We start from the raw sequence: 57,671 nt of genomic DNA on the forward strand, positions 1-57,671 counted from the left end.
GAGAAGCTGATGAACAGGCACTTTCAACATAGCTGGCATCAAAAATGGCCAACACACCAATCACATAAAAAAAGCACCCCATAGCATTCAATAAATGTAGGGACGTGGCCATCATTACATTTTAATGGGATATGTTTACAATTGTATCCAATCCTGCCCTTACCCACTCAAAGGGGTAGTATCAGAGGAATTCGTATTCTTCGTTATCCCCCTCACGACGGCAGTTAACAGTTTCATTGACACTAAGGGAACCAGGGCTATATAAATGGCATAAATAAAGCCGTACTTAATGTAATCGCCCAATCCAGTTGAGTCTTTCAAAAGGAAGGAAACATAATCAGTGTTTTCAAGTGCTCCAACTATAGTGGCGAACAGTCTTGTGGCCAAGGCAGCACATCCGAGATAAAACAAGAAATTTGCAAACTTGGATCTTCCCTTCGACAGTCCCATGAGAACGAATGTAAGGGCAAAACCGGTATAAATATAAGAAGCATAATTCAAAGAATATCCTACAATGAAATGGGTGCCTATCAAACAGGCCACCAAGATTGCAATCCCCACAATGAAGAGAAAAATGCTCCCTAGTCCTGACTCTTCATCATCCCCAGATTCAGGACTATACCCAGCTTCGAATTCCCAATAGCCATCGTCATCCTGTTCATAGCCTCTTCGATATAATTCACTTTCGGCTTCACTTCTCTCCCGGTTATCTCCGTGTTCATATAACCTTTCTATTTCGATATCATTTTTCTTCCCATAGTCGGACATTAGAGCATGCCTCCCCGGCCACAAATTTTTATATCTTACCATATTACAAATAATCCAGGGGTATGACATGGTGTAATAAGGTTCTTTCGGAATAGTAAAAAATTCATATCTGAAGGAGGCGGGACAAAATTCGAGTCATAATTCTTTTGCAGGAGGTATGCAACTGTTGAATTATGTCTGATGCCTGAATGAACATGGGAACCAACTGTAACAAATCTTAAACACATTATAGTGGAGTTACCGACATACCCTCATAACCTCCCATTTGAATCGCCTGCCTATAGGCACACAAAATACCCAAAATAAAAACACCATTCCCTCGATCCGTTATCGAGTAGAAAGGTGTTTTAAATTATATATATTACAAGTTGTTATGAATAGACGCGTCTGGTCCCTTTAGATGCAAAGAGCCTTTCCGCACTAATAAGAAGTAAGACAAAAACGCCAAAAAGCTTGCAGACAAGATGATAATCCCCATCGGAAGAGCGGAGTACTCACCCGCTACTCCAACAAGTGGAGCTGTCAAGGAACCAAGCAGGAATGGCAACACCCCTAGTAATGCAGATGCACTTCCCGCCACATGCCCTTTCGTTTCCATAGCCAGGGAAAATGACGCTGTCCCGATAATACTGATGGACATGACTAAAAAGAAAATAGGAAGCGCTACAAATAGAATCGGTGCCTTTAGTAAAATGGCCGTCAGCAAAAGAATGGCAGCTGTATTGGAAAGCCCTAATCCAATTTTCAAAAATGTTCTTTCCGGTATATAGTCTGATAATCGGCCAACCAATTGAGTCCCTATGATTAAGCCCACTCCATTTACCCCGAATAAGAAGCTGAATACTTGAGGGGAAACGCCATAAATGTTTTGGTAGACAAATGAAATACCCGATACATACGCAAAGATCCCGGCTGTTGTAAATCCTTGAGTAAAGGCATATCCGGCAAATTCACGGTCCTTTAATAACATTCCAAAGTTCTTAACAACTTGCTTGAAATTCCCCGGTACCCGTTTTTCAGTTGGTAACGTTTCTTCAAGTTTTAAGGTAACAATGAATGTGAAGATCATGCCGATAAGAGCCAGGACAATAAAAACGCCTTTCCAACTCGTAAACGTCAAAATCGCACCGCCGATAATTGGTGCAATAATGGGACCAAGATTTCCAACCAACATTAAAGAAGCAAAAAACTTCGTTAGTTCCCGCCCACTAAACAAATCCCGTACAATGGCTCTTGAGATAACCAGTCCACCAGCCGCTGCAAATCCTTGAATAAAACGGGAAACGATCAAGGTATAAATATTGGGTGCGATGGCACACGTTACAGAGGATAAAAAATACAAAGTGAGGAAGATGAGCAATGGTTTACGGCGGCCATGTACATCACTCATAGGCCCTATAACTAATTGACCTACTCCGAGCCCTAATAAACAAGTGGTTAAGCTGATTTGAACCAACGAAGCATTAGTGTGAAAATCATCAACAATCGTAGGAAATGAAGGCAAATACGTGTCAATCGTAAATGGACCTAAAATGGCAAGTGACCCCAACAGAAAAGCTAGCTGTACTCTTTTAGTCTTTGATAAGTTCAATTTTCTATCGCCTTTCTCATGAAGTAGATTAATGGTTTGATAGTACCTTTGTCATTGTATACCTTTCTGCAAGGATTATCACTTAATTTGCAACATTATAATTTTGTGGGACGAAGGTGGGACGAAGGGACAGGTCCCTTGTCCCTCAAAGGAGAATTAAGAAATGGGCATAATAGTAGAGAAAAAAACAATAACCTATACTTCAACAAAACAACCAAAAAACCTGGAATAAAAAAAAACACCCTAAAAGCCTCGACAAATCTCGCGGCGTCACTGTCCCCATACATCACTCATACAAACTCGTCCAAAACTTCACAATTTCACTGGCTTGAGCGGTAAAACGCTCATTCCCGTCTAAAAAGAAATCTTCCCCACACTCGCTATTTGTAACTTGAAAGACCTTGTACAGCATTTCCTTCCCGCTCATTCCCAGTGATCCGCCACTCAGATCATCATGGGTACAATAGTCATCAATCGGGGTCCGCTTCCCCTCTTCATCCACATAAAAATATTGATCATTGACGACGCCATAGCTCATTTCTGTTGTCGACGTGCGATAGGTGCCATACCTCTCAATATCCGTATTCAGTAAAGTGGGCAGACTTTCAACATTGATCGGAACCACCTGGAATTCCCCCTCTTGTCCCAGCACCGGTTCCCCCGTCATATGGTAAAAAATAACGACGGAGCCCTCATAACCTTCAGGAATCAAATAGATCATATTCGTCTTTGCCTCCTCCCCACTTGTCGAATACTCAATAGTCATACTCCCCCAAATCGCCAAAGCAGCAAAAGGGAGGACCGTTAACGCTTTCGCGATGTGAATCCCTCTTTCATGTGTATTTCCAGCTTCTTTCTTACTCCTCAGCCATTCATCGAATAAAAAGAACAGTGCCGCATTAATAACTGCGTACAAACCAGCGTTATTCAGTAAAAATTGGCTTATAAAACCAAAGATAATATGAATTAGTCCGGCAGCCACCACTCTTCCTTGAGGCAGTCTCGTCGTTAGTAAATCAGATAGGAAAGATACGGGAAGTCCATATATAAAGTTTCCCGCTCCTGCAAAAAGAAGGACAAACCAACCTACCCAGAAGTATCCATCAAACAGGCCCATGATTGAAAAACCCGCTGTAAACAATAGCGTGGCATATAAAGCTGACTTAACCTTTCTCACCATCACTACAATTCATTCCCTTCCCATGGGACGAAGGGATAGGTTCCTTGTCCCGCTTTGCGAAGACATATCTCTTTTGTATGAGAAAAAGTTGGTACAAATGGATGGATGAATACGTTTTTCCCCATACCTGGCAGTAGATAAAGACTTCTGCTGCTGTGAATATTTATGGCGGGACGAGGAACCTGTCGACTATGTCCCAAGCTCATAAAAAGAATCTTTCCCAAGATGCTGAGTGTATTCTTGAACTAATGTCTCTAGATCCTCAGATTCATCTATATGGATCCAGTCGTCGATACTTCCTAAATAACAAAACCTTTCCACTTCAAAAGCCCGTTCATTTTCGTCTATCAAAACAAAACGTAATTGGGTGTCGTACTGTTTGTATTTAGGTTGGAGGGCGGGCGGAATGGGTAACTCTTGATCGGCCGTATAGACATAGACCATGTTCTTTTTGATATCCAATTTGAAATCTTTTATTTCAGAATACCTTTCCATTCCTTTTTGAATGATTTGTATCTCCTCATCATGGATGTACTCTTTTGTTTTCTTTCTCAAGTACACTTTCCCATTGGGTTCTTCATATAGTTCATATCCAACTGGAATCTCGCTTATTTCTGCAGCACCTTCTTCTTTTTTCGAGAAATGATAGGACGTATTTCCTTTCTTGGTTATCTTACTATGCAAATAATAGGTATCTCCTCTAAAGTTTTTATACGATAACGGCATGCCGCACCCTCTTTTCTCTTGTGATTATTACTTCGTTTCAGCCTCAAAATCAAGGACGGATATCCTGCAGCCCCTTTAACTGCGATACTTATCTTCAATTATTTTATAATTTATATGGTTAATTTTACCCCACTCCGTCTTTTTATAGTTAAGGCCCTTGAGCATTTCATTGATCCACGCAGGGTCATATTCCCTGAAATGCAATGATTCCGCCCATGCCTTCATGTCCTTATGCTCTGGGTGCTTCTTGTCATGATAAGCCTCCAGAAATTCATAGAACCCATGCATCCCGCCAACATCTTCAGGGGGTGCTGTCTCTGCCCCATCAAGGAGGGTGGGATAACCAAAGTAGTAATCATCGACAATTTGCTCAAGTTTTACGACAAATTTCCAATTATCACCAAAGTCATATGCATATCTGATTTCCTTATACTTTTCCAGATAATCATCGATTTTTAGGCTGGCAGGTTTGCGCACTTCGATTTTCAAACTTTCCTGATAACGCTTCTCGAATTTCTGCATTTCCGGCGGCATTGTTCTCAAACGTTCTTCAAACAAGCCTTTGTTCTTCTTATAATGCTGATGTTCCTGGTAAGCCTCTTCATTATCGGTGACCCTCTTCTGATCCTCAGTCAGGTCGAACTCAAAAAAGTGGTAACTTTCATAAGGATAACCGCTCTGAAAGTTGGACACTCTCTGGATGACATCATGAAGCCTGTTAAATGTCGCTCCTGCTGGCATGATGACTCTCCTCCAAATTAATGGATTGGACTCTTCTAATTCAATCTTTATAATATAGGCTTTCATTTGCAATTCCCTCCATTTACAATTTGACCGCCTGTATTTCAAGCAGCATTATCTCTATGCCACCATTATAAATGATTGGCGGGACGGAGGGACAGGTTCATTGTCCCTTTCACCTAAAGAGACAGAAAAGAAACATGCCGAAATGAGATGCCTCTTTTCATAGAGTAAGATTCTGCGTGAATGGATTTAGAAACGGGCGGGACGAGGAACCTGTCCCTTTGTCCCTTGTCCCTTTGTCCCTATTATGAAAAAAGAGTAAGATAGATAGAAAAATAGGCAATTACTTAAAGGGTGAATTAATTATGATAAGTGCTTCGGCCATTTTCAGCATCGTTATCTTCCTATGCCTGCTCATTCCAATCATTGCATTGGTCATTCTCAGTATTATTAAGCTGCTTGAAAAAGAGTTTGATTACTTGCAGATGGAAAACAAACAGATCCAGCTTCAGACACAGCTGCATCAAATGGAATACCTGCAGCTCAGCCAGCAAATCCGCCCGCATTTCCTTTTTAACAGTTTGAATGCAATGATGTCTCTCGCCAGGCTGAACAGAAATGAAGATCTCATCCAATCAATGGAGAAGTTCTCCCTATTTCTAAGATATCAGAACAGGGATAAGGGATCTCTTATTTCGTTTGAAAGTGAATTGGAGCATACCAAAAACTACTTAGCGATCCAGCAGCTGCGTTTTGGCAAGAAGCTTGAAGTAGAGATGGAGATTGATGAACGCGCACTGCCAACATATCTTCCTCCTTACACCCTGCAGACATTTGTTGAAAATGCCTTTAAGCACGGCATTGAAAATAAACGTGGTGAAAAACGGTTGATAATTGATTTGCGCCGGGAAGGGAACTGGGTCATCTTAAAGGTTTTAGACAATGGCAACAGTGAAAATGAGCCATTCATAACAGACGGGGATGGAACAGGATTGGAGAATATCCGCAAACGACTTGAATTACTATTTGAACTGCATACAGAAGTCTCAATGAAACGAAAGCCAGGATGGACAGAAGTGAGTGCTATTTGGCCATATTCACCGGAGGAATCACAATGAATTTATTAATAATCGATGATGAACCATTAGAGCTTGAACAGCTCACCTACTTGGTAAAAAAACACTATCCGAACTGGAGCATATTCACTGCAGAGGATGTCGTTGAAGCAAAGCAACTGGTAAACCAATATTCTCTCCCTCTCGCTTTTGTCGATATCCAATTGCCCGGGGATTCCGGATTGGACTTTTGTGAATACTTGAGGACAAATGATATAGATACCGAAGTCGTACTTATTACTGCTTATCAAGACTTCAGCTATGCGAAACAGGCAATCCGCCTGAACGTATTGGATTATCTTGTTAAACCGGTGATTGAAAAAGAACTGATCAAGACGATTGAGGATTTTTCACAAAAAAACTCGTTTACAGAAACGAAATCCGTGCTGATCAACAAAGTACTGGAGATTGTCCGCGAAGAGTACAACCAAAAGCTTCAGCTATCCGACTTAGCTATGAAGGTGTTTGTCAGCCCTACTTATTTAAGCAAAAAATTCACTGAAGTCGTTGGTATAAAATTCACAGACTATATCCATGATTTTCGGATTCAGAAAGCGAAGCAGCTGATGCTCGAAAACCCTGATTGGAGTCTGTTCAAAATCGCTGAAATGGTCGGTTTTTCGAGTCAGCATCATTTTAGTAATTTATTTAAGAAAATGGAAGGCATCACACCAAGCCAATTTAAGGAGAACAACTCATGATTGATTGGTATGTTCTATTATTCATTGCTTTTACACTTGTTATTCTTCTAATCGACAAGATTGGAAGATACCGCAGTGTCCATGAATTCACGAATTCCGGAAAAGAAGTCGGCTTAGGCGGTGGAACATACTCTTTGGTGATCCAATTTATGACCGGAGCAACCGTTCTTTTCCCTTTCATTCTTACAGTAAAAGGTGGATTGTCAAGCTTCTTCATTTTTACCTGTTCCTCTCTTATCCTCTATTTGTTAGTTAGAAAATGGACTTACAGCCAGAAGAAAATGGACCAGTTCAATTCTATCGGCAAAATTGACGCTGCTGTATTTTGGATATTTGGTCTTTCCAGTATTGTAAGCATCTTGATCCAGACTTCATTGATTATTATTCTGTTCCGGGATTTTTTTCATCAGTCCTCCTATTCGGGTGTGTTTTTATTTTTAATTTTTAGTTATGTACTATTTGGCTTAGGCGGAAAAATGGGAGTCACACGAGTCGGCAGCCTGATTTTAATCGGGATATTATTCACCATTTCCTTCACAGTCCTGACACTCTACTTAAGGACTGGAACAGAAGCTGTTTACCAGCGGCTTATGACAAACTCCCAAGGAATCTTCAGTGGAAGCTTTTTGGAAAAAGGTTCTTACTTTTTAACATTCCTATTTATTATGGCAGGTCAAACCTTCACAAGTTTTTACTTCTGGGAATCGGTTAAAATGATCAAGCCCAATCACCGTTTATCTGCATTAAGGTATGCTACATTTTCCTGGACCGCCTTATTGCTTTGCTATACAGCTTTGACAATGTACCTGCTTTCGCAAACTCAAACATCGGCATCTACAGAACTACTTGAGTCGGTGATTCAGTCAAATACGATACTAGCTCATATTTTTATCTATACCGGCATTTCCATGCTTGCAGTTGGCGCCGGGCATTCCCTTTACTCAATCGTCAGTCTGTTTCTAAGCATATTGACAGCGCGGCAAACTCAAGAGACATCATCCTATCAAAATTTAAAAGCAGGCTATTTATTTGGAATGGTAATGATTTTGCTTCTAGGACTGGCAGGTGTTCTGCTGGCGGGGTCCTTTGAAAAGTGGCTTCCTTACTTTATGTCCTTCTTTGCCTCGGCAGCTATCCCGTTTTTTTATTTTTATTTGAAAGGACAATTCTCGATAAAGCATTTTTCACTTACACTCGGATTAATGAGCATAGCAGGAATTATACTCAATATGACGGTAGCCGACGTGTGGATGGTCGTACCCGTAACGGTCGCTCTCTCATTTGTTCTGCATTTGCTGGTGACAAAAATTAAATAAGATTGTGCAAAAACAGATTGGATTTTTACAAACAACCCCGGGTGAAAAAGTGTAACATTTTAATTATTCAGAATATACAAAATTAAATTCAGGAGGGATTGAAATGACTGCACAGTTATCGACCGAATCGTTTGTTTATGCCATGGATAAAAACAATAAACCAGCACTGACAGTGAAATCCGGTACACAGGTCGAAATTAATACTTTCGACTGCTTTCAGAATCAAATCCAATCAGAGCATACGACTTTTAACGCGATTGACTGGGATCAAATCAACCCCGCAACAGGGCCAGTTTATGTTGAGGGAGCACAGCCTGGGGACATTTTAAAAGTCACGATCGATGACATCGAATTAGGGAACCAGGGTGTCATGGTTGTTGGACCTGAGCTTGGTGTCATGGGACATCGCCTGGAGAGGTTCGAAGTAAAGATCATTCCTGTCAAAGAGGATAGAGCGATTTTCAATGAAAAACTCGCACTGCCGCTAAACCCTATGATTGGCGTTATAGGAGTAGCTCCAGAAGGCGAAGCTGTCAATAATGGCACTCCTGGAGCACACGGCGGAAATATGGACACAAAGCTGATTACAACAGGGGCAACCCTTTACTTCCCTGTGTTTCATCCTGGTGCACTTTTTGCGCTGGGAGATTTGCATGCCGCAATGGGGGATGGAGAAATCAGTGTGTCGGGCATTGAAATCCCTGCAAAGGTAAAGGTTACGCTTGAAGTCATCAAAGGGCACAACATCAATCATCCAGTTTTGGAAAACGAAGAAGGTGTGGCCACTCTCGTATCAAAAGAACTTTTAGATGAAGCTGCCAATACAGCTGTCGAAGAAATGATCGATTTGCTCCAGCCACAGACAGACTTGTCTTTAGCCCAGTTCATCATGCTGATGAGTGCAGCAGGTCAGGCACAAATCAGCCAAATCGTTGATCCGCTGAAAACGGCACGATTCTTTGTGCCACGGTCCATCCTAGAAGCGTACAATATCCAACTCTTCAAGAAAGAGGAGGTATAATCAATGGCTGAACTTCAATCTAACCAAACACAATCTAATATGGGTTATAAACAGGAGTTAAAAAGATCCCTGACATTCTGGGATTTGCTGATTTACGGTCTCGTATTTATGGTACCTATCGCTCCATTCGGGATTTATGGCGCAGTTGCCGAGGGTTCAAACGGGATGGTCGCCCTTGCCTACCTCATCGGGATGGTCGGGATGATTTTCACCGCATTAAGCTACGCTAGAATGTCTGAAGCCTTTCCGATTGCCGGCTCGGTATATGCCTATGCACAGCGTGGCATCAATGATTCTGTAGGTTTCATTGCTGGCTGGCTTATATTGCTCGATTACATTTTCGTTCCAGCACTTCTTTATTTAGTCAGTGCCGCGGCTTTACATGATATCGTTCCAGATATCCCATTACTCGTATGGCTCGTGATTTTTATCGCGATCAATACAGTGGTCAACGTGCTGGGAATTGAGTTCACCGCGAAAGCGAACAAAATCATTGTCGTTGCCGAATTAATTGTTTTAGTGATATTCGTAGCTGTCGGTATTTTTGCCATTACGAAGGGGGTCAATGGTGCTGAGTTCACTTGGAAACCCTTATATGATGCAGATAATTTCAGCATGGGTACAGTAATGGGCGCAGTATCAATCGCTGTACTTAGCTTTTTAGGCTTTGATGCGATTTCAACATTGGCGGAAGAATCAAAAGGCGGAAGTAAAGCAATTGGGAAGGCAATCATTTTCTCTTTACTTGTAGTGGGAGTCCTGTTCATCATTCAGACTTGGGTAGCTGCATTGATCTGGCCTGATTATACAAACTTTGAAAACGCTGATGTTGCATTCTATCAGATTGCTGAAATCGCTGGAGGCCCTTGGTTGAAGTGGATGACGATCATCGCAACCGCAGTTGCCTGGGGAATTGCCGACGCACTTGTTGCACAGGCAGCCATATCACGAATTCTGTACAGCATGGCCCGCGACCGCAAGCTGCCAAAGGTCCTGTCAAAAGTGCACCCTAAATTTAAGACACCATATGTCAGCACCCTGCTTGTTGCAGTGGTCTCGTTGATTGTGACAGCATTCTTTGCTTCACAAATCGGTGCATTGGCATCAGTGGTCAACTTCGGTGCATTATCAGCATTCTTGTTCCTTCATGCATCTGTGGTCATTTATTTCATCAAAAAGCAAAAGAGCAAGCAGTACTTTAAACATCTGGTACTTCCGCTGATCGGGTTTATCATCATCGGGTATGTATGGTTTTCTCTTGATCCACTATCCAAACAGCTGGGATTCATCTGGCTTGGGATCGGAATTGTCTATCTGATCCTGCTGAAAGTATTCAAAAAAGATACCGCGCTTGACCTGGAATAAATAACAGTTAAAAAGCCTAGCCTGCAGAGAAAGACAACTCGTCCGGTTGAGAGGGAGAAAATGCCTATTTGCTGGTGGTTTTGCGGGTTAAAATACAAAGACTTTTGCAGGCTGTTTTGAAGTGTAATATGTATGAAAAATTGCCCGAAAAAGAGGAGCTGCCAACGACCTTGCAGCTCCTCACTTCTATTATGCGTTATTCAATTAAGCCCCAGATCGGTTGAACAGCCGGTTTCCCGTTAAACTTTTGCATTCTGCAGCAATGAAACCAGGTTCTCTGCTAATTGAGGTATATAGAGGGAAAAATTCCTCTTAATTAGCAAATAGTATTGAAAACAGCTTAAATAGAGGGACAAATTCCTCTTATATGACTCAAAAAATGTGAAAATAGGCAGCTTTGCTTTGTATAAAGGGAAAAACTCCCCTTATTTTCCGCAAAAACCACGTCTACTCTACATCTAACGGTAAAAACTCCCCTTATTTTTCTCCCACTGGGTTATTCCTCTTTCTCTCCCATCTATTGTATCTGGCAATAACAAATCCGCGGACAAATTTGTAACATAAAATGCAGACCAGTTTGCAACACCACATAAATTTATGTGGTAGTGCAAATTGGCCTGCAAATCAGTATGCAGCAATAAGCGAAAAAACACCGAAACCATTGGTATGCCGATAAAAAAGCCGATACAAAATGCTATGCAAATTGTACCGCAAATTACCTTTCAATTTATTGGTTTCTCCCTCTGTACTGAACGGGTTACAGAGAAAGAATCTGCAGGTTTTTTTTATAGGGCTGTACTCAAGGCCTTCTTCTTGGAATCTACTCTTTCTAATAAAAAATGGTTCTATGAACTATCCTATGACAAAAGATGATTCTTAAATTATGACAAGTGGAAGCTTTCCTGTTCCTTATTATCCTTTTAGAGAAACCCTGACTTAGAGGATGCAAGGATTGCCTATGGGTGGATAAAGAAACTAAAGATGGATTTTGGATACAGGGTGGATATAATTAAGGGTACTTGCAATGAAAATATGGATATTACAGAGTTAATTAAGAGATTTGGAGATAATTAGGATAATGAAAGGGTGCCGTTTTAGAAGGGGGAACTAAAGAGAAAAAATTCAATTTTAAATTAGGATAAGTATCATTAATGTTTATTCTACTCAAGTAAAGGGGTGTTTTTATGAGAAGGCGTTTAATTACGTTGGGTTTAACTGTAATGATTTTAACTGGATGCGGCTTAGAAACAAAGCAACTTAGTGAGGTTTATGAAGGATTTCCAAGGTGAATAAAGTTGAAGTTGCAGACGGGAGTACTGGAAACTCAATAACGATTACTGACAAAGAAGTGGTAAACCAATTCATTGAAGATACTAAAGAGGTAAAGTTTATTCCTTTTGAAGATCAATCGGAGAGGGATGGATTCCGCTATTCTATCAACTTTTTTGAAGGAGATAATGAAACCTTTTCCTTTGGATTAACTCAAATAGACGATAACTACTACTCCACCGAACCTGATTTGTACCCAATTGCAATTGAATTTTACGAAGAAAACAAAACTAATTAACTTCTGAAAATATAACCAACAGAATATTTCCCTAACATTTCGATTACAGAATAATTTTAAATAGAATCTGAATATTTGGTGGATGTTGTATTAATGAGGGACAAAAGGACAGGTGAACTGTCCCAATCCCCTTACTCATAACAAGCAAAAGTTATTCGTCCAATTGAACTAATACTTGTTTCTGACCAACCCTATAAAAAAGCCATAACTTCTTAGGATGGGTCATGGAAACGTTGCATGCACAGTCCTATTCATTTAAGAAAGCTATTACTGCGGGACAAGGAACCTGTCCCTGTGTCCCTTCCTGTGTCCCTTGTGACCATACTAAGACTTTTTATAATAAAACCGTGAAAGGGCAATTCCCACTGCGCCCAGAGCGATGAATAATACAGCACGAACCAGTATGGAGATATACGCGATATCTATAAAAATAACTTTTACAAGAGTTAAGAAAATCAGGACGACTCCCAGCAAACGGATTTTTTTATCTTCTCTTTTCACCCCGATAATAACACCAATGATGGAGTAGGACACCCAGAGACCCGAAATGATCAAGCTTTGAACATCAGAAGAATAGCCTTGAGTGGCTGCGAGCCCTAGTTGTGTAATAAAGGCCAATAGCAGCACGGCCATGGCTCCAAATAGTAACCGCATGGTCATGTTGAAATCCAAGAATTTTTTATAGAATGCCTGATTTCTTTTCAGGGTGAATTTTAACCCCCAGCCTGAAAGTATCAAAATGAGCCAAGCCGTTGTTTGGTAAGAAAACACATCAGATATGTGGTCGGTAATAATAGCGGTCAATCCGATAAAATAGAGAAGTAAAGCAAGCAGGGACTGTATTCTTCCTTGTGTCGTTAACCCTGCATACAACGCGATCACCCCTTGGATCACCAATAGAGCTCCCACTTCTTCGTAGTTCAGCAGATCAGCCAGAAGCAAAGCTATGGAGTAAGTGGCGACCGGAAGAAGAGTGCGCAGTTTATCCGCTCCTCTTTGCCAATAAGATAAAGCAAGGTAAACAGCAACAGACATCACAAGGAATAAAGTATATTCTGAATCATCCAGCCACATGACTACCCATCCTTGAGTTACTACGAAGCTTGTCAACAAGGTGGCTCTTTGATAGACAGGATAAATTTCTTTCGTGACAAACATCCCTAACAGAAAAACATGCTGAATAATGATTCCAAGGACAATGATTTCGAAATCGCTTCCCTGGGTGACACTGTAGACAAGCATCGCCGGGTGAAGCAGGATGAAACTGGTTAGATACAACCAGATATATTTTTTGTACATAGCGTAGAAGATCAGGATGATAAAAAACAGCACTTCATAGCCGGTAAACAATAGTATGTTTGTTGAGGTTCCCTCTATCAAAAAAGGAACAAGGAAGCCGGTAATCGACGAAAGGACCGCAATCGGCTGGGAATTGTGCCTGTCAGATAAGTAAATACCCAACATCACCCAGCTTACATTCAATAGAAAAGCAAGAGCTCCTGGAATGATTCCATAAAGGGCGTTGCCTGCAAATGTGGTCAATATCAGGATGGGAATCGAACCCCCGATGAGTATCTGTCCAAGGGCGTTCCTGCCTTTCTTGACCTGCCTTTCGCCCAGCCAAACGAAAAAGCCGGCTAGTGCAACCCCGAGCAGGATCCTGATCGGCTCCGTAATCAAGCCGGTATCCACCATTGCTTTATAGCCCCATAAAACCCCAAGAATGAGCACAAGAATGAATACCCTCGGCAGCCAGACCTGGCCGATCAGTTTCTCATAATCCACGGTAGTATCTTCAATCTTGGGGCCAACAGGATCTGCAGCTTTTGTTTCAGCCTGTATCAAAGGTTTCTGCTCTTGTTTCTCCACCCCCGGTTTAGAGTCTGTACGGTTAAATGGCTTACTGGCAGCCGAATGGGATGAGGTCTTTAGTTTCAAAACGTCAATTTGCCGTTCTAATTCTATAACTCTTATTTCCAACTCTTCTACCTTTTTTTCTAAAGTCATACTGCACCCACTCTCTATATAACTTAATCCCATTATATCCTAAAATACGGAAAATAGGGGACCGATCTTACCCTTGTCCCATACATCTACTATTATAATTATTTGAGTTATAAGATTATGTGAGGAACCCAGCTTTTAGAACGAAGCGGCACTGTTTTTATTCATTCAAAGAAAGACATATCATTGAGACAGGTCTCTCTTCTGTGTTTAATGCATAGCGGTACGCCTTGACATAATCTATAGGTTGCAAAGAAAAGACGGGACGGGTGTCTGCTGCTGTGTCCTTGCTGGATGGTATCTTTTTTGAGGCCTGTTAAGAACAAGTAGTTGTAATAAATCGTTGTCATCTGAAGGTGACATCGCGAAGAAATTCTTACTCTCTTTGTTTTACAATCCTGGCAATTTCCCTTTCGTTCCTTACTGCTTTTTCCCAGATATATTCTTGCTCTAATTCTAGGGTCTCAATTTAGTGACAAGTTCTATATGGCGCTGTTCGCTTTCGACTTTCCTATGACTGACCATTACATCCAAATTGCCAACACTCGAGATTAATTGAGAAAGCATTCCTTCCATTCTTTCAGCCATTTTTAACACCCCCTTCTTTTAAAAATAGTTTAGCCGTTTTAATTAATCTGGGTTAGGCCAATTGCCAGTACTAGTGGTCTCAACATGTCCCTGTGTCCCTGAACAACCAACTCTAGAACATAAAGCACCGAGGGTTAAGCGCTCACTAACCCATACCTTCGAAACACCGGCTTCAATGTGACATGACTCAGGCATTGAGATAGATTTGTTACCCCTAGAAAAATCATCAGCCACAAGGGGTTGGTGTTTTTTCTCGGGAAGCGGGGTCGGCCCCCTGCTTGTAAATATCGGCGGGACGAGGAACCTGTCCCTCTGTCTCCATCTAAATCGTAAAGTTATTGCAGGTCAAACAGGCTTTCTTGTCGAAAGATAAACATATGAATTTCATTAATTGGGGGAATGAACGATGGCAGAAGTTTTGTTGTTACATCATGTTTTAGGGAGAACGAAGGGGATTGAAGCAATCGCCGATCAACTGAGAGGTGCAGGGCATACTGTGCACGTGCCAGATTTATTTGACGGCTGCACTTTCTCCACGCTGGAGGAAGGCTTGGCATTCGTTAAGGAAATCGGATTTGGAGAAGTGACGGCGCGCGGTGTACGCGCAGCCAGCGAGCTGACACGCGAGGTCGTCTATGCTGGTTTTTCACTCGGTGTCCCGGCAGCACAGCAGCTCGCACAAACTCGTGAAGGAGCTAAAGGTGCACTATTTTTTCATGCCTGCCTCCCGACCTCTGCGTTTGAATCTGAGTGGCCGGCTAACGTGCGTGTGCAAGTACACGCCATGAGTGCAGATCCTTTTTTCGTTGAAGACGGTGACATCGACGCGGCCCGTGAGCTTGTTGCTTCGGCCAATGACGCTGAACTATATCTGTACGAAGGCAAGGAACATCTCTTCACCGACAGCAGTTTACCATCTTACAATGCTGAGGCGACGAAACTTGTAATGGAGCGAGTTCTCGACTTTCTCGCATAATTGTTAGAAATTTTTTCAGCAGATGGGATATATCTAGACCCAAATAGTACGCGCAGACAATGATTTTAGCTGTTTATTGCAAAATAGAAGTGGCAATAAATCCGTCAAGTTCAAGACAAAATGAGCCATCAGTTTCAGGAGGGACAAAGGCGGGACAAAGGGACAGGTTCCATGTCCCGTGCTGGTTCAATTTATTATATACACAAAAAAAGACATGTGGCGATGACATGTCTCTTTGGCATGCCCAAGGGATGAATAGGTAATTCACAGCTCAAGCAGCTAGATCAAAGCTAAGGATTATTCAAAATTAAAGAATTTTTACTGTGAATATATGGGGGGACGAGGAACCTGTCCCTATGTCCCTATCCCTTACCTTACTTTCCTTTGAATTCTTTCATTCTCTCTATTAAGTCCGAATCAACTTGTTCTTTATTTTGACTTACATATTTATACTCAAAATATTCAATTCTAGCTGCTGGTCCAAATTCACTATCATGCCAATTTGTATAATCAAAATGTATATTTAGTTTTCCCGATGCATTAAGTAATAATGTCACTGAGAACCAAGGTTCTTGGTCATTATCAGTAAAGACTTTTTGAAGTTCAACAGTTAGTTGAAATAATTTGTGTAGCTCTTTATTATAAGTCCTCTTGTCAACAGCGTATATTTTTGGAATATAATGCGAAAAAACGCACTGCTCCTCACCTTCGGGTTTGAAAAAGAAGAAAACTCCCCCTTCTCCTCCTTTAACTTCACCATTAAAATAAATATCAACCCATTCGGTTGGAATCATGTCATTAACCTGTTGTGCAATTTCTTTATATAATTCGTTTAATTCTGTCTCAAAATTCATTAATATCAGGCCGCTGACTTAATTGCAATTTCACGAATGACTGGAAATTGCCCTTCAATTTCATATTCGACCATAAAGGAATCAGGCCGCATTGAATTATTAGAATAGATTGGTTCTATATTAACAGAGACCTTCTTTGGCGGTACCTCTTTTAATGCATTTCCCCATTCAGTCTCCATATCATACCAAACTCCACCTCTCCTATTAATCTGACTGTTTTGGGGCACTAGATTGTCTATATCTCCAGGACCATTAAATTGTGCACCTATTAAATGACCACCATCATCATCCGGTAATCTATCTTTATCTCCTACAGTTGCTTGTGCATACTTATTTCTGTCAGCCTTTTTTAATATAAGTTCAGGAGCCTCAACATTTACGATTCGCCCATATTCATCTGTAGTATATTTATAATCATCATTTGTTATATACCTCGCATTAGGAAGTAATTGTTTCTTACCATTTCTACCTTTTACAATATGTCTTCCAAAATCAATTTCTTTTATTTCCTTAATAATTTTTGTTCCACCATCAACCCTATCACCCTGCGACACCCTCCCCTTCCCAGGAATCACCACATGCCCATTCTCATTCATCAAAAATCTACCCATCTTGGAAAAAACATCATATTGAACAGCCTTGGAAATCGGTCCGGCTACTACCTTCTGATAGGTCTTGTCTATGGCGGTTTTAATTTTATCCGGGTTCAGGACATTTCTTGTTTTTCTGAATAAGTCTTGGAGGTTCGAGGAAAGTCTATCCAGTTCCATTGCCCGTTTTCCGCTGCGGGAAGAAAGCAGGTTATGAACGGTGTCTTCCACTTTTCCGAAAGTACTTTTGACTCCGTTCTTGATGAAGGTCTTTATTTTGGCGGTGGTAAAGACATTGTAAGGAACGTCCGACTTGGAGTTCATTTTGCCGGCTTTGCTCATTTTGCTGACTCTGTCTACGCCCTTGCTGCCGAAAATGGATGCGGCGATGCAGGTGCCTGCATAGGAAAAATACCTGGCTCTGCTTCGTATATCTCCATTGACGACCTCCTCTTCATAGGATTGCTTCAGGTCATTCCAAATGTATTTGGCGGTGTCGATCGGATGCAGAACAGTATTGATAGCCCCCTTGAAGAAGCCGATGGGATCCGTGAACAGGGCGATGAGTGAGTCGGCGAGGCCGGCCATGATATAGACGATCGCAAAGAAACTTCCTTCCAATGTTCCGAGGAACTGGGAGAATTTTTGCGACAGCCTTACTGAGGCATACTCTGATAATTTTGTTAGAAACGACGATTCATCGATAATCATTTTTTATTTTTCTCTATTATACCAAGCTTTCCTTTTTGAAAAACAGTTTGAAGCTGTGTGATTTCCTGTGTCATGGAGTGGACTTGCTTTTCTAAAGAAGAGAGGGAAGATGTCTGTATATGGTCGAATTCTAGCAGTTTTTCGATGCTTCGTTCTTTTTCCCGGTGGGCGATGGCCGACTGCTGCAGAAACGGTCCATCCTGTATCCTTGGTACGGAAACGATATCCGATACGCTCCGCAGTGCAGCGTTTGCCTCACTTGTCAGGTCCATCGTCGTCTGCCATGCGCGTTGAATGCCTTGCTCGACACCGCTTTCCAGGAAGCTCTGCCTGATGAACCTAGCAGGTGAAGGCTCAAGGGAATAAAGGGCTTCTTTCATCTCCCTTAGGACGGATTGGTAGTCTGATAGAAACAGCTGGTACTTTTCCAGCATGGGAAGATGCTTGCTGCGGTAAAAATCACGGATCGCCTCCCCGCCTTCTCCCCTGAAAGCATCATCCAGATTAACCACGTCTTTGACTGCCTTTTCAATCTGTTCCATCTGATCTTTCTGGGAGGACAAGGTTTCCTCAATCTCTTTCAACCCACTATGAAAGGCTTCCACATCTAGTATTTTCATAGAGTGCCTCCCTACCGGCTCAATGTGATCATGGAAGAAAGGGAATGATCGGTTTCTTCCATGGTTTCTACCGAATGGTGTGCAGCCGCTTGATTTTCCAAGAGAAGCTGTTTATAGCTCTCAAGCATTTTCCGACATTGTTCGTTCAGCTCATTCATCTTATCAATTACCTGCAGTTCGTTATCTCCGCCAATCTGTCTTGGATAGTGGGAGTTCCAGGCATCGACCGTCTGTCTAAGCGTCGAAAGGGCTCTCTCCGTCTCATTGTACTGAATCTTGATTTCAGTGGGCATTTGATCGGTCCTTTCTTATTAAATATAAAAATTGATTTCAAAAAACACCTATAAAATTCCAATTCGTAAATATAGTACCATCGTTTTCCTATTCATTCTATTTTCAACTTTAAATTTAGCAAAAACAGGTAAATGCACCCTGGACTTTAGTAATGACATAGACAATAAATAGCCGCACTTTTTGATACTTCATGATGTACCAATACAAACCCGTGCTGCTTTTCTTTCGGGCCTTCCTCGGCAAATGAGCATCATCTCTTTATCGATTTGATAATTGGTTTAAAAAAGTTAATGGGGTATTCGAAAAGAGATTACAGGAAAGAAGGCTTTTAGGCGAAGGATTCGGCAGGAAAAGAAACTACCACTCCTACTCCCCCAAATGTTCATCGCAAAATCTTTCTAGATAAATCAATCTCTAATGAATCACCAATCACATCTGCTTGTCACAGACCATAATACCAACCTTCTACTGATTGAAAAAATTTGTTGGTACGAGGACTCTTTGAACTGCCCCTCTGTCCCATGCTTAAAAAGAATTTAATTGGGCAAAATTGCTGCCTTTTTGGGCACAAAGGGATAGGGGAAGAAGGGATAGGTCCCTTGTCTCGCTTTTGTGAAGGAAGTTGGTACTTTTATGATAAAGGCTTTTATTTGCAATCCCTCCATTTAGAAAAAGATCTTCTATATGGTCATTATTAATGATTGCAGGAAGGAGGGACAGGCACCCAACCTAACCACATAACACTTAAATATAGCAGTAGATTCCAGCATAGTCTAAGAGGTGTACAGGAATGATTCAATGAAAGGGATTGTACAAAATAGTGATTAGCGGTGTTCCAATGGATGATATGGTCCTATGAAAATGTAAAAAAAGAGACATGTTCGATGACATGTCTCTTCTTCATAAGAGAGAAGAAACAGACCTCTCTCCTCAAGTATTTAAGCTGTTCTTCTCTTATAAAGGAAGATCGAACCGCCGCCAACCAGAATTAACATTAATCCTGTTAATAAAATATTAAATGTGTTCGTTCCTGTATTTGGAAGCTTATCCCCTGGTATTTTGACAGGATTTTCTCCCGGTTTGTTCCCTGGGTTATCTCCAGGCTTGTTCCCTGAATTATCTCCTGAGTCTTCTCCCGGGTTATCCCCTGGGTCTTCTCCTGGATTATCTCCCGGGTCTTCTCCAGGCATTGAACTAATATCTACAATTCGGCCTTCCACTTCAGTTGGGATTCCTTCACTGCCTATAGTGACCAAATGATCACGGAAGTTTTCCCAGTCAGATAGACCCAGATCGGTTAAACGGCCTTCTGCATAAGCTTTCGCAAAGACGTCATATCCATCTCCGCCTTTTGCTGTGAAAGCATTTGTTGCGATGGTGTATGTTTCTTGATCAGAAATCTCAACATATTGACCATCTTCATTCAGATATTTGATTGACACTACACGTTCGCCTGCAGGCTTGGCAGAATCAAATTCTACTTTCCCTCCGGCAACATGCAGGAAGCCTCCATTTTCACCTGGGTATTGACTGAAGCTGATTTCGAATGCTTCTTTAAGTTCAGCACCGGTCAAATCCATTGTTGCCAATGTATTGGCAAATGGAAGAACTGTGATGATTTCTCCTACAGTAATCGGACCTGCATCAATTGCTGCGCGGATGCCACCACCGTTTTGCAATGACATGATAATATTTTCACCTGTAAAGTTTTTAGCTTTTGAAAGCATTCCATCGGTAATCAGGTTACCCAGGATTGTCTCGTTTTTACGTACACTTGGATTCGTATTGTCACCGTTCGTTCTAGGGTTTTCCAGTGCAATTGGAGTTGAAACGCCGATTTCTTGTTTTGCTACCGCATCGACCTGTGCTTTAAATGGAGCCAATACATCCACTGCTTCTTGGTCAGCTGTTTTGTCACTGATTTTTATTAAGTTTCCGTCATTGTCTATAACAACACCATTTTCATCGAAACTTACATCAAGAACACCTAGATTACTGTTAGAATTTCCTGTTTGCACGAGTACAGTTGGAGTGGCATCCTCAGCTACAACAACTGGTTTAGATAACGCTGTATGGCTATGTCCGCCTACGATAATATCAATGCTCTCTACTTGCTCTGCAAGAACAAGGTCATTATCAACTGCTGCATTGTCATCATAACCAATATGGGTCAATGCAATAATTTTGTTAACGCCTTGCGACTCGAAGTACTCTACTGATTTTTCAGCCTCTTCAAGATAATTTTCAAATGTAATGGAGCCCGGACTGGAAATATCGGCAGTTTCTTCTGTCGTCAAACCGAAGATACCAACTCTCTCACCGTTCACTTCTTTAATGATGCCATTGTAGATCTCGCCATTGTCATATACGGATTCAATAGAATCATTGAATAGCCCGTCAAATTTGGCATCTTTTGAAAAGTCAACGTTCGCACTTACAAATGGGAAGTTCGCTCCATTAACAAAGTCAGCCAACGCCTGATGGCCTTCTGGTGAGGAACCTAAGTCGAATTCATGGTTACCGAACGTCATGGCGTCATAACCCATAAGTTTCATTAAGGCAAGTTCAGCTTCACCTTTGAATTCATTGAAATATAAGGTCCCGGTGAATGCATCCCCAGCGTCAAGAAGGAGTGCATCAGGATTTGCTTCTCTAACTTCTTTTACAGCAGTAACTGTCTTCGGCATGTTCTCTAAAGCTGAATGAGTATCATTTGTATGCATGACAGTCAGATTATATTGTCCTTTTACATCAGTGATTCTGCCTTCTACATCCGTCGGAATTCCCTCACTGCCGATGCTGATCAAGTGATTCCGGAAGTTTTCCCAATCAGACAGGCCTAAATCAGTTACACGGCCTTCTTCATAAGCTTTCGCAAAGACGTCATATCCATCTCCGCCTTTTGCTGTGAACGCATTGGTTGCGATAGTATAAGTTTCTTCATCTGAAATTTCGATATATTTACCATTCTCATTCAGATATTTGATTGATACTACACGTTCGCCTGCTGGTTTGCTGGAATCGAATTTCACTTTTCCTCCGGCTACATGCAGGAACCCGCCATTTTCCACAGGATATTGACCAAAGCTGGTTTCAAATGCCTCTTTCAGTTCTGCGCCGGTCAGATCCATCGTTGCCAGAGTATTGGCAAACGGGAGAACAGTGATGATTTCTCCTACAGTGATTGGGCCTTCATTGATGCCCGCACGGATTCCCCCGCCGTTTTGCAAAGCCATGATGATGTTCTTGCCCGTGAAATCTTCAGCCTTAGCAAGCATACCATCTGTAATCAAGTTGCCAAGGATTGTTTCATTTTTACGTACACTTGGCTTGGTATTATCGCCGTTTGTACGCGGACTTTCCAATGCAGAATCAGTTGTGACTCCGATTTCTTCATTAGCGACTGCATCGACACGTGCTTTAAATGGTGCAAGCACCTCCACCGCTTCTTGATCAGCAGCAATCTCTTTTGTGATTGGTATTACGCGCCCATCATATGTTGCGATTACATCATTTTCATCAAAATTAACATTCAAAACACCGAGGTTGTTGTTTGAATTGCCGGTTTGCACGATGATAGTCGGTGTCTCATCTTTTGCAACAATCACGGGTTCACTTAATTTTGTATGGCTGTGTCCCCCTACGATAACGTCAATACCTTCTACTAATTCTGCAAGCAAAAGGTCATTATCTATTGCTGCATTATCGTCATACCCGATATGTGTCAATGCCACTATCCGGTTGACTCCTTGTTCTTCTAACGAAGCAACAGCTTTTTCAGCTTCATCAATGTAATTCTTAAGCGTTATAGAGCCCGGGCTTGAGATATCAGCCGTTTCCTCTGTCGTCAAACCGAAGATACCGACTTTCTCGCCGTTCACTTCTTTGATGATGCCATTATAGATTTCACCATTTTCATAAGAAGCTTCAATGGAGTCGTTGACAAGTCCATCAAATTTCGCATCTTTTGAAAAATCCACGTTCGAGCTTACAAATGGGAAGTCCGCTCCTTTTACAAAGTCAGCCAGAGCTTGATGGCCTTCCGGTGAAGAGCCTAAATCAAATTCATGGTTACCAAAAGTCATAGCATCATAGTCCATCAGATTCATCATGGCAAGATCAGCTTCACCTTGGAACTCATTGAAGTATAAAGTTCCAGTAAATGCATCGCCTGCATGAAGAAGCAATCCATCCGGAGAAACGGCTCTAAGATCTTTTAGTGCTGTTATTGTCCTAGGCATCAAGTCCAATGCTGAATGGGTGTCATTGGTATGGAAAAGAGTTAGGTCCGGTCCTCCCAGATCAACTTGAATCAATACAGGATCATGGTCAGATGCACGGCCCTGCTCTTCTGTAAAGTTCGCATTGATATGGATCATATCAACTGAAGTATTGGACACAAGATTATTAGAAACCAGTATATGGTCCAGAACTTGGTTGTTTCCTTGGAAGAAGTATGAGAAACGATCCTTGACAGGAACTGAATCTACCATATTCGTCAAAACTCCGCCTTTTAGCGTATCGAGTGCCGGGGTGAATTCAAAATCATTCATATCTCCCGCAACAATCACGTTCAAAGCAGGATTTTTTGCAAGTCCGGCATCAATGAAGTTGTTGACTTCTTGCGCTAATTGCAATCTCTCTGCTTCAGAACCCAATTTAGGCGGTTGGTTTGCACCCCATCGGGATTCATCTCCACCCTTGGAATTAAGATGAGCGCCGATGACTACAACGCGTTCGCCTTGAAACTCGAATTCTGCGGCAATCGGCTTACGGGTGTCAACGAATTGATCTGGATTGATCACTCCTGGATTAAGCGTTAAGTTTCCTTCTTCGGACCAAGCATTTGCTTGTGTGGCAGCACCTTTTGTACCCTCCACTAGAGTTACTCGATCTGGATTATACAAATAACCCACCCGGATATTCCCGCCAGGTGCACCACCATTTGTATTGTTAACAGGTGCAACATCTGTCCAAGCATACAAGGGACCTCCAGCAGCCACAATGGCATCAATCAAGCGCTGGTAGCTCTCGGATGCATCTGCATTGCCAGAATTAGTCTGTCCATCATTATCTTGAACCTCTACAAGCGTAATGACATCAGGGGATTTCATATTATCAACAAATGATTCTGCAATCTTCGCCACTTTTTCATTGGGTGTATTGTCAGCATTGTTTGAGAAGTTTTCGACATTGTAACTTGCCACAGTCAATTTGTCGTCTGCAGGTACGATGTCTGTAACTTCAGGTGTAACATTCGATGGGATGACACCCGGCAATGTACTCTTATCAGTCACTATTCGGTAGCCTGAACTTGAATAAGAAAGAATACCAACTACATCTCCATCAAATTGGTCTCCTGCATTATAAGTAGTACCCACACCAGATAGCATGATTTTCTCAGGATTATAATCGTCTGCTGCGATATTCAACCCACCATTAACATTTACCTCGTTATTTGTTGTGCTTTCCACAATAATTGGAACCTCGCCGGAATATGGCGGTCCGACAACAAGAGCATCTGGGAACGAAAGGCGCATAGATTCAACCGATTCCCAGAAGTCGATACCATCCTCTTCAGGATCGAAAGACTCCAATTTATCGTTATCGATGATTTTGTTCGGAGGTACAATATCTTTCCCCACTACAAGAGGGGCAGGAAGGTCAGCAGTACCTGTCTTGGTTACTGCAGTTCCAGTAATTTGCGTTCTGGAAAGGTTTGCGCCTCCACCATATTCTGTCACTGTCCCGTCTACAGAAACTGTATCCCCAACAGAGACTCCATGGTTTCTTTGGTATACTTCTATAGCTTCAGAAGTTGCGGTATCCTCATCTGCATTCTCAACATCTTGCATAACAAAACTATTTGCATTGAAGATATGAGTCACAACACCAGTAACGTCTGTCACTGAAGATCCATCATATTCAGAAGCATGGCCTTTCCCTTGGATGTCATGGATATAGATACCTTCAGTATTCAGAATTCTATAAGAAAAACTGAATATATCACTCTCATTACCATCAGCAACCGCGATTGCTTTAATGGTTGTTTCTCCAGTTTCCAGAGCAATTGGCTGAGTATACTTTTCACTTTCCGTATTTGGAGCTGAACCATCAATAGTGTAATAGATTTCAGCACCTTCAATATCGGATTTCAATTCAATTTTCGTACCTGCTTCTACAACTCCTTGTGCCTGAGTTGAATATACCGCCGGCTTGTTGACTAGATCGTAGCTTTCCAGACCAAGCGTTTTCAAGTGATAGCCAGCACTGTTAACAGATCCAATTCCTGTAAGATGAACCATATCCCCTTCTTTGTAGTGCTTGATTAGTTCATCATAAGTGGAACCTGTGCGGTTATCGTGAACGACAGTAACACTTCCTCCGCCCTCAAATACCGCTTCAAAAGTAGCCGTTCCATAATTATCTTTTTTCAAGTCGGTAATCTCGACATTTTCCAGCTTTAACCATTCCCCTTGCGTACTTTCGTCCACTTTTGTCACAGACTGTGCTGCAGGAAGACTGTTGCCTGACGAAAGAATTTCCTGCTCGGTAGGTTTGATCTCCAACTCATCATTATAAGTTAGCAATTCACCGGTGATTTTGACTTTATCTCCCGGTTTAACACCCTGAAGACTATTAAAAACAAGAATCCCAGCTGTTTCATCTTGTACGTAGAAGGTGTCATAACCCCACAGTCCTGTATTCGTTGTAGCAATTCCTTCGAACGTCACCGTGCTGCCAGCACCTTGTCCACGTGCTTCCGCAATGGAAATTGCCGGAACTACAGGATCGGAAGTTCCAAAGGTGTGTTTGCCGATATCAGAGAAAAAATCTTTTCCGTTATTAGTCCATTCCGTATTCCTATCAAAGACATCATCAATCATTGTATCTCCGGCTGAAACATCGCTGTTCCTGACAAGAGAAACATCTGCCAGTACACTTTCCACTGAACCGACCTGACCAATTGAATCCACTGCCTGGCCATTCTTTTTCAGTACAATCTGGTCATTTCCATTAAAATTGATGACTTGCTTGCTTGTGTCAATTTTATCAGCCACAGCTGCAAGTGCAGGTGCATCAGGTCGGGTAATAACATAAGTATCACCACTTGCAAGCTTCCCCTCTAATGTCAAAGAACTGCCTGGTGCAGTGGTTCCTGTAGTGGCACTGTTACTATTATTGTAAAGTTCCAGGGTATAGCCGTTCAGATCGACTTCTTCTCCCGTACCATTATATAGTTCAATAGCTTTATTGAAGCTCGATCCTTCAATATATTCAGAGATAATGAGATCAGCAGCAACAGCAGCTTCAGCTCTTACATTAGTATTAGCAACGGGTGCAAATAAACTTGTAATCAAAAAAATCAATGCGACGATACTTATACTTCTCTTATGCCGTCTCTTCAATTTTCTTCCTCCCATTTTTGAAAACTAATTATCCTTTTAGTAGACTCTTGCTGTCTTGGCGTTTCTTTCGTAATGCCAATACTGAAATATCTAGATGAATCAGACGCAGTAGACTTTACTATTTAGGGGAGCTTACTTTTACTGATGCTGCTCTGCACACATGAAAAACCTGATATGTACGTTTCAATCTCCTTTTATTTTTTTATATTTTCAGAGCTTCCAAGGCTGGTGTCTATTAGATGGGGCTGAATATAAACCGGTTAACTTAATCCTATAAGACTGATTATCGTTTTATCTGTAAGCAATAAACCCTTCCCCGTGCATATTTCATTTTAAAAATTTAAATATTATTAATTTTCAAAAAATTAAAGTCGTATTTAGAGTCAAATGTAAGAAAATACAAGTAGGAAATACAATCAACCTCCTTAAACTATTTCGACTTTTTATAGCATAATCCTCCATCACAATTATAGTTTGGGAATAATTACGTGTAAATAGAATCTGAATATATTTACATTTCCTTTACTTTCCATGGATTAGCGGAAGGGAGGGGCAGGTATGTTTAACGCTCCGAGGGTCTGCCCCCCCATAGGTAAAGACCGCACCAAAAAACCGCACCCTATTTCCTTTGTTCCCATAATAAAAAAAGAGTAAGATAGATAGAAAAATAGGCAATCACTTAAAGGATGAATTGATTATGATAGGTGCTTCGGCTATTTTCAGTATCGTTATCTTCCTATGTCTGCTCATTCCCATCATTGCATTGGTCATTCTCAGTATTATTAAGCTGCTTAAAAAAGAGTTTGATTACTTGCAGATGGAAAATAAACAGATACAGCTTCAAACATAGCTGCATCAAATGGAATACCTGAAGCTCAGCCAGCAAATCCGCCCGCATTTTCTTTTTAACAGTCTGAATGCGATGACGTCTCTCGCCAGGCTGAACAGAAATGAAGATCTCATTGAATCAATGGAGAAGTTCTCTCTATTTCTGAGGTATCAGAACAGGGATAAGAGGTCTCTTATTTCTTTTGAAAGTGAATTGGAGCATACAAAAAACTACTTGGCAATCCAGCAGCTGCGTTTTGGCAAGAAGCTCGAAGTAGAGATCATGGTTGATGAACGGGCACTGTTAACACATCTTCCTCCCTGCACTCTGCAGACATTAGTGGAAAATGCCTCTAAGCATGGCTTAAACGTTTTGTATGATCAACAACCCTTGGGTACTCTGGTCTTTCAACTCCAAATATCTAACTCCTCCTATTTCTCCCGACCCATACATTATTATAAATCCCTTAAACTCATGCGGGAGACTTAATTCCAATGCGTCTTCTGCTCTAGTTATATTCTGTGAAATAATTTCACTTCAAAATCTTGGTAATAATTACTCACAGATGTACTTATGTATGCTTTGAAAAATATATCTTTTGTCTCGCCAATCTTGCTTTTGTATGTATGTAGGTATTATCAGAAGCGCACGGCTATTTCTTCTGAGTCAGTGGCGGCGGCTGAGCAGGGGAGAGCTCATCAAGGGGCTGAGGCTGTAAAGAAGTTTGAAAAAATATTGAATCGACCGTAAGGACTTGTTTCCAATTTTCCGGCAAGTGATTATGAAAGCTATTTGAACTCCGTGGAAACAGGAGGTGCTTATAAATTCGCACCTATACTTTTCAAGGGATGAAACTAGTGCGAATAGCCATAAACTGTGGACAGAATATTAAACTGAATATTATATTGCAAAATAACCTTCCGCTTTATGTAGATCTTTTCTTCTTACATCTATCTATTTTTTCAGTTATTTGCTATTCTTTCTTTAGTTCGAATAAAAGTGAGGGTTTCTGAAATGAGAACAGACAAACATAAGAAGAAGCGCACCTGGCTTAAGGTCACTGGGCTTGTCCTACTGATGCTTGTGCTTGGTGGAGGCGCTTACGCATATAGCATTTATCATTCGTTGAATAAGGCTGTGGAGACGATGCATACTCCGACAGAAAGGGAATCCTCCCTGCGAACCAAAGAAGTGGAGTACAGTTCCAAGGATCCGTTTTCTGTGTTGTTGATGGGCGTCGATGAGCGCGAGGGGGACAAAGGGCGTTCAGATACAATGATTGTGCTGACCGTAAACCCGGAATTGGAGTCTGTGAAAATGCTCAGCATACCCCGTGATACACTTACCGATATTGTAGGTCATGGGACAAGGGATAAGATCAATCACGCATATGCTTTTGGCGGGGTAGAAATGGCAATGGACACTGTTGAAAATCTGATGGATATTCCAATTGACCATTATGTAAAGATCAATATGGAAGGATTTAAAGAGATTGTCGATGCTGTCGGCGGCGTGACTGTTCAAAATGATTTATCTTTCTCTTCTGGTGGATATGACTATCCTGAAGGTGAGATAACCTTGAGTGGTGCTGAGGCATTGGCATTCACTCGTATGAGACACGACGATCCACGTGGTGATTTCGGACGACAGGAACGCCAGCGCCAAATCATCCAGGGAATCATTAATGAAGGAGCAAGTGTCTCAAGCTTGTGGAAGTTTGATAACATCTTTGATGCTTTGGGCAATAACATCAAAACCGATCTATCCTTCGATGAGATGATGGATATCCAGAAGCACTACAAAGCAGCTGCCACGGACATTAGTCAAATTCAGATCCAGGATGGCTCAGGAACTACGATCGACAGAATTTACTATTATCTTATCCCTGAAGAAGTAATCGCCCGATTGCAGAGTGAGCTTAAGGAACACATGGAGATCGAATAATAACCTGGGGACAGTCACCTCACGGGATTAGCCTCATGTTAAGATCACCAAAAGCCCTGGCTGGGAATAGAGGGCACTGAAAATCTGCCGATTTCTAAACTATAACTAAAATTAATAAAGAAAAAGCCACCCCTTCTTCCTATAAAAGGAAGAAGGGGTGGCTTTTTCTTGGATATAAACATATATGCTGCCCTTTATTATCACATTAGTTTTAGGATCCTTTTAATATTTACCGCAAATATAGCCATGGCACCTTGTAATTCCATGCCAATTAGACCCGAGGATTCTGCTACATCATACCCGTGTCTGTGTTTTAGTTCACTATTTTTCGCTTCAATTTTATATCGTTCTTTTGCCTTTTCCTTAAAATACTCGCTTTCCTGGAATTTTGCTTGGGAGGAGTGCTGATCGGACTTTATAGTAACGGAATACGTCTTACTTTTGGCTCCTTCCTTGTAGCACCCTTCTCTCAGTGGGCATCTCTTACATTTATCCACGTCATAATAATAGGTGTCTGCCTGGTTTTTGCCTACTCCTTTTTTACCTTGCCTAGCTTTCCTTATAGCCATATGTCCTGCCTTGCAGACATACATACCCGCATCCTTATTGAATTCGAATTCGTCCTCTTTTTTTCGAGCACCCTGAGTGATTAGAGGGTTCAATTTTGAAACCAGTTTGATTTCATTTCCTTCACTATATTCAATATTATCTTTCTCGGAATAGGCCGCATCCCCAATAACCGTCTCAACTTCCATACCCGCGCTTATACTTTTCTCTATGAGAGTCTGGAGTTCTTTTCCGTCACTTTTTTCTCCGGTGGTAATGGTTGCGGCTGTAATAATACGTTCTTCGCTCATCGCAAGATGGGTTTTGTAGCCAAAGAAGGAGGAGTCAGCTGTTTTGTGCCCTACTTTGGCATCCTGATCTTTCAAGGACTGGAGCTGCTCAATATCATCGGCAACCGTTTCTTTCAGGAGATTTAGCTGTTCCTTTACTTTTGGGTATTCTAAAAGGGGCTCTTCCTTTTCTATCACCTCAATGAGCTTTTGTGAGTAGGCGATCTCATCTTCCAGCACATCACTGGTGGGTTTCAAAGGGAATTTGTCTTTCATATTTTCGTTTATCTTATAAATCGATTTCCTAAGATTCTTCGATCGCTCCACAAGAATTTCCTTTGGCTTCATTTGATTATAGCGGGCTTTGGTATGGGTGGCATCCACAATAATGGACTTACTTTTTATGATTTCTTTCTCTATGGCAATCTCAACCGTCTTGTTGACAAGCATGTCTAATAAGTTCATGTCCTTTAACCTAAGTTTACGAAACTTAGTCAGAGAACTTGAATCAATGACGGGCTCTTCTGGAGCCATATTCAAAAAATACTTGAAAGACATATCATATTTAGACCGCTCAACAATATCGACATCTGATACATCGTGAATGGTTTTCAAAAACAAATATTTGAACATGCGAATAGGATCAATCGCATTTCGCCCATTATCATGACAATATTTATTCTTTAATTCATCAAAAATAAAGGAGAAATCGATTAAATCGTTTATTTTCCTTAACATATTGTCCTGAGGAACGACGATATCATAAAGGTCCATATACTTACTGAACATCATTGTTTGTTGTTGTTGAATCACTGGAAACCACCCACTTAATATTGTTAGTTCTATTATAAAGTAAGGATTTATTAGCGGGTAGTGTTCTTTTTTCTCAATGTTGATTGGAGTGGAAGGTGCACGACCTCCTGCGGGACTAGCGGGACAGGTGAGACCCCGCAGGCGAAGCCGAGGAGGCTCAACGCCCGCCCCGCGGAGTCGTGCACCTGGAACGGAAATCAACACTAATTCGTGAAACCTGAAGTGAAAAAGGCAGAATCGCTCTTTGAGGTGAGCGATTCTGCCTTTTAGAACTTTATTGGACTTTTTCAGTGCCCTCTGGGAATAAGCCGGGGCTTTTCATTGTTCAGAAATACTGGGGATTTACACGCTATATACTATTAACTTTTGCTATCTTCATAGGTTTTCATTTAGGTATAAGGTAATGCGTGATAGGGCCCTTTCAATGGAATGAAGGGTCCGGTAGGATGAAAGGGATTTTGCTGAAAGAGGAAGAATCTTTTGAAGAAATTTTTGATGGTGCTATTAACACTTAGTCTCGTATTTCCTTTCTTATCTACCAGTACCGAAGCAGCCGGTGAATTCACTGATGTTTCATCTGGCTTCTGGGCAAAGGATGAAATTAAACACATCAGCAGTTTGGGGATCATCAAAGGATATGATGATGGCTCTTTTCGGCCCAACAATGAGGTGACCCGCAGACATGCCGCTTTAATCATCGGCCGTGCACTGGATATTGATACTTCCAACAGGCCAAGCCCGCAATTTGTGGATGTTCCTGTTAAGGATGAATCATATCCCTTCATTGCTGCATTAACGGATGAAGGCGTGTTTGATAATGCAGCATACTTCAATCCATCAGACTCCCTGACGAGAGGGCAGATGGCAAAAATTTTGGTAAAGTCTTTTGACATCACTGGCTCTAGTTCGAAAGTGTTCATGGATGTTCCCCTCGGTTTCTGGGCGTATCCGTATGTTACTCGGCTTACTGCTAGCTGGATTACAACAGGGGTCAATGAATCTTACTATGCCCCAATTGATTTTGTGAGCCGGGCGCAGATGGTGGTCTTTATTGATCGGACGCTGAATTACAAGAGTGAGAGTTTTCAATCTGCAGAGATTTTGAGATTGACGAATATTGAGCGAGCCAAGGTTGGGGCGCCTGCGCTGAAGCTTTCAACTGATGTGCAGCCGGTGGCCATGCTGAAAGCAAAGGATATGGCGGTTAATGGTTATTTTGATCATACTTCCCCTACTTATGGCAGTCCATTTGATATGCTTAAATCTTTTGGGATTATATACTCGCATGCCGGAGAGAATCTATTTGCCGGAAATTCGTCTCCTTCAATAGCGGTTTCTTCATGGATGGACAGCCCTGGGCATCGTGCAAATATGCTGAACCCAACATTCACTCATCTGGGGGTCGGGTATGCAGAAGGTGGTCCTTACAGGCATTATTGGGTGCAGATGTTAATAACAAAATAGGTTTTGATTTTGGGAGAAAGGCTTTGGTGCCTTTCTTTTTTTGTCATGCGAGGAGGGACCCTCCACTCTAAGCCATTTTGGAGGCTAACAAGGAAACCCACCGACAAACTACACCAGTCTAATCATGACCAAAACGCGGGTATTTGGTAGTAGACTATTGAACATCTGAGCATATTTTCTATCTAACATCAAACCGGGGTGTGCCAGTCACGCCCAGGTTTTTGTCGATTTGAATGGTTTTCTTCCAATAGAGTAATAGTCCACACCAACTTGATTGGCTTCTTCAGGGCTAAGGCAGTTTCGTCCGTCGAAGACCACCGGGGTTCTCATTTCAGTAGCAAGCGCCGCCATATTCAGTGTCTGGATTTGCTCCCATTCTGTTACCACGAAGGCCATGTCTGTTCCTTTAACTGCGTCCAATGGATTTTTAGCATAATCTATTCGGTCTCCAAATACTTTCCTCGTATTTTGCATTGCAGCTGGGTCAAAGACCGTTATATCGACCCCATAGTGCAACAACTGCTTTATCATCTCAATCGATGCCGTCTCCCTGATGTCATCGGTATTCGGTTTAAACGCCAATCCTAGAATGGCCGCCCTTTTCCCTTTTAATGTATGAAAATGCGCCAATGCTTTGCTTACCAGCTTGATCTGCTGACGGGAGTTCACCCTGATCACAGATTCCAAAAGCTCAAAATGCTGCTCTATGTCACCGGCAATCTGGACAAGGGCGTTAGTGTTTTTAGGAAAACATGACCCGCCATATCCGATTCCCGCCCTTAGAAATTGTGGACCTATCCGTTTGTCCAAACCCATTCCCTCTGCTACTTCCTCGATGTCAGCATCCAATTTTTCACAGAGATTGGCGATTTCATTAATGAAGCTGATCTTCGTTGCGAGAAAGGCATTGGAGGCGTACTTGATCATCTCGGCACTTTCTTTGGAAGTTTTCAGTACAGTTCTCTGAAATGGTTTATAAAGCTTTTCCAACCTGCGCGCTGCTTCTAGTGAATCCGTCCCGATGACAATCCGGTCAGCCTCAAACGTATCTGCAATAGCGGAGCCCTCCCGCAGGAATTCTAGATTAGAAGCGACCTCGAATCGGATGTCCCTTATTAGTGATGACGCAATCCAATTCTTCACTTTCGCATTGGTTCTGACAGGGATGGTGCTTTTCGTGACCACCAATACACCATCTTCATCAAGATTTCGGGCGATATTTTTTGCTGCATTTCTGATATACGAAAGATCGGCAGAACCATCCTCATTTTGCGGCGTTCCTACCGCAATGAATAAACTTCTGCTTCTGCACAACCCTTATAATCGGTTGTAAAGCCGATACGCCCCTCCGCAAGGTTTTTTTTCAGCATCTCAACAATCCCCGGTTCATAGATCGGGGACTGGCCGTTCTTGAGCCTCTGGATTTTCTCTCCGTCGATATCAATGCACGTCACTCTGTGTCCGACTTCGGCAAGGCACACCCCAGTAACCAGACCGACATATCCCGTTCCGATTACAGATACCTTCATCTGAAGCACCTCCTTCATTGTTAATTATATTTTATCAAAGCACCCGTTAAATCAGCACTGCTGGGGAAAGTATTAAAGATTTTTACATAAAATTAACGCACTAAAGAATTAGTGCGTTCAGACCTTCGACAAACCCCGCTCCAACCAGAAGGTTGGAGCGGGGTTTGCTATTTCCGAGTGAGTATAGTTGATAAATAGACTGGACATAGCCCTCGCCATGTCCAGTTTGCTAACTTCTTAAGGTTCATGGCAGCAAACGTAAGCATCGCCTGCATTGAAACTTCTTGTACACCTCTTAAGGTCGTCCAACGCATACCATGCTTCTCTTTCCCATCAGTAAAAACTCTATCGATTGTTTCTTTTCGCTGCACATAAAGTGTTTTTATTTCAAATCTGTGTGCCTCAGACATTCAACCCCATCTAAGTAATCCTGCCAAAGGTGTAGATGAATATTTTGGTATGGTTATGACTTTGTGTGCACTTCTCTAATAACGGGCAATCTTTACATTTTAGTGAAGCAGAAGCGTACTGTTTGTACACATTTGTTATGGTGTGATATGGAAGTATTTGACCTTCCGGACAAATATAACAGTCAAAATCATAATTTTATTTCTGGAGGTACCCCTCTTTCGTTAGGCGACGAGTATAGTGCATAACCGGCCTGATTTCTTGATTCTATTAAGAACTTAGCAATATGTGGTGTTTTTATATCCAGTGTCAACAACTACAGAAGAAGGTTTCCCAACTTTATTACTGACTAGGTTCACAAGTGGATCCAGTATTTGACTGTAATGAACATTCCTCCAGTAGCAAGGGATCAAGGGCTTGTTCAATCTTCCTTACTAAGTGGTCTTGCGGGAATAACTGGTCCAGTGCAACCATCTCAATCCGGTTCCTTCCATCTTCTATATATTTTGATAACATAGTGTATCCATCCTCAGTTTTTTTAAGAGTTGAGTTGATTGGATTGGAGGGCGTACATTTCCTGCGGGATCAGCGGGACAGGTGACATTCCTAATACAGTTCCATTGCACAGCCCCTTGGGGTCGTGCGCCTGTTGCGGAAATTTTTCGTTTCCAATATAAAGGTACTTAACATAATTATACAAAAAATCTTATAGACATGGTCCGTAAATTGGACTTTGTCTACAAGTTCAACAATAAAAACAGGCATTCGCCTGTTTTTTATTGTCGACTAATGTTGAAGTCTTTTATTTTATTATTTATATAGCTAATATATTTATCATCCTGTTGAAGTTCAAAAACAATTAAAGCTTTCTCCATATACTTCACTGCTTCTTTCATTTTCCCTTGCAGCTCACAATTGTATCCTATGTGATAATGGAGTTGTCCCAGTAAATATATTGAATCTTTTTGAAGGCACCATTGAATTGCTTCTTGACAATATTTCGTTGACTCTTCCAATTTATTCAAACGAGTCAATAACCTTGCCAGATTATAATATAACCTTGTCTTAATTGTCTGATCTGCTAGATTGGGAAGCATCTTCAAATTTTTATTGATTTCTTCAAACACGACCAATGCTTGTTCTAAATCCTGTTTCCCTAGTATCGCTCCAATAGTTAGCTTGATTTCAATTTCACGCTCTGACCACAATTTTCCTTTGAGATGAGTTAGATCAATAGCACTCTCCAGTGTTTTTATTGCCTCTTCGCTATTTTGTTCAACCTCAAATTTATAAATTCCTTTGTGCCACAATAGAAGTTGAAGATTCTTCTTATTTTGTAAGAAGAGAGGATTCTCAACCTCAGCTTTGACTATTTCCATCATTTCTTCATATTTATGGTTCCGACGGGTATTTTTTAATTGTCGGAAAACTTCCATCACATAATCTAAACGAGGCGTCATACCGATATCAAAGAAGTAGTTTACATCTACCCCTAGTTTTTGTGATATTAAATACAAAGTTGAAGCATAGGGATAAACCACCCCTTTTTCTATTTTGCTAATTTGAGCTTGCGTACATATACCTTCAGCCAGGTCTTCTTGAGACAAGCCAATATTCTTTCTTAGTTCTTTTATTTTTTTTCCTACTAAAGAAAAATCCATTATTTGATCTCCCCTAAAATATGCCTAGAGTTATAATTTGATTTAAAAGTTATAGCATGACTGAAAAATACACTTAAATAGTAGTCTATAAGACCCCAGGTCGGAATTTTACAAATTCAAAAAGTATGTTTTAATAATTATAACATTTAATAATTTTACTATTAATCGAAAGGGATGAATAATAATGAAAAAACGTTTATTTGCTGTTCTAACTGCTACTTTACTTGTACTTGGTGTTGCAGGAGCTTCTGCAAGTGCTGCCCCTGTTTCTCCGCAGTCTGTAGAACTACCAAACGAATATTAATTTTCATGCACTTCCTTTTTGGAAGTGCTTTTTTATTATTATAATCTTAGCTTAGCATTTACGCTTACCACTAACTATATTCTTTTAGGAATATGCCTCAAGTTATATAAACCTCAGAAAAACATGGTTATTCCCCTAAAACACCTCGTTTTAAAAGAATTTCTCTATTTTCAGCCAGAATCCTGCTTTTATAGAATTTGTTAAGATAATAGTACTAAATGGTTAGGGGGTTCGAAGGATGAGTGAAATTGAGATGAAGGTGATTCCGTCCTATATTGATGATGAATTGGCGATCGTATTCCACTTCGAGTTCAAGACATCACAGATGAAGGTTGGAGAAGCAACTGTTTACACATATAAACTCACAGACTCCCACTCGCAAACCACTGGCCCTAAAGGATTCAGAAAGAATAAATATGCTGTTTTGAAGGAGCTTGAAATCCTCGAAGAGTATAGATATATCGCAGTGAATAAGATTTCTCATTTCTTGAAAGTGATTGGAATCCCTGCTGTCGCCCAGGACTTGATTGCTTAAGTATAGTATGAATGACGAAAAAATCTCCTCACCCTATTTTGGATAGGAGGTTTTTTATTATGGGAAAAAATAAGGACTTTAGTATGGTAACCTTAAAGAAGAAGACTTAGGAAAGGGGACCATAAAATGCTGCAGGAAGATCCGGACTTAAATAAAGATATATTGAATTTAAACGGATATATAACGAAAAAGGAATTTATTAATCATAATCGCTATCACTTCAAGAAATTTAATCGAATAGTGATTGGGGTGTCTTTCATTCTTATTATGGGGATAATTCTAAATGTGATAAAGGATGTCGAAGAAGGTATAGGCGTTAGGGGGTTTCTTCTTGTCTTCGGCGTATTAATTTCTGTTATCATCGCTTATCTTTTGGTTATATGGGCAAAATTGGTGAACAGGATAAGGGCAGGCAGAGAATATACCAGCGACCAGTTGTTTAAGAATGAATATTTCCTGATTATTTCACCTGAAGAAATCCAGCAAAAGGTAAGGAGGTCTGTTAGTCACTTCAAGTGGAGCGATATTCTTTCTGCACATGAACACAAAGATATGTTTCGACTGTACGTATCCAGTAATAAAGCGATTTTGATTCCTAAGACGTTTTTCAAATCCCAGGAAGAGATAGAACAATTAAGATCTCTGATCAAAATAAATGTGAATAAAGATAAGATCAAATTTCGTTGAAGATGACCTGAGAGCGATTTTCTTTCGGAAATCGCTTTTTTTATAGAAAAAAACAGATATAGCTTGTGCCTATCTGTTCAGGTCATCGTTTTTCAGTTTTTTGCTTCTGTAAGTATGCCTCTTCTTCCTCTGCTGAAAGAAGGCCTTCCGCTCTTCCGACAGATCCATTCTGCAGAGACCAGATCTCATTGTGATCATGATCAGCTTCACTGAAGTCTCCTTCCTGCCATTTAACAAGGATTTCTCTGTACTCCTGCTCATGTTTGTAATCACCTTTATCCAGTTCCCCCAGAAGGTATAGGATTCTTTCTTCCGCCATTTTATAGAAGGACCATTTCTTTTTCGCCTGGACTTTCTGGTGGCTCATGGCATGGATATACTGCTGCATGACTCCTTCGTTAATGGGCGAGATGAAAGGTTCCCCAAACGGATTCTCCGTATTTCCTTCAGCTTGTGTTTCCTCGCCGCTGAATTCCTCTGAAGTCCTGTCCCCTATGCTCAGGTTGCCTTTACCGCCATTCTCATCAAAATAAATGTAGATGGAGCCTGCCGAAACAGTTCCTAGTAATAAGAAAATAAGTACAAATAATGCTTTCTTTTTCGCCTTGGTCATGAGCCTACTTTCCCCCTCTAGTGTTTAGGCGATGGATAATGTTTGACTGTCTTATTGATTATTAATTTCCAGAGACGGGAGAGCCCCCGAATGACTGGGGGCATTATTTCTGCCATCACCATTTTTGATAAAATTTCTTGGTGACCTCTACCGTATGCGTACTTCCGCCTCTGTCTTGTACGTTTTCGAGCAGCATGGCGAGGACGAATTCAGGGTTGTTCTGGTCGTAGCTGACGAACAGTCCGTTCTCTGTGCCGGTGGTGCCCTGTTCCGATTTGATTTCGGCTGTCCCGGTTTTGCCGGCTATCTCCCTGCCTTCCACGGCTGCTTTACCGGCAATTCCTTCTGTGACGACTTTTCTAATGTCTGTTTTAAGGAGCTCGGCATTTTCTTTAGTCAGCAGGTCATTTTTCCAGACTTCTTGTTTCGCCCCATCAAGGAGCAGCGGTTTCATCATGATACCGTCATTGATAATGGCTCCATACGAGCTGGTTAAATGAAGGACGCTCATCAGGATTTGTCCTTGTCCGTATGCCGAGTCAGCCAGCAGGATTTCTTTGTTGATCTCACCCTCATTGGTTATCTGTGAAGGGGAAATCGGGTAGGCAAACGGAATATCCTCGCCAAATCCGAAATTTTTCAGCCCCTGCTGGAAGGTATCGGCCCCCATATCGAGCCCAGCTCTGGCAAAATAAATATTGTCGGAGAACTTCAATGCGCTTTCCAGATCCACGTTGGTATCGTTGTCGAATACCCTGGTAATTTTATAACCGCCCCATGAATCATCCTTCTGCCATTGTTTTCCTTCTATTTTGTAAGCCTTGGCAGGATCGAGTTTTCCAGAGTGCAAGCCAATCGCCGCTGTTATCGGCTTCATTGTTGAACCTGGTGAATACGTATTTACGATGCGGTTCAGCAATGGCTGATCAGGATTATCCTGTAACGCTTGATATTTAGTTGATGAGATGCCAAGGGCAAACTCATTGGAATCAAAGGATGGGACACTGATCATGGACAGCACTTCACCCGTATTGGGGTTTAAAGCTGTCGCCGTGCCTGCCTCGTCCTTCATTTGATCATACAGTGCTTTTTGCATATCGGCATCGATGGTCAGCTTGACATCTTCACCATGCTGGACCTCTTTAGTGGCAATGGTTACTGCATCTCCGCTTTCTTTTTCAATGAGGATGACCTTGCCGTCTGCCCCTCTAAGTTTTTCTTCATAAAGTTCTTCCAGCCCTCTTTTACCGATGACTGCCTGGTCTGAGTATCCTTTGTCTTTCATTTCCTCGTACTCTTCAGCCGTTATTTTTCCAGTATACCCAATGATATGGGCAGTTGCTTCAGCATAAGGGTACTCCCTTGCCTCCACTTTCTGGTTGAACACTCCCGTAATCGAGGTCAATTCAACTGCCAAATCTCTGTTGGTCATCGGAATCTTCTTTAATGGAACAAAATGCTCAGGCTGGACCCAGCTTTGATTCATTTGTTCCTCAATATAATCATGTGTGGTTTCAAGGAGATCGGCCACTTTTTGCAGGTTCGCAGTATCGAATTTCTCCGGCACAACCCCTATTTCATATGCCTGGCCATTGACTGCCAATGGGATGCCTTCTCTGTCTTTGATTTCCCCTCGTTCTGCAGGAACTGTTTGGATTCTGACTTTGTCCCCTTGCTCAAGGTCAGGCAGGATCAGTGAGGGATTCCAGTTCAGATACCAATTTTCCTGGTCGTCCTTGGATTCCTTTACAAGTTCTACTTCTTTTTCATACTGTATTTCTCCTGCTAAGGTGGTCATTTTTATATCCACAGGAAATTTTGCAGATTCCTGCTTTTCCCACTCTTGCTCTTCTTCCGGCTTTTTAAAAGTTACTTGAAGATCTTTGACCTCCAAGTCTGTATAAAGGTCTTTAGCTCTCTTTGAGAAATCTTCTGTGGAATAGGTTTCTTTTGAAGCTTGGCTCAGGTAATCGCTGTGCATTTTATCGAACTTTTGATCGTTCCAGAGCTTAACATATGCTTCAAGGCGATCGTCTGGCTGAGGTTTTTCCTGACAGCCGGCCAAAAAAATAAGTGACATAAGGACGGATATAAATATGAGTTTCTTCATTGTTTTCCCCCTTGTAGGCTTTACCACTAGTTTATGTCGTTCATATAAGATTATTTTACAGGTAATACCACCCAATTTGTAACGTTTGGCTCTTTTTTAAAATTTTTTTCACAAGAGGTTTACCGGCTTTTGGAAGGGGGTAGTAAAAGGATAAATAGAAAAAACCCTTCCTGGCGGGGAAGGGTCATGGACGTTTATGTTTTTATTAGTAGCGGCCGTAGCCAGTGATTTTTGGATTCCAGTAACTGTTGCTTAATGAAGTGACTTCGACTCCATCATTTCCAGCATGGATGAATTTGTTATCTCCCATGTAGAAGCCTACGTGAGAAATTCCAGGTTTATAAGTGTTGCTGAAGAAGACAAGATCACCTGGCTGTGGGCTGCTCACACGAGTTGCTCCATTCCAAAGACCGGCTGCGCTTGTTCTGCTTACATTTTTACCTGCTTGTTTGTAAACATAGTAAATGAAACCACTGCAGTCGAATCCTGATGGAGACGCGCCGCCCCAAACATATGGTGTTCCCACGTGTCTCTTCGCTTCATTTATTACGCCTACACTGTCATTTGACGAGCTGGCCACTTTTGTGACGACTTGCTTTGCAGGTGTTGATGCTGTTTTGCCGTTGATTGATAGTTTTTGTCCTACACGGATAAGATCACTGCTTAGTCCGTTGTTTGCTTTTAGCTGTGATACAGATGTTCCGTATCTTTTTGCGATGTGGCTTAGTGTATCGCCTGATACTACTGTGTATGTACTTCCGCTTGAAGTGGACACAGTTTTCGTTGGAGTTGCTGATGTTGAGCTTCCAGATGCGCTTACTTTCAGGCGTTGTCCAGGGAAGATCAAGTCGCTGCTTAATCCGTTCCAGCTTTTCAGGCTGCTGACAGAGGTGCCGTGATTTTGAGCAATCTTGCCAAGGTAGTCTCCACTTTTCACTACATAGGTTGTGGCGCTTGTTGAAGTTTTGGCAGGTGAGGATGTGGTAGTTTCCCCACCGACTTCTAGTTTTTGATTTACATAGATAAGGTCTGAGTTAAGGCTGTTCCAGTTCTTAAGTTCCGATACTGATACGTTATATCTTAGAGCCAGATGAGAAAGAGTGTCTCCTGACTGTACTGTATGACTCGCTGCTGAAGCGGATGCTGCAAAACCAGTTGTTAACATTGCGGCAGTTGACAAAGCAATTAGTGATTTTTTCATAAAAATAGTTCTCCTTTGTTTCTCTGCAAGATTTTTTGTAACCAGATTGCTTGTTACCTGATCACGAGAAATATTGTATCGCAGAAAAAGAGGAATTTTTATGGAAATCTTTTCCGACCAACCTACCATTTTTCACCTGTGTTGGTCTAAAAATCTATGAGCCTTAGAACCTACGGGAGTTTGAGAGATTTAGCCCAAAAAAATTATTCAGAAAGTTATCGTTATTGGATTATTTTACTATTTTTCCGAGGGTTGAAAGTGTAAATATACACTTAAAAACGTTGATTTGGCGCGGTTTTGTGGAGTTTCTATTGTGACAGCATCGAGTGTAGTGTTACTATACTGTGATAGTATTGTTACAAATATTACAATAGTTTCATATAAATTGCAAACAAAAAATAAGTCCCTGATCTGATTGTCAGGGACTTATTTAGTGGTTTGTGCTTTAGTGCTTTAAAGCACTCGGGGACAGTCCCCTGCTCGGGTGTTGATTATCTATTTTTTCCAGATGATTGAAACAGACTTCCCCTTCTTCCCAACCGTGATTTGATTGCGCAACTTACCTCTACATGTAGGGGGGGTATGTAATGACAACTGAACTTTAGAAGGTGTATTTATATAAGATATACCATTCTTCTTGCGTTTCGTTGTACATCCACTCGTAATAAAAAGTAGTTAATAAGAGTGGCAAAACCAACTAGATTTTCTAGCGGAGCTTATAATATGAGTAATGTCTTCTGGGTACATCATTATAAAATTGTGGTTACTCTAATTTTATTTCCATCATTATCAGTGAACGTCACCAGTCTAAAGTGATTCTTATCTTTCGAGAGCCTTTTCCGATATAGGCTGTCAGAACTTTTTCACACTGCTTTCACCATCAATCGGCACACTGTGTTCCATCTTTTCCAAGAGGGAGAAGAAATTAGCGACTCTTATGAAAAAGAACTGTTTCTGTTCATGTAATTCCTAAATATCCGTTTTCTTTGCTGTGATGATGAATAGATCTTCTGAATTTTCATAAAGTTGAGGAGCCAACATGATATCGCGATGAGTTCCAGTTGTCGGAATAACCTGAGCAGGCTGTCGAGTTTCTACATTATAATTTGTATGTAGATGAATGGCGTGGCGGGAACGTGTACATCCCGCCTGGCTCATGGCAGGATGCTGAAAAGTTATTGTAGTGGAGTCAACGGCGAATAGCTTATAGGGGTTGAATAGAGCTCTTCGAAATCTACGTCCTAAACGCTCTCCTAGACGAGAGAACAAGTCCTTGTAGAATTTGATAGAGAACATTTTGCTCTTTTTTTAGAGAAAGTGGAATAATCAACAGAAGGCAGACTTTTTTTCCTTGCGGTAACTTTGTTTCGACACCTCGAAAGCTCTCCCACTTCTTCTCAGAGGAGACCACAAACAAGTGCACCAAGTCATGGGCTGTAGACATTCGTGGTGTATCTTGATAACCCCATTTCTCACAAAGGTATGCACCTCTTCTTCGGTTGTGAATTTTGAAGAGCCTTAAATAATTTGTTTAGGTTAATCATTGAAAACACTCTCCTTTTTGTGTTGTTAGTGGTAACAATCATTCTAAGGAAGAGTTGTTTTTTATGTCTAATAATACCCTTTGTTTTACATATTATAGTTAATTAACACCCGTGCAGACCCCTAATGAAAAAAGTGATAATGTGTTAGACTGAGAGAAACATACCAATTTTGGAGGTGAATTAATGGACAGAGATAAGTTGACGAGGTGGTTTTATTTGATACATGGTCTGGGTCCTGTCATATTCTTTGTCATATTTGGAATTGGTTTTTTTCTCTATCCTAACATTTTATACATATTGCAAGTATCGCCTATCCCTTTATTGATAGTCATTGACATTGTTCTGTTAGTGAAGATCAAAAGGTTATGGTTTATGCATTTAATACTTGGATGGGTTTTAAGTATATTGTCCGTTCTGACATCCATGACAGTATTTGTTTTGATATTCGCCATTGAAGCTGCAAAAATTTTATAATTATTATTGTTGAGATTAGAGCGGTGTGCTTTAGTTCTTTAAAGCAATGAGGGACAGTCCCCTGTTACGCTAAAGTAACAGGGGACTGTCCCTTAAAAACCTTTTAAAAAAGCTTTTGGGTTATCCTTCAATTACGCGGTATAACGGCACTTCGGATAGTTTGAACAGCCTTTAAAGTTTCCGTATTTGCCTTTTCTCTGGACAAGGTTGCCCTCGCACTTCGGGCAAACGTTCTGGTTCACTTTCAGTTTCACTAGTTTTTGGTCCTCTTTAATCCTCGATACATGGCTTTTCGATGCCTGGTGTCCTTGGATTGCAGTCGATTTTAATCGGTCATGTACCGCCTTTGCATAAGGTATTGAGTTCTTTTTATCACTATAAGAATCTATTACCTTCTTTATACCTGTATCATAGGTGACGTGAATTTGAGGGGAAACGATATTGATCTTTTTGAGATCTGCCTTTGAATTGAAAGCAATAATTGAGATATAAGGCAGCTTCATTTGTTCTCCTAATACATTTTTTATGGCCTGAATGTGCCCATAATTTTGATGAACAGGATTCTGGAATTGTTTTTTGTTCCTATAGATCTGCTGGGTCCACTTTTTGCTCTTTTCACCACCGAATATCCAGCCTTTATAGTTCTTTGTTTCTATGACAAAAATTCCGTAAGGTGAAACCACAATATGATCAATCTGAGTGGTATTTCCATTCTGGCCAGGAAGCAGAATATCACGTATGGCAAAGTATGTTTCCGGATCCAATTTACCTATATAGAACCTGACCCAACCCTCGCCGATTTTCCCCTTCACTTGGGGCAGGTTGAGTAAAGCAATAGCTAATGAAAGTAATAACAAAAGATTCAGCACCTATTTTACCTCCTTACAACACATAACTTCTTGTTATAATACCATAAAATTACATTTTATGGCTTTTTTAGTTGATGTGTTTTCGCTTTAGTGCTTTAAAGCACTCGGGGACAGTCCCCTGTTACGTTAAAGTAACAGGGGACTGTCCCTTTAGGTGGTGCGGGCTTTCATACAGTTCAGCAGCAGGTGGGCTGCGATTCGGCTGGTCATGTCGCGGATGTCCAGGGTTGGGTCGATTTCGACGATGTCCATGGCAGCTGTTTTGGGATGTTGGCAGCCGATGCTGACCGCTTCCAACAGGGTGGTGCTGTCCATCCCGCCTGGTCCGATGGCCGGGCATCCCGGTGCGAATGCCTGGTCCAGGACGTCCATGTCGACGGATAGATAGATGGTATCCACTTTGTTTTCGAGCATTTCCAAAGCTTCCTTCATGATGTCTGCAATGTTCCGTTCGCGGACTTCCTTCATTGTATAGACGCTCACGTCATTTTTCATCGCATACTGGTAGTAAGCTCCTGCATTGGAGTAGTTTCGTATACCGATCTGTACAAGGTCTTCTCCTTTTATGATCCCCCTCTCCAGCAATCTGCGGAATGGCGTTCCGTTCGTAGGACCCCCATCCTCGACATTCCGCAGGTCGTGGTGTGCATCGAACTGGATAACCCCAATCCTTCCTTTATGTTCAGCAAAAGCTTCTATGGAAGAAGTGGAGATGGAGTGGTCACCGCCCAATACGATGGTAAACGGGGCAGCGTCTTCTCTCAGCACTTGGGTCATCGATTCATAGATTCTGTTCTGTGATTCTACGATGCTTGTCGGATGCATCAGGACGTCTCCGAAATCAATGAAGGTGTTATCCGAAAGCTCTCGTTCGTCTTCAATAGAAAAAGTAGAATAGGAGCCGAGGCATTGTCTGATCACGTCGGGAGCAAAACTGGCCCCCGAGTGGCTGATGGAAGATTTAGAAAGGGGTGCCCCGATCAGAGCAATATCCCCTTTCTTTCCTTCTTCCCACGAGGACAGCAGTTCATTTGCCTTTTTTGTGAAACGGTCCTTGAACTGCGCCTTTCCTGCTCCTTTAAGATGTGTAAACCTGCTCATCTTCCCGCTCCTTCCCGTACACCGCTTTGCCCTCTTTCCAAACGGTGTTCACGTGATTCACACCATAGTGATACGGAACGTAATGGTAATTCGGCACATCCCAGAGAACAAGGTCTGCTTTACGTCCCAGCGCAATCTTCCCGGCACTTTCCCCTCTATTAATAGCATGAGCGGCATTGACCGTCACCGCGTTCCAGATTTCCTCCGGCATCATCTTCATTTTCAGTGCGGCAAGGTTCATAATCAGCTGAAGGTTCTCTGTCGGTGAGCTTCCCGGGTTAAAATCAGTGGACAGCGCGACTGCTGCACCTGCCCCAATCATTTCCCTCGCTTTTGCATAGCTGTCTTTGTTGAGGTAAAAACAAGTTCCAGGCAGCAGAACCGCAATGGTATCGGACTTCCCAAGCATTTCAATCCCTTTTTCAGATGCCCCAACGAGGTGTTCCCCGCTAATCGCTCCGACTTCAACAGCCATTTCCGTTCCACCGAGCGGATCAATTTCATCAGCGTGAATTTTTACCTGAAAGCCCATTCCCTTTGCTTTTAACAGAAAGCGTCGTGCCTGCTCCACGGTGAAGACTCCGGTCTCACTGAAGATATCGACGAATTCCGCCAGCTCTTCTTTTTGGATCTCCGGAAGAAGATTTAGCATCTCTTGTAAAAAAGCATCCGGATTTTCTTTGTGCTCAGGCGGGATGGCATGCGCACCAAGGAAAGTCGATACCAAATCGATGTCGTGTTCTTTGTTTAACTTTTTCACCACTCTCAGCTGCTTCAATTCTGTTTCTTTTTCCAAACCGTAACCGCTTTTTGCTTCCATTGTGGTGACACCATAGGAAAGGATGCGGTCGAGGTGGAAGCGGGCTTTTTCCGTGAGTTCCTCCTCTGAGGCATCACGGGTTGCTTTAACAGTAGACAGGATCCCGCCGCCTCTTTTTAGGATTTCCAGATATGGGACACCCTGCTGTTTCAGGGCCATTTCGTGCTCGCGTGACCCGCCGAACACGAGATGGGTGTGGGGATCGACAAGTCCGGGTGTCACAAGTTTTCCTCCGGCGTCCACCGTTTTCACAGCTGTCGCATCGCTTGCTTCGGATGTTGTCCCAATCCAGGCAATCTTCCCATCCTTCACAGCCAGAGCTGCGTTTTCAAGGAGAGGCGCTTCCGCCATCTTCTCTCCCTTGATCGGCCCGTCCCCGTGGTCCATTGTCAGCAGCTGGCCGATATTTTTTACAAGCAGATCGTATTGTTGTGTCATTATTTGTCTCCTTTCATCGGTACGTTGATATCCCATTTATCAGCGGTTTCTTCCGCTTTTTCATAGCCTGCGTCAACATGGCGGATGACGCCCATTCCCGGGTCGGTCGTGAGGACGCGTTCAAGCCGCTCGTGTGCAAGGTCTGATCCGTCAGCGACAACGACCATACCGGCATGAAGGGAGTAGCCCATGCCGACTCCGCCGCCGTGATGGAAACTGATCCATGACCCGCCTGCTGCTGTATTGATCAGTGCATTCAAGATCGCCCAGTCACCTACTACATCGCTTCCGTCTTTCATCGATTCTGTTTCACGGTTTGGTGATGCGACGGACCCACAGTCAAGGTGATCACGGCCGATGACAACCGGCGCTTTCAATTCGCCTTTTTTAACAAGCTCATTGATGGCGAGCCCCATTTTCACCCGTTCGCCGTAGCCGAGCCAGCAGATACGTGACGGCAGCCCTTGGAACGCAACTCTTTCCTGGGCCATATCAATCCATCTGATCAGCTCTTCGTTTTCCGGGAAAAGCTCTTTTATCAGGCGGTCTGTACGATAGATGTCCTCTGGGTCGCCGGAGAGTGCCGCCCAGCGGAATGGCCCTTTGCCTTCACAGAACAGTGGTCGGATGTAGGCAGGAACGAATCCTGGGAAAGCGAATGCCTCCTCGACACCTTCATCCTTCGCGACCTGGCGGATGTTGTTTCCGTAATCAAAAACGATGCTGCCGCGATTTTGGAACTCGAGCATCGCTTCGACATGTTTGGCCATGCTTTTTTTCGACAGGGCCGTGTACTCTGAGGGGTTATCTTTCCTTAAGGCATCTGCTTCTATTAATGAATATCCTTCAGGCACGTAGCCATTGAGCGGGTCGTGAGCGGACGTCTGGTCTGTAACGATGTCGAGTTTGGCCCCTCTTTTTAAAAGGTCGTGATGGATAAGGGCTGCGTTTCCGAGAAGACCGATGGAGAGCGGTTTTCCTTTTTCCTTGGCTTCGTATGCCATCATCAGTGCTTCATCCAGCGAGTCTGTCTGCACATCCAGGTACTTGGTGTCGATGCGTTTTTGGATCCGTTCCGGGTCGACATCCACCGCAATGACCACTCCTTCATTCATCGTGACGGCTAACGTCTGCGCCCCGCCCATCCCGCCAAGTCCGGCTGTCAATGTGATCGTGCCTTTCAGTGATCCGTTAAAATGTTCGCGGCCAACAGCGGCAAACGTTTCGTATGTTCCTTGTAAAATTCCCTGCGTGCCGATATAGATCCAGCTTCCCGCTGTCATCTGGCCGTACATCATCAATCCTTTTTGATCAAGCTCATGGAAGTGTTCCCAGTCAGCCCATTTCGGCACCAAAACAGAGTTGGAAAGCAGGACACGCGGTGCAGCTTCATGGGTTTTGAAAACACCCACAGGCTTTCCGGACTGTACAAGCATCGTTTCGTTGTTTTCAAGAGTGCGGAGCGTGTTGACGATGGCATCAAACGATTCCCAGTTCCGCGCCGCTTTTCCGATTCCGCCGTAGACGACCAGGTCTTCCGGCTTTTCAGCGACCTCCGGATCGAGGTTGTTATAGAGCATTCTTAGGACCGCTTCCTGCTCCCAGCCTTTGCATTCGATTTCCAAGCCTTTTTTTGCTCTGATTTGACGAGTATTTTCCATTGTTAGTTCCTCCCTTATTGGGTGATTTTTTTGATAGCATTATAGTCTTTCCAGTTCATGTCCTGCAGCCAGAGCTGTAGATTCTCGATGTCTTTTGCGAAAATGCGGTCCTTGGTGATGGATGGCACTGTTTTTCTGGCTTTTTTGTAAAAATGGTTTGTTGCAGGTGCCATTTTTTCGATGCCGCGATATTCGACTGCCTGCAGACTGCAGATCAGTTCAACTGCGAGTACCCTTCTCGCGTTTTGTAAAATTTGATAAGCGTGGCGGGCCCCGATGGTTCCCATGCTGACGTGGTCTTCCTGATTGGCCGAAGATGGGATCGAATCAACGCTCGCCGGGTGTGCGAGGGTTTTATTTTCCGAAACGAGTGATGCGGCTGCATATTGCATGATCATCGCGCCTGACTGAAGTCCCGGTTCCGGGCTCAGGAACGGCGGCAGGTCATTCAGCTGTGGATTGACGAGCCTCTCTACTCTTCGTTCGGAAATATTGGCAAGTTCTGCTATCGCTATTTTCATGAAGTCCATCGCAATGGCAATCGGCTGGCCGTGGAAGTTTCCGCCGGAGATGACTTTTTCTCCGTCATCAAAAATCAGCGGGTTATCCGTGGCTGCGTTCATTTCGATTTCCAGTTTTTCTTTTACATAATCAAGGGCCTGCCAGGAAGCACCGTGGACTTGCGGGATGCACCTTAGCGAGTAGGCGTCCTGGACCCTCAGTTCCCCTTGGGAGGTGGTGAGCTTGCTGCCGGCGAGATGGGTGCGGATTCGTTCTGCGGTTTCAATCTGCTGGCGGTAGCCCCTTGCAATATGGATGTCTTCGTCGAACGCATCGATGATTCCTCTCAGGCCTTCAATTGTAAGGGAGGCGATCATGTCCGATTGATAGGCCAGCTGCTCTGCTTCGATATAATTGATGACTCCCATGCCGGTCATCGCCTGGGTGCCGTTGATGAGGGCAAGGCCTTCCTTCGCCTGCAGCGTGATCGGCATGATATCTTCTTTTGAAAGGACAGGCAGTGTCGGCTGGGCTTTTCCTTTGTAAAAAACCTCTCCTTCTCCCATCAGGGCAAGTGCTAAGTGAGACAGCGGGGCAAGGTCGCCCGATGCTCCCAGTGACCCCTGCTGCGGGATGACCGGGTGGATCTGTTTGTTGAGGAGTTCGATGAGCGTTTCAATGACGACCGGTCTCACGCCGGAATACCCTTTCAGGAGGGCGTTTGCTCTAAGGAGAAGCATTGCCCGTGAGACTTTCTCCGGGAACGGCTCTCCCACTCCGCAGGCATGGGAATGGATGAGGTTCAGCTGCAATTCCTCGACATTTTTTTGGTCGATCAGAACATCGCTGAACTTCCCGAAGCCGGTGTTGATGCCGTAAACAATCTTCTTTTCCCGCACGATCCGTTCCACCGCTTCCCTGCTTTGCTTGACCTTGTGGAGGCTGGCTGGGGAAAGTGTGACCTTTTCGTTGTCGTAAATGATTTTCTTCGCTTCTTCCAGTGTTAATGTATGTCCTGTTATTTCAATCATTCTCATTCACCCTTTTTTGGTTTTGTGATTTTGCTTTAGCGCTTCACCGTGGTGAGGGACAGTCCCCTGTTACTTTAAAGTAACAGGGGACTGTCCCTCACTGCTTTAAAGTAGTAAAGCGCTGCTATATTCATTGAGAAACATAAAAAGAGGCTCGACGACAAATAAAGCTTGTCATCGAGCCTCCTGATTTCTAATCACTATAGGCTCTTTCCTATTAAATATGGTTGATTCCGAGGCCAATGGTTTCGTGCTCGAGGCCTTTGATCGGCGCGCCGATCGTACCGTAAAGCGCAACGGCGATCCATTCACCCTCGTCTGCATTCTTATATGGGGTTCCCCTGACTACTGCAAACCGGAGCCCAACTGTTCTGAGGATTTCTCCCAGCTGTGTCTGCCCCCGGGTCACACCAGAGATGGCTTCCATCGTGGCATGGTACAGTGAGTGCATCTCCCTGTAGAGATCCTCCCTGACAATCCCGTTACGTTTAGCTGCCGTTTCAATGGCAGCGACTATCTTCTGGACATTCATCGAACCGACCTTGCCTGTGCAAAACTGCCAGTTCAATTGGTTGAATTGCTCTGTGTATTCTTCTTCCGACCCGTCCATTAGGAGGAGAAGAAGTGCACTCTTGCCTATGCGGTGTTCATCTACTATTCTCATGGCTTCCGCACCTTCTGATTTCTGAATTTACTAATAACTACCCTCATTGTATGGGTTTTCATACGGACGGTCAACGTATTATAGGGAAGTTTTAGAAACTTAGATTGTTAACGCGTTAAAGCACCAAGAGGGACTGTCCCTTTTAGCGCTTTAATGTACTGAAAGGGACTGTCCCTTTTTTCGCTTTAATGTACTAAAGCGGCTTCATCATGGCCTCAGGTATGTCGCCGCTTGCTCTTGTTCTTCATAATTTAGCTTCCTCATGATAAATTCGTTATATTGGGATTGGGGGCACTCTGGAAAGAATGAAAGGATTTTACCGGTGTGAACCAGGGGATTTTGCTGCTTGAGTAAATAAGCAGGGTAACTGCTCCAAGGATAGAGCTCAGGTTGTCTGACGAGATTGGCTTCCACGGGATTGAGGTGGATGTACTTACTTACACCGAGTAAATAAGAAGGTGTGTCAACATGCTTTGCTTTAAATCGCCCTTGAAATAGATGACCAACAGCGTCATATTTTTTGTTGTAATACATGGCGTAACAAGTATTGACTTGTTGGAATTTAGCAGTGGGCGGAACTGCTATTGTTTCAAGCAGCAGATGGATATGATTATTCATAAGACAGTAAGAATGGAGAAGAAACGGATTTTTCTTAGAGGATCGGCTTAGGATGTTTAAGAAATTGCGGTAGTCCTTTGGTTCGTGGAATATGAGGGCCTTTCGATTCCCGCGCATCATGATATGATAAGTGGCTCCGGGAATCCATTTTCGGGGTTGTCTTGGCATTCAAGCACTCCTTTCAGATTATCGTACTTCTACTGAATTCTATATATGAGGATGAATTCCTCCTTGAAAGGGAAATTCACTTTAGCACATTAATGTACGAAGAGGGACTGTCCCTTTTAGTGGTTTAAAGCATTAACGCACAGAAAAAGCACTCTCGACGTCTTTCCGCCTAAAGTGCTTTTTGTTTAACGAATGTATATTCACTTTGAAGTTCTTTTTGAAGCCAATGAACCATTTTAGAAGCGTCCATGTTGCCGCTGCTTGCTTTGTCGAATGCTTTTCGCATTAAGTTCAGCAATTCTTGTTGTTCTTTGGTTGAATCCTGGGGCAATCCGATAACCTCCCAATATCTCTGTCTCGTAGTATTATATTTCCTAACTCATAGAATGTTAAACTTCAACAATATACATACAGTACCAGAATTCTACAAGTTTTGTAAATACAATATTTGGTTATTCTTTGAAATTTTTAGGGTCTTTGAGGTTTTTTTGCAATTTTTACAAAGTTATCGTCGTCGTCATCGGGGTGATTACTGTGTTTAACTGCCTTGTCTCGGCGCGGTTGTAACAAAAAAGACAAATATTTATCTTTTCGTTTCAGTGTGAAACATTGGACGATATGGCAAAACATTTCTTCTGTCAATTCATCATAATCAGTAAAAGGCTCCAGCTGCAGTTTTGTTTCATCTACCGTCAGTTTCAGGATGCTTTTTACTCCTGTTACATCAGCTCTTAACAAAAACTGTGTAGAACTGGTTAACGGTATCAGCAGGAAGCTTAAAAAGCTGGAAACTGTCGTTAAGTCCTGAACCGTTAAGCTCTTCATAGTTTCTGAGAAGTTTCCTATGGAAGTAAGCAGAAATGACTCATCCGTATACCTCCCTCTAAAGAACAAATAATAGTCCCTTACATCCAATGGACGGCCATCCTCACATAAACAATTAAGCAGCAAGACCTTTTTCTTCATCATTTCCTCCTACTAATCAATTTTTGACAATATAGGACTTTTTTCACCCTTGTATCTATATTAAAGGGAAAATATGTAATTTAACAACCATTTTATTTAAGTAAACAAATCGTTTACTTATAAAAATTAACGATTTGTTTACTTTTCATTTCTTTTCACCTTTAACGGTTATGGTATTTACATCTACTGAAGAACTGTGGGTGATAGTATGATTTTTTCCGAGGCCATTAAAAGATATAGAGAAGAAATTGTTCATTTGAGTCAGGTCGAGGTTGCTAAACGATTGAATATTAGTAAACAACTGCTTAACAAGTATGAGAACGGCAAAAGTCAAATACCTAACGATATCCTGCGAAAACTGGTGGATCTCTATCAGCTTTCACCAACGGATTTATATAAAATTGTCTCTGGAGATTCTTATTCAGACGATCAGGAAGAATCCTCCATGCTATTAAGAGAAAAATTTGTGGATGGGGAAACGGACAGGGCGCTAAACTTCCTTATCCAATATCCCCATCTGAAAAATTTACTGATCACCGCATCTTATTATGATCAAAAGAAGCAGGAAAGGTTTGTGAACAAATTAATCACCGTCATAAAAACGATGGAAGAATAATTTTTTCGACAAAATGTGACTAACCTCCTATTAAAATTATTCATTAGTTTGACGATAAATAGATTGTCGCCACACGAAAAAGGCAAAATTATTGAAAAATTATGACGCAAAGCTAAAGGGGCTTCGGTATCGTGGTCATGATATTATGCCTGCCAGCTATCGAAAAGGAAGATATCATGAAGTTCCTTACTCCAGAGGAGATGAAGACCAAGAGAGGCAGACAAACAAAATTGATGTTTGCCAGCATATTTATTTTCATGATTCGATTGGTTTCAGGCATGACATATTTTACATATTCGATTTAGAAGTCTCCGAAAGTGCTCTCCACAAGGGGGGTTCTTTTTTATGATTAATAATCTTTCTACAATTTATGGAAAAGTTCGCGGTTTTCCGATAAAATAAGTGGGGGGATTTAGAAACTATTGGAGGAATACGTTTTATGAATGAAGTCAGGCTTTTTAGAGGATTACTGCACCCTTCTACCTATTTCTATCAATTAAGAGAATCAGAGATTCTAAAAGGTTACTCTGTTAAAATTATAATCTTACTGTTTCTATCACTTCTGGTTTTTGGTTTTAATACAGGATTCGGCTGGGGAGCCGTTCCTTTGTCAAAAGAGCTTACCGCTTTATCCCCAATGGATTATGAAGTGAATAAATTTTATTTTTTGCTTGGAAGGATGATACTTGGCGTTCTGTATGCAGCTGTCATTCTATTCATTCCGGCACTGCTATTTTGGACGCTATCAGAGGCTGAATTCAAAAAAATTGTAGTGGTTCAGGGCATTGCTCTTCTCATTTTGCTTTTGGAAAAGTTGAGCTATCTTCCTTTGCTTACATTTTTATCTCTAAACTGGTATTCTTCCCCGGTCGCACTTGGTGTAATAGGACAGACCTTGACTGATCACGAATGGCTGAAGTATTTTCTCGGCAGTATTTCATTATTCAAGCTATGGGCAATGTTTATCCAATTCATTGGATTGAAGTGGCTTACGGAAAAGAAAACATGGGTCATCATATTATGGATTTTCCTGATTAACTTGCTGTTCTGGAGCATCACTGCATTTTTAGCGTATATTAACTTTTCAATTCTGATATAAAGGTGGTGACCTGAAAATGAACAAGAAAATATTGTACCCTACTTTAATATTCTGCTTAGCTTTGATTGTCACCAACGTGTGCTTGATAGAAAAAGCTAATAGCAAGGTTGACCGCAATTCCTTTGTAAATGAGTGGACATCAATCAAAACCCAAACTCTTAAGAACACGCTTAAAAAGGTAGCTTCTCTCTCCTCGTCTGAAGAAAACTATGTCTACTTTGACAGCAGCTATGGAACTTTCAAGGAGTTTCTAGTAAAAGAGGGAGATGAAGTAGCTGCAGGCACAGATTTGTTTACTTACGAAGCAGAGGATACTCTTAGACAGGAGCAGGTTCTCGAGTCGGAAATCGAGCAGTTGGAAGGTGAAATCGACAGCATTGAGGGGCATATAAGTGATCTCCGTACTTTAAGACCAGCTGCAAGCTCTATCCAGGCACCCAGAACCACGGCAGAAAATGAGTTTCCACCCGATGAAAGTCTGGAGGCAAGCGCCCTTGAAATTGACTACTTTGTCAAACAAGAGGTAGCCGAAAAGGAACTTGAAGCCGAGCGTTTGGAAAATAAGATAACTAATTATGAGCGGCAGCTAAATGACTTAAGGTCTTATGAAACCACTTTGACTGTTCAGAGTGAACTGGAAGGGGTTGTAGAAAAAGTTTCCTTTGAATTAGATAACCCTGTCATCGTGATTGCATCCACATCTCCTGTTGTTCAAGGAGAATTAACAGAGCACGAGGTTTTAAAAGTAATGGAAGGACAAAAAGCTTCCATTCGTTCAACAGCATTAAAAGATGAATTCACTGGATTTGTAACAGAGGTTGCTGCTCTTCCATCAGAAAACAAATCTGAAGATGGCGGCAGCTCTTACCCTTTTAAGGTCGAATTTGGAGAAGACCAGGAATTAAAGGATTTGCGACCAGGTTTCCACGTTTCACTTTCCATCGTTACCCAGGAAGCGAAAGATGTTTTGACTGTTCCTGAAAGCAGTATAGTTAGGGATGGAGCAAAGAAATACTTGCTTGTCATCACTAAAGATGGTGTTTTAAAGAAAAGAAAAGTAACAACAGGCTTGAAGTCTAATGGAAAAATTGAAATCCAAACCGGTATGAAGAAGGATGAAATTTTTGTTGAAGATCCTGATTCCCTGGATCTGTCTGGCTCCACCTTCGTTACACCGGTAAATTTTGATAGACTGACAAACACCGCAATCAAAAATGCTGGTAAAAATACCATACTCCAAAATCTCCTTCTCGGAATTCTCGAGAGAAAATAGGTTGAAGCGCCGTACCCGGTGATGGGTACGGCGCTTTTTTGGGTATAGAATGATGGTGCCTTCTCATACTAACCATGAATAGATTCCGAAGAAGGAGGATATCCATGAAAAAACCACTCATAAAAGCCCTAATTCTTATGCTTTTTATCTCTATATTATTTATTGCCGTCCCTCCCTCCTGCCTGTTTGCCCAACCACCGAAGAAGAACGTCATCTTCATGGTGATGGATGGGACGAATTCGGATATCGTGACACTCGCCCGCTGGTATAAGGGTTCTTCTTTAGAACTGGACGCCATTCTTACTGGCGGGGTCCGGACCTATTCCAACCAGTCGGCCATCACGGATTCCGCTGCCGGCGGAACAGCCATGGCCACTGGTTTCAAGACGAATGCCGATTTTATCGGAATGGTGCCGGCTGGCAAGGGTTCCAAGCCTGCGGTAAGTTTGCTTGAAGCCGCTCATATAAAAGGGTACGGCACAGGGATTGTCTCCACCTCTCCTGTTCAGCATGCGACCCCTGCCGCGTTTTCTGCCCATGTGAAAAATCGCGATGAATTCAGTGATATTGCTGAACAGCAGGTGTATCAAGGGATTGATGTTGTTCTGGGCGGCGGTCGTGCATGGCTTTATGACGGGAAAGACCAACGAATGACCAATGATGACGGGATGTTGAAGACGAAGGAATCCGCACGAAACGATCATGAAGATCTGCTGAAGGTCATAGCGGAAAAAGGGTATGCGTTTGCAGAAAAGAAATCCGAATTGGATGCACGTTCTGCCGGAGGGCTTTGGGGCAGTTTTGCCGATGAGGATATGGCATATGACTTTGATCGTGCTGAGCTATTGCCGGAACAGCCTTCCTTGGCAGACATGACGGAAAAAGCGATTGGCCGTTTGAGTCAGGGGAAGAATGGATTTTTTCTGTTTGTAGAAGGAAGCAAAGTCGACTGGGCTGCCCATAAAAATGACCCCGTCGGAATGATCAGCGAGGTCCTGGCGTTTGATAAAGCTGTCGGGGAAGCGTTGGAGTTTGCCAAGCGCGACGGCAACACCATGGTGATTGCTGTTACCGACCATGGGAACAGCGGGCTGACAATCGGAAACGGCACCACGGATAAAACCTATTATGATCAGCCTGTTGAAGAAGTCATCAGACCTTTGAAGAAAGCGAAATTGACTGTGAAAGGGGCTTCTTCCCAGTTGAAAAAAGACCGTTCAAATCTGAAGGATGTTATGGCCTCCTATGGGCTGGAAGAACACACTGAAAAAGAATTTTGCAAAGTTGAAAAAGCCGGAACCGTTACGGAATTAGAGGATGAAATGGCGGCGATGCTCAGCAGACGGGCCTCCCTGGGATTCACCACCCATGGCCATACAGGAGAGGATGTATTCCTTTATGCCTATGGTCCAGAAAAACCGACGGGTCTGCACGAAAACACCGATCTCGCTGGTGCCGTCTCCGATTACCTTGGATTGGATCTGGAAGGGCTTCGGGATTGGTATGTGGATGCGGAGGAGTATTATGCGTCCAGAGGTTACAAGACAAAAATTGACTTGAATGATAAGCATAACCCTGTCTTCATCGCCGTAAAAGGTGATGAAAAGCTGCAGTTCCCTGAAAATAAAAATGTCATGCTTCGAAATGGCGAAGAAGTCAGGCTGCAGGCAGTCAATGTATACAACGGCGACACCTTCTTCATTCATATTCAGTAGCAACGGGTCACTTTAGCGCTTTAAAGCAGCCGGGGACTGTCCCCGGCTGCTTTAAAGTACTAAAGTGATTACAGGATATCCAGCCCTCTCCATTTTCGGTCTGATTTGCGTTATAATAATAGAATGGTTAATTTTTGAACGGAATCAGTCAGGAGGCGGCAAATCCTTATGAATGCACAGGAATTACAGGAAAGATTGACACCACTAAGCGATTACTTGCTGGAAGAACTTCCGTACGGCAGTGAAAAACAGGCGATTGTCCAAAAAGGATTGCTGCTGTTCCGGCAGAATCTTGTTTCCAATATAAAATTTCATGATGACACGATTACTGCAGATGTCCAGGATGTCACCCTGGTCAAGGTTACCCTTGAACTGGAATTCCCCCGCCTCAGCAAATGTTCATGCCCGGCGCAGGTCTGGTGCCGCCACCGCATGGCTGCTTTTTTTGCCGTGTACAGCAAGGCCCAGCCTGTGACCACTTGGATCCATAAGTGGCGCACAACACCAACGGAGTCAGAGGCAGCTGCTCCTCCTGAGAAAAAGGCGAACCTTCAAGATATTTTAAAGAAACACGAAGGCAGCATTAAAAAAGCAAGCGATCTTCTAAAGGACCGCAAGCAGCGAGGGGAGACACCGGACGAATGGTGGGAATTCTTCCAGTATCAGTTTGATCAGTGGGATAAAGATGCGTTTCACCGGCATTCGCACCTGCTTGACCTTCATATCCAAAATTTTTTCCGGAAACTGATGAAGGAGGCACCCTTTGAACGCGAGTGGAAGCCGCTTTATCAGCTATATGCCACATTCTTTCTTTTTCAGAACTTTGATCGAATGATGATGTTTTACAGAGGAAAGAATGCGGACACCACTTATTATGAATTTTTAATCGATGAGATGTTCGACAGCGTCAAACAGTTATCAGTGCATGCGATGCCGTTCCGGTTCGATCCCTTCATTGAATTTTTAAAAGGGAAAACCGAGGAACTGACTTCTTCCACTGATAACAGCACATTGGCCAAAGCGGAAATCTACCGCTTCC

At 42.4% G+C, this 57,671-nt stretch carries 49 protein-coding genes, 2 pseudogenes and 1 riboswitch (1 of these 52 cut by a window edge); of the genes and pseudogenes, 21 read left to right on the forward strand and 30 right to left on the reverse strand.

From position 1 onward, the window contains the following. Nucleotides 1-159: 159 nt before the first annotated feature. From AC4E8A_RS21625 to AC4E8A_RS21645, 5 genes are all read right to left on the reverse strand, one after another. Complete coding sequence (locus AC4E8A_RS21625; RefSeq protein ID WP_490195850.1) at nucleotides 160-768, reverse strand: hypothetical protein; 609 nt, start codon at nucleotides 766-768, stop codon at nucleotides 160-162. Between the two features lie 361 nt (nucleotides 769-1,129). Beyond that, the gene (locus AC4E8A_RS21630; protein WP_490195851.1) at nucleotides 1,130-2,359 is read right to left on the reverse strand and encodes a multidrug effflux MFS transporter; all 1,230 of its coding nucleotides are present in this window, start codon (nucleotides 2,357-2,359) and stop codon (nucleotides 1,130-1,132) included. 286 nt (nucleotides 2,360-2,645) lie between these two features. Beyond that, on the reverse strand, nucleotides 2,646-3,539 hold the full coding sequence (locus tag AC4E8A_RS21635) for a DUF6843 domain-containing protein (RefSeq protein ID WP_490198960.1): 894 nt from the start codon (nucleotides 3,537-3,539) through the stop codon (nucleotides 2,646-2,648). A gap of 189 nt (nucleotides 3,540-3,728) precedes the next feature. Next, entirely contained in the window at nucleotides 3,729-4,265 is a 537-nt protein-coding gene (locus AC4E8A_RS21640) for a hypothetical protein (RefSeq protein ID WP_490195852.1), read from the reverse strand. Between the two features lie 75 nt (nucleotides 4,266-4,340). Then, entirely contained in the window at nucleotides 4,341-5,072 is a 732-nt protein-coding gene (locus AC4E8A_RS21645; RefSeq protein ID WP_490195854.1) for a plasmid pRiA4b ORF-3 family protein, read from the reverse strand. A gap of 302 nt (nucleotides 5,073-5,374) precedes the next feature. Here AC4E8A_RS21645 and AC4E8A_RS21650 point away from each other — a divergent pair, with 302 nt between their 5' ends. The 6 genes from AC4E8A_RS21650 (at nucleotide 5,375) to AC4E8A_RS21675 (ending at nucleotide 12,094) form a co-directional block, all read left to right on the forward strand. Continuing rightward, nucleotides 5,375-6,127, forward strand: a complete 753-nt coding sequence (locus AC4E8A_RS21650; RefSeq protein WP_490195855.1) for a sensor histidine kinase — start codon at nucleotides 5,375-5,377, stop codon at nucleotides 6,125-6,127. Beyond that, complete coding sequence (locus AC4E8A_RS21655) at nucleotides 6,124-6,825, forward strand: response regulator transcription factor (RefSeq protein WP_490195856.1); 702 nt, start codon at nucleotides 6,124-6,126, stop codon at nucleotides 6,823-6,825. The genes AC4E8A_RS21650 and AC4E8A_RS21655 overlap by 4 nt, the downstream gene beginning before the upstream one ends. Continuing rightward, on the forward strand, nucleotides 6,822-8,141 hold the full coding sequence (locus AC4E8A_RS21660) for a hypothetical protein (protein ID WP_490195857.1): 1,320 nt from the start codon (nucleotides 6,822-6,824) through the stop codon (nucleotides 8,139-8,141). Before AC4E8A_RS21655 ends, AC4E8A_RS21660 begins: the two co-directional genes overlap by 4 nt. A gap of 103 nt (nucleotides 8,142-8,244) precedes the next feature. Continuing rightward, entirely contained in the window at nucleotides 8,245-9,162 is a 918-nt protein-coding gene (locus tag AC4E8A_RS21665) for an acetamidase/formamidase family protein (RefSeq protein WP_490195859.1), read from the forward strand. Nucleotides 9,163-9,165: 3 nt separating this feature from the next. Beyond that, complete coding sequence (locus AC4E8A_RS21670; protein WP_490195861.1) at nucleotides 9,166-10,527, forward strand: APC family permease; 1,362 nt, start codon at nucleotides 9,166-9,168, stop codon at nucleotides 10,525-10,527. Between the two features lie 1,285 nt (nucleotides 10,528-11,812). Then, a complete protein-coding gene (locus AC4E8A_RS21675; protein WP_490195862.1) occupies nucleotides 11,813-12,094 on the forward strand; it encodes a hypothetical protein in 282 nt (93 codons plus the stop codon). A gap of 324 nt (nucleotides 12,095-12,418) precedes the next feature. Here the strand turns inward: AC4E8A_RS21675 and AC4E8A_RS21680 are convergent, their stop codons facing one another. Continuing rightward, a complete protein-coding gene (locus AC4E8A_RS21680; protein WP_490195863.1) occupies nucleotides 12,419-14,101 on the reverse strand; it encodes a DUF2339 domain-containing protein in 1,683 nt (560 codons plus the stop codon). Nucleotides 14,102-14,554: 453 nt separating this feature from the next. After that, nucleotides 14,555-14,686, reverse strand: coding sequence for a hypothetical protein (locus tag AC4E8A_RS21685; RefSeq protein WP_490195864.1), 132 nt, complete (start codon nucleotides 14,684-14,686; stop codon nucleotides 14,555-14,557). A gap of 406 nt (nucleotides 14,687-15,092) precedes the next feature. Here AC4E8A_RS21685 and AC4E8A_RS21690 point away from each other — a divergent pair, with 406 nt between their 5' ends. Beyond that, nucleotides 15,093-15,662 carry a dienelactone hydrolase family protein gene (locus AC4E8A_RS21690; RefSeq protein ID WP_490195865.1) on the forward strand — a complete coding sequence of 190 codons (570 nt, stop codon included), beginning with the start codon at nucleotides 15,093-15,095 and terminating at the stop codon, nucleotides 15,660-15,662. Nucleotides 15,663-16,036: 374 nt separating this feature from the next. On the opposite strand, the gene AC4E8A_RS21695 is transcribed toward AC4E8A_RS21690, so the two are convergent. Further along, nucleotides 16,037-16,516: an immunity protein YezG family protein gene (locus AC4E8A_RS21695; protein ID WP_490195866.1), complete on the reverse strand. Its 480-nt coding sequence runs from the start codon at nucleotides 16,514-16,516 to the stop codon at nucleotides 16,037-16,039. A gap of 5 nt (nucleotides 16,517-16,521) precedes the next feature. Continuing rightward, nucleotides 16,522-17,286, reverse strand: a complete 765-nt coding sequence (locus tag AC4E8A_RS21700; protein ID WP_490195867.1) for a DNA/RNA non-specific endonuclease — start codon at nucleotides 17,284-17,286, stop codon at nucleotides 16,522-16,524. A 33-nt stretch (nucleotides 17,287-17,319) separates the two neighbouring features. Here AC4E8A_RS21700 and AC4E8A_RS21705 point away from each other — a divergent pair, with 33 nt between their 5' ends. Continuing rightward, nucleotides 17,320-17,676: a hypothetical protein gene (locus tag AC4E8A_RS21705; RefSeq protein WP_490195868.1), complete on the forward strand. Its 357-nt coding sequence runs from the start codon at nucleotides 17,320-17,322 to the stop codon at nucleotides 17,674-17,676. A 137-nt stretch (nucleotides 17,677-17,813) separates the two neighbouring features. On the opposite strand, the gene AC4E8A_RS21710 is transcribed toward AC4E8A_RS21705, so the two are convergent. The 3 genes from AC4E8A_RS21710 to AC4E8A_RS21720 form a co-directional block, all read right to left on the reverse strand. Then, the gene (locus AC4E8A_RS21710; RefSeq protein ID WP_490195869.1) at nucleotides 17,814-18,437 is read right to left on the reverse strand and encodes a T7SS effector LXG polymorphic toxin; all 624 of its coding nucleotides are present in this window, start codon (nucleotides 18,435-18,437) and stop codon (nucleotides 17,814-17,816) included. A gap of 11 nt (nucleotides 18,438-18,448) precedes the next feature. Next, nucleotides 18,449-18,730 carry a YwqI/YxiC family protein gene (locus AC4E8A_RS21715; protein WP_490195870.1) on the reverse strand — a complete coding sequence of 94 codons (282 nt, stop codon included), beginning with the start codon at nucleotides 18,728-18,730 and terminating at the stop codon, nucleotides 18,449-18,451. Nucleotides 18,731-19,669: 939 nt separating this feature from the next. Beyond that, nucleotides 19,670-26,140, reverse strand: a complete 6,471-nt coding sequence (locus tag AC4E8A_RS21720; protein WP_490195871.1) for a 5'-nucleotidase C-terminal domain-containing protein — start codon at nucleotides 26,138-26,140, stop codon at nucleotides 19,670-19,672. 697 nt (nucleotides 26,141-26,837) lie between these two features. On the opposite strand from AC4E8A_RS21720, the gene AC4E8A_RS21725 reads away from it, so the two are divergent. From AC4E8A_RS21725 to AC4E8A_RS21735, 3 genes are all read left to right on the forward strand, one after another. Beyond that, nucleotides 26,838-26,990 (forward strand): hypothetical protein, encoded by a 153-nt coding sequence (locus AC4E8A_RS21725; RefSeq protein WP_490195872.1) that lies wholly within the window; start codon nucleotides 26,838-26,840, stop codon nucleotides 26,988-26,990. A gap of 9 nt (nucleotides 26,991-26,999) precedes the next feature. Beyond that, a complete protein-coding gene (locus tag AC4E8A_RS21730) occupies nucleotides 27,000-27,458 on the forward strand; it encodes a sensor histidine kinase (protein ID WP_490195873.1) in 459 nt (152 codons plus the stop codon). Between the two features lie 525 nt (nucleotides 27,459-27,983). Beyond that, nucleotides 27,984-28,913 carry an LCP family glycopolymer transferase gene (locus AC4E8A_RS21735; protein ID WP_490195874.1) on the forward strand — a complete coding sequence of 310 codons (930 nt, stop codon included), beginning with the start codon at nucleotides 27,984-27,986 and terminating at the stop codon, nucleotides 28,911-28,913. 200 nt (nucleotides 28,914-29,113) lie between these two features. Here the strand turns inward: AC4E8A_RS21735 and AC4E8A_RS21740 are convergent, their stop codons facing one another. Further along, nucleotides 29,114-30,562: an IS1182 family transposase gene (locus AC4E8A_RS21740; RefSeq protein WP_490195675.1), complete on the reverse strand. Its 1,449-nt coding sequence runs from the start codon at nucleotides 30,560-30,562 to the stop codon at nucleotides 29,114-29,116. Between the two features lie 480 nt (nucleotides 30,563-31,042). Here AC4E8A_RS21740 and AC4E8A_RS21745 point away from each other — a divergent pair, with 480 nt between their 5' ends. Further along, nucleotides 31,043-32,026: an S-layer homology domain-containing protein gene (locus AC4E8A_RS21745; protein WP_490195875.1), complete on the forward strand. Its 984-nt coding sequence runs from the start codon at nucleotides 31,043-31,045 to the stop codon at nucleotides 32,024-32,026. Nucleotides 32,027-32,233: 207 nt separating this feature from the next. Here the strand turns inward: AC4E8A_RS21745 and AC4E8A_RS21750 are convergent. From AC4E8A_RS21750 to AC4E8A_RS21765, 4 genes and pseudogenes are all read right to left on the reverse strand, one after another. After that, a pseudogene (locus AC4E8A_RS21750) lies at nucleotides 32,234-33,555 on the reverse strand (UDP-glucose dehydrogenase family protein). A 167-nt stretch (nucleotides 33,556-33,722) separates the two neighbouring features. Next, nucleotides 33,723-34,355, reverse strand: a pseudogene (locus AC4E8A_RS21755) (transposase); the annotation flags it as partial. Beyond that, complete coding sequence (locus tag AC4E8A_RS21760) at nucleotides 34,306-34,479, reverse strand: hypothetical protein (RefSeq protein ID WP_490198972.1); 174 nt, start codon at nucleotides 34,477-34,479, stop codon at nucleotides 34,306-34,308. The gene AC4E8A_RS21760 and the pseudogene AC4E8A_RS21755, both read right to left, overlap by 50 nt. Before the next feature lie 260 nt (nucleotides 34,480-34,739). Then, on the reverse strand, nucleotides 34,740-35,624 hold the full coding sequence (locus AC4E8A_RS21765) for a helix-turn-helix domain-containing protein (RefSeq protein WP_490195876.1): 885 nt from the start codon (nucleotides 35,622-35,624) through the stop codon (nucleotides 34,740-34,742). 542 nt (nucleotides 35,625-36,166) lie between these two features. On the opposite strand from AC4E8A_RS21765, the gene AC4E8A_RS21770 reads away from it, so the two are divergent. Both AC4E8A_RS21770 and AC4E8A_RS21775 read left to right on the forward strand, forming a co-directional pair. Then, entirely contained in the window at nucleotides 36,167-36,463 is a 297-nt protein-coding gene (locus tag AC4E8A_RS21770) for a hypothetical protein (RefSeq protein WP_490195877.1), read from the forward strand. 126 nt (nucleotides 36,464-36,589) lie between these two features. Then, on the forward strand, nucleotides 36,590-37,150 hold the full coding sequence (locus AC4E8A_RS21775; protein ID WP_490195878.1) for a YcxB family protein: 561 nt from the start codon (nucleotides 36,590-36,592) through the stop codon (nucleotides 37,148-37,150). An 82-nt stretch (nucleotides 37,151-37,232) separates the two neighbouring features. Here AC4E8A_RS21775 and AC4E8A_RS21780 read toward each other — a convergent pair whose 3' ends face one another. The 4 genes from AC4E8A_RS21780 to AC4E8A_RS21795 all read right to left on the reverse strand — a co-directional run bounded on the left by AC4E8A_RS21780 (nucleotide 37,233) and on the right by AC4E8A_RS21795 (nucleotide 42,370). Next, nucleotides 37,233-37,763, reverse strand: a complete 531-nt coding sequence (locus AC4E8A_RS21780) for a DUF6241 domain-containing protein (protein WP_490195879.1) — start codon at nucleotides 37,761-37,763, stop codon at nucleotides 37,233-37,235. A gap of 115 nt (nucleotides 37,764-37,878) precedes the next feature. Beyond that, the gene (locus AC4E8A_RS21785) at nucleotides 37,879-39,873 is read right to left on the reverse strand and encodes a penicillin-binding transpeptidase domain-containing protein (RefSeq protein WP_490195880.1); all 1,995 of its coding nucleotides are present in this window, start codon (nucleotides 39,871-39,873) and stop codon (nucleotides 37,879-37,881) included. A gap of 205 nt (nucleotides 39,874-40,078) precedes the next feature. Continuing rightward, nucleotides 40,079-41,074 (reverse strand): C40 family peptidase, encoded by a 996-nt coding sequence (locus tag AC4E8A_RS21790; RefSeq protein ID WP_490195881.1) that lies wholly within the window; start codon nucleotides 41,072-41,074, stop codon nucleotides 40,079-40,081. 969 nt (nucleotides 41,075-42,043) lie between these two features. After that, entirely contained in the window at nucleotides 42,044-42,370 is a 327-nt protein-coding gene (locus AC4E8A_RS21795; RefSeq protein ID WP_490195882.1) for a transposase, read from the reverse strand. A gap of 431 nt (nucleotides 42,371-42,801) precedes the next feature. Between AC4E8A_RS21795 and AC4E8A_RS21800 the strand changes: the two genes are divergently transcribed. Next, the gene (locus AC4E8A_RS21800; RefSeq protein ID WP_490195883.1) at nucleotides 42,802-43,092 is read left to right on the forward strand and encodes a hypothetical protein; all 291 of its coding nucleotides are present in this window, start codon (nucleotides 42,802-42,804) and stop codon (nucleotides 43,090-43,092) included. 131 nt (nucleotides 43,093-43,223) lie between these two features. On the opposite strand, the gene AC4E8A_RS21805 is transcribed toward AC4E8A_RS21800, so the two are convergent. From AC4E8A_RS21805 to AC4E8A_RS21845, 9 genes are all read right to left on the reverse strand, one after another. Further along, nucleotides 43,224-43,961: an NERD domain-containing protein gene (locus AC4E8A_RS21805; RefSeq protein WP_490195884.1), complete on the reverse strand. Its 738-nt coding sequence runs from the start codon at nucleotides 43,959-43,961 to the stop codon at nucleotides 43,224-43,226. Between the two features lie 150 nt (nucleotides 43,962-44,111). Continuing rightward, a complete protein-coding gene (hutG, locus tag AC4E8A_RS21810) occupies nucleotides 44,112-45,062 on the reverse strand; it encodes a formimidoylglutamase (RefSeq protein ID WP_490195885.1) in 951 nt (316 codons plus the stop codon). Beyond that, complete coding sequence (hutI, locus tag AC4E8A_RS21815; protein ID WP_490195886.1) at nucleotides 45,040-46,320, reverse strand: imidazolonepropionase; 1,281 nt, start codon at nucleotides 46,318-46,320, stop codon at nucleotides 45,040-45,042. Before hutI ends, hutG begins: the two co-directional genes overlap by 23 nt. After that, complete coding sequence (gene hutU / locus AC4E8A_RS21820) at nucleotides 46,320-47,981, reverse strand: urocanate hydratase (protein ID WP_490195887.1); 1,662 nt, start codon at nucleotides 47,979-47,981, stop codon at nucleotides 46,320-46,322. The genes hutI and hutU overlap by 1 nt, the downstream gene beginning before the upstream one ends. A gap of 14 nt (nucleotides 47,982-47,995) precedes the next feature. After that, the gene (gene hutH, locus AC4E8A_RS21825; RefSeq protein WP_490195888.1) at nucleotides 47,996-49,513 is read right to left on the reverse strand and encodes a histidine ammonia-lyase; all 1,518 of its coding nucleotides are present in this window, start codon (nucleotides 49,511-49,513) and stop codon (nucleotides 47,996-47,998) included. A 217-nt stretch (nucleotides 49,514-49,730) separates the two neighbouring features. After that, complete coding sequence (hutP, locus tag AC4E8A_RS21830; RefSeq protein ID WP_490195889.1) at nucleotides 49,731-50,177, reverse strand: histidine utilization transcription antiterminator HutP; 447 nt, start codon at nucleotides 50,175-50,177, stop codon at nucleotides 49,731-49,733. A 207-nt stretch (nucleotides 50,178-50,384) separates the two neighbouring features. Beyond that, nucleotides 50,385-50,963 carry a transposase gene (locus AC4E8A_RS21835; protein ID WP_490195890.1) on the reverse strand — a complete coding sequence of 193 codons (579 nt, stop codon included), beginning with the start codon at nucleotides 50,961-50,963 and terminating at the stop codon, nucleotides 50,385-50,387. A 169-nt stretch (nucleotides 50,964-51,132) separates the two neighbouring features. Next, on the reverse strand, nucleotides 51,133-51,294 hold the full coding sequence (locus tag AC4E8A_RS21840; protein WP_490195891.1) for a YwzD family small protein: 162 nt from the start codon (nucleotides 51,292-51,294) through the stop codon (nucleotides 51,133-51,135). A gap of 137 nt (nucleotides 51,295-51,431) precedes the next feature. Continuing rightward, nucleotides 51,432-51,932: a hypothetical protein gene (locus AC4E8A_RS21845; protein ID WP_490195892.1), complete on the reverse strand. Its 501-nt coding sequence runs from the start codon at nucleotides 51,930-51,932 to the stop codon at nucleotides 51,432-51,434. Between the two features lie 205 nt (nucleotides 51,933-52,137). On the opposite strand from AC4E8A_RS21845, the gene AC4E8A_RS21850 reads away from it, so the two are divergent. From AC4E8A_RS21850 to AC4E8A_RS21875, 6 genes are all read left to right on the forward strand, one after another. Beyond that, nucleotides 52,138-52,545 carry a helix-turn-helix domain-containing protein gene (locus tag AC4E8A_RS21850; RefSeq protein ID WP_490195893.1) on the forward strand — a complete coding sequence of 136 codons (408 nt, stop codon included), beginning with the start codon at nucleotides 52,138-52,140 and terminating at the stop codon, nucleotides 52,543-52,545. Between the two features lie 71 nt (nucleotides 52,546-52,616). Then, nucleotides 52,617-52,709: riboswitch (cyclic di-GMP riboswitch) on the forward strand. After that, entirely contained in the window at nucleotides 52,677-52,850 is a 174-nt protein-coding gene (locus AC4E8A_RS21855; protein ID WP_490195894.1) for a hypothetical protein, read from the forward strand. It overlaps the preceding riboswitch by 33 nt. Nucleotides 52,851-52,984: 134 nt before the next feature. Then, entirely contained in the window at nucleotides 52,985-53,644 is a 660-nt protein-coding gene (locus tag AC4E8A_RS21860; RefSeq protein WP_490195895.1) for a hypothetical protein, read from the forward strand. 16 nt (nucleotides 53,645-53,660) lie between these two features. Beyond that, nucleotides 53,661-54,917 carry an efflux RND transporter periplasmic adaptor subunit gene (locus AC4E8A_RS21865; protein ID WP_490195896.1) on the forward strand — a complete coding sequence of 419 codons (1,257 nt, stop codon included), beginning with the start codon at nucleotides 53,661-53,663 and terminating at the stop codon, nucleotides 54,915-54,917. A gap of 104 nt (nucleotides 54,918-55,021) precedes the next feature. Then, on the forward strand, nucleotides 55,022-56,632 hold the full coding sequence (locus tag AC4E8A_RS21870) for an alkaline phosphatase (protein WP_490195898.1): 1,611 nt from the start codon (nucleotides 55,022-55,024) through the stop codon (nucleotides 56,630-56,632). Between the two features lie 168 nt (nucleotides 56,633-56,800). Next, nucleotides 56,801-57,671, forward strand: partial view of a hypothetical protein gene (locus tag AC4E8A_RS21875; protein ID WP_490195899.1) — the 5' portion only. Its footprint extends 767 nt past the window's final position; the window shows 871 of its 1,638 coding nt (coding positions 1-871); its start codon is at nucleotides 56,801-56,803; the stop codon falls past the right edge of the window.

Source organism: Bacillus sp. SRL337 (genome assembly GCF_984799155.1).

Coding starts and splice junctions, on each gene's coding strand:
- AC4E8A_RS21860 (WP_490195895.1), top strand. CDS start 52,985: ATGAATGAAGTCAGGCTTTTTAGAGGATTACTGCACCCTTCTACCTAT.
- AC4E8A_RS21870 (WP_490195898.1), top strand. CDS start 55,022: ATGAAAAAACCACTCATAAAAGCCCTAATTCTTATGCTTTTTATCTCT.
- AC4E8A_RS21685 (WP_490195864.1), bottom strand. CDS start 14,686: ATGGCTGAAAGAATGGAAGGAATGCTTTCTCAATTAATCTCGAGTGTT.
- AC4E8A_RS21705 (WP_490195868.1), top strand. CDS start 17,320: ATGAACGGTGTCTTCCACTTTTCCGAAAGTACTTTTGACTCCGTTCTT.
- AC4E8A_RS21780 (WP_490195879.1), bottom strand. CDS start 37,763: ATGACCAAGGCGAAAAAGAAAGCATTATTTGTACTTATTTTCTTATTA.
- hutP (WP_490195889.1), bottom strand. CDS start 50,177: ATGAGAATAGTAGATGAACACCGCATAGGCAAGAGTGCACTTCTTCTC.
- AC4E8A_RS21800 (WP_490195883.1), top strand. CDS start 42,802: ATGGACAGAGATAAGTTGACGAGGTGGTTTTATTTGATACATGGTCTG.
- AC4E8A_RS21790 (WP_490195881.1), bottom strand. CDS start 41,074: ATGAAAAAATCACTAATTGCTTTGTCAACTGCCGCAATGTTAACAACT.
- AC4E8A_RS21700 (WP_490195867.1), bottom strand. CDS start 17,286: ATGGAACTGGATAGACTTTCCTCGAACCTCCAAGACTTATTCAGAAAA.
- AC4E8A_RS21730 (WP_490195873.1), top strand. CDS start 27,000: ATGGAATACCTGAAGCTCAGCCAGCAAATCCGCCCGCATTTTCTTTTT.
- AC4E8A_RS21865 (WP_490195896.1), top strand. CDS start 53,661: ATGAACAAGAAAATATTGTACCCTACTTTAATATTCTGCTTAGCTTTG.
- AC4E8A_RS21670 (WP_490195861.1), top strand. CDS start 9,166: ATGGCTGAACTTCAATCTAACCAAACACAATCTAATATGGGTTATAAA.
- AC4E8A_RS21710 (WP_490195869.1), bottom strand. CDS start 18,437: ATGAAAATACTAGATGTGGAAGCCTTTCATAGTGGGTTGAAAGAGATT.
- AC4E8A_RS21665 (WP_490195859.1), top strand. CDS start 8,245: ATGACTGCACAGTTATCGACCGAATCGTTTGTTTATGCCATGGATAAA.
- AC4E8A_RS21635 (WP_490198960.1), bottom strand. CDS start 3,539: ATGGTGAGAAAGGTTAAGTCAGCTTTATATGCCACGCTATTGTTTACA.
- AC4E8A_RS21660 (WP_490195857.1), top strand. CDS start 6,822: ATGATTGATTGGTATGTTCTATTATTCATTGCTTTTACACTTGTTATT.
- AC4E8A_RS21695 (WP_490195866.1), bottom strand. CDS start 16,516: ATGAATTTTGAGACAGAATTAAACGAATTATATAAAGAAATTGCACAA.
- hutU (WP_490195887.1), bottom strand. CDS start 47,981: ATGGAAAATACTCGTCAAATCAGAGCAAAAAAAGGCTTGGAAATCGAA.
- AC4E8A_RS21625 (WP_490195850.1), bottom strand. CDS start 768: ATGTCCGACTATGGGAAGAAAAATGATATCGAAATAGAAAGGTTATAT.
- AC4E8A_RS21645 (WP_490195854.1), bottom strand. CDS start 5,072: ATGAAAGCCTATATTATAAAGATTGAATTAGAAGAGTCCAATCCATTA.
- AC4E8A_RS21640 (WP_490195852.1), bottom strand. CDS start 4,265: ATGCCGTTATCGTATAAAAACTTTAGAGGAGATACCTATTATTTGCAT.
- hutI (WP_490195886.1), bottom strand. CDS start 46,320: ATGACACAACAATACGATCTGCTTGTAAAAAATATCGGCCAGCTGCTG.
- AC4E8A_RS21785 (WP_490195880.1), bottom strand. CDS start 39,873: ATGAAGAAACTCATATTTATATCCGTCCTTATGTCACTTATTTTTTTG.
- AC4E8A_RS21735 (WP_490195874.1), top strand. CDS start 27,984: ATGAGAACAGACAAACATAAGAAGAAGCGCACCTGGCTTAAGGTCACT.
- AC4E8A_RS21680 (WP_490195863.1), bottom strand. CDS start 14,101: ATGACTTTAGAAAAAAAGGTAGAAGAGTTGGAAATAAGAGTTATAGAA.
- AC4E8A_RS21770 (WP_490195877.1), top strand. CDS start 36,167: ATGAGTGAAATTGAGATGAAGGTGATTCCGTCCTATATTGATGATGAA.
- AC4E8A_RS21845 (WP_490195892.1), bottom strand. CDS start 51,932: ATGATGAAGAAAAAGGTCTTGCTGCTTAATTGTTTATGTGAGGATGGC.
- AC4E8A_RS21765 (WP_490195876.1), bottom strand. CDS start 35,624: ATGGATTTTTCTTTAGTAGGAAAAAAAATAAAAGAACTAAGAAAGAAT.
- AC4E8A_RS21725 (WP_490195872.1), top strand. CDS start 26,838: ATGATAGGTGCTTCGGCTATTTTCAGTATCGTTATCTTCCTATGTCTG.
- AC4E8A_RS21775 (WP_490195878.1), top strand. CDS start 36,590: ATGCTGCAGGAAGATCCGGACTTAAATAAAGATATATTGAATTTAAAC.
- AC4E8A_RS21690 (WP_490195865.1), top strand. CDS start 15,093: ATGGCAGAAGTTTTGTTGTTACATCATGTTTTAGGGAGAACGAAGGGG.
- AC4E8A_RS21835 (WP_490195890.1), bottom strand. CDS start 50,963: ATGCCAAGACAACCCCGAAAATGGATTCCCGGAGCCACTTATCATATC.
- AC4E8A_RS21850 (WP_490195893.1), top strand. CDS start 52,138: ATGATTTTTTCCGAGGCCATTAAAAGATATAGAGAAGAAATTGTTCAT.
- AC4E8A_RS21655 (WP_490195856.1), top strand. CDS start 6,124: ATGAATTTATTAATAATCGATGATGAACCATTAGAGCTTGAACAGCTC.
- AC4E8A_RS21795 (WP_490195882.1), bottom strand. CDS start 42,370: ATGTTCTCTATCAAATTCTACAAGGACTTGTTCTCTCGTCTAGGAGAG.
- hutH (WP_490195888.1), bottom strand. CDS start 49,513: ATGATTGAAATAACAGGACATACATTAACACTGGAAGAAGCGAAGAAA.
- hutG (WP_490195885.1), bottom strand. CDS start 45,062: ATGAGCAGGTTTACACATCTTAAAGGAGCAGGAAAGGCGCAGTTCAAG.
- AC4E8A_RS21760 (WP_490198972.1), bottom strand. CDS start 34,479: ATGTTATCAAAATATATAGAAGATGGAAGGAACCGGATTGAGATGGTT.
- AC4E8A_RS21715 (WP_490195870.1), bottom strand. CDS start 18,730: ATGCCCACTGAAATCAAGATTCAGTACAATGAGACGGAGAGAGCCCTT.
- AC4E8A_RS21650 (WP_490195855.1), top strand. CDS start 5,375: ATGATAAGTGCTTCGGCCATTTTCAGCATCGTTATCTTCCTATGCCTG.